This window comes from Pseudomonas brassicacearum (assembly GCF_003732175.1).
Classification (GTDB): Bacteria; Pseudomonadota; Gammaproteobacteria; order Pseudomonadales; family Pseudomonadaceae; genus Aquipseudomonas; species Aquipseudomonas brassicacearum_G.
Genome location: NZ_MOBI01000001.1, coordinates 55832 through 112736, shown reverse-complemented (window position 1 = coordinate 112736; position 56905 = coordinate 55832). Strand labels below are relative to the sequence as shown.

The following is a 56905-nucleotide window of genomic DNA, read 5'->3' as shown; positions in this document are numbered from 1 at the left end:
GTACTTCCTACCAGCTGAACAAGCAATGGGTATTGCGCACTGGCCTGACCTTTGACCAGTCGCCCACCAACAATACTGACCGTTCGCCACGCATTCCTACCGGTGACCGCACAATCTTCAGCCTTGGTGCTGGCTACAACGTCACCGATGATCTGACCATCGACGTCGCCTACTCCTACCTCAAGGAAGAAGCTGTCACGGTGAATCACTCCAACGCAGTAGACAGTTACAGCGCCAAGTACGAAAACAGCGCCAACGGTTTTGGCGTCGGCGCGACCTACCGCTTCTGATTCACGGCGAGCCTGAACAGCCCACCGGCTGAATTGAAAAAGCCCCGCTCTCTTGCACAGAGGCGGGGCTTTTTAGTGGGCGCTGACTCAGCAAGCACCCATACCGAGTTGCATCAGTGCCAACCCTCCCTGATGCCAGCCCCACCAGGCCAGCGCCAACAACAGCGCGCCAGCACCGACAGCGGCGAACCAGGCTGCGATCCTGCTCATGCCGCACTCACCTGAGCTTGCAACCGTGCCACGGGACGCTCGCGTACAGGCCAGTTCAAGACTGCCGCCAACAGACTGAGGAGAATCGCCACCTGCCAGATCAAGTCATAGTTTCCTGTTCGGTCATAAACCACCCCACCCAACCAGCCGCCAAGGAACGAGCCCAACTGGTGAAAGAGGAAAACGATACCACCGAGCATAGAGAGGTTTCGTACACCAAACAGCGTCGCTACCGTGCCGTTGGTCAAAGGCACTGTCGACAACCAGAGAAACCCCATGGCCATGCCGAATAGATAAGCTGAGGTTTGCGTCACAGGAGCCCATATGAACAGACTAATCACCACCGCACGCAGCAGGTAAAGCCCCGTCAACAGACGCGGTTTGGACATGCGCCCGCCGAGCCAGCCGGCGGTGTAAGTACCGAAGATATTGAACAGGCCAATCAACGCCAGCACCGTGGTACCAACGCTGGCAGGCAGATGCTGGTCGACCAGATAGGCCGGCAAATGCACGCCGATAAACACCACCTGGAAACCACAGACAAAAAAGCCGAACGCCAACAGCCAGAAGCCCGAGTGCGAACACGCCTCGCGCAGTGCCTCGGACAGGGTTTGCTCATGACCGAGCACGGGCAGCGGTTTGTCCTTGAGCATGCTGACCAGCGGCACAATCAGTGCCACTAGCATTCCCAACACCAGCAGCGCGGTTGACCAACCAAGCCAGCCGATCAACCCCAGCGTGCCCGGTAACATGGCGAACTGGCCGAAGGAACCGACAGCACTGGCGACGCCCATGCCCATGCTGCGTTTCTCCGGCGGCAAGGCACGCCCTACCACGCCAAGAATCACCGAGAACGAAGTACCGGACAGACCAAGACCGATCAACAAGCCAGCGCTCAACGACAGCGACAAGGCCGAATCGGACAAGCCCATGAACACCAAACCCACGGCGTACAGAACGCCACCGACCAGCACCACTTTCGCCGCGCCGAAACGGTCCGCCAAGGCCCCCGTGAATGGCTGCGCCAGCCCCCAGATCAGGTTCTGCAGGGCGATGGCGAAGGCGAACACTTCCCGCCCCCAGCCGAACTGCGCGCTCATCGGCGGCAAAAACAGCCCGAAGCCATGCCTCACGCCAAGCGACAGCGCAAGAATCAGTGCGCTTCCAAGTAGAACCCAACCGCTGGTACGCCACATCGATGTCATTCTTATTCTCCGGTAGCGGGTATATACCCGCTTAAGTTCGGGCTTATGCTCGGAAAAGTCCGCCGCCTCAGGCGAGTTCATCCAGCAAGGCCAGCAAGGTTGCACGCTTCTCTGCACCCAGACGATCAATCAGCCGCTGTTGCGCCGCTTCCCAGGCCGGCAAGGCCGCCGCCAGGCGTTCACGCCCGGTTTCGGTCAGTTGCACGATGCGATTGCGCTGATCTTCACCCTCGACCAGCATCACCAGCCCCTCCCCCTCGAGCACCCGCAGATTACGCCCCAGCGTACTGCGATCCAGGCCCATGGCTTCCGCAAGGGTGGAAATGCTCGGTTGATCGAGGCGCTGCAAATTGCACAACAAAGAATACTGCGCAACGTTGATCCCGAAGCCGTCGAGGGCGCCGTCGTAATGCCTGCTGACGCCACGAGCGGCGCGACGCAGGTTGGTGCATAAACATTGAGAGGCTAGCATGGTGCGTGTATATACCCGCGATAAAGTTAAAGCAAGTTTGATTATCAAACGGCCGTTAGGGCGCGCACGTTGAAGGTGACTCTCAGACCAGCGCCAACCCCACCAGCACCGCCGTTTCCAGCAGCTCCAGCAACGCCCCAGCCGTATCGCCAGTGGTCCCGCCCAGACGCCGCAACATCACCTGGCGCAACCAGAAGAACATCAGAGCCGCCAGCACCAGTGCAACAACACCGCTCCAGCCGCCGATCAGCACGCACGCCAGCGCGCTGAGCAACAACACCTGCTGACCGGTCTTGCGCGGCAGATGATCGGCCAGCGCTTGTCCCAGGCCGCCAGCGCGCACATACGGCGTGTTCAGAAACAACCCCAGCAAGGCACTGCGACCGATCACCGGCGCGAGGATCAAACCGGCCATGGAGTGCTGTTCAATCAATGCCAGTAACGCCGTGAACTTGAGCAACAGCACCAACACCAGCGTCACCACCGCGATCGGCCCACTGCGTGGGTCCTTCATGATGCTCAAGGTGCGCTCGCGATCACCAAAGCCGCCGAGCCAAGCGTCGGCGCTGTCGGCCAGACCGTCGAGGTGCAAACCACCGCTGAGTATCACCCAGACACTCAACAGCAACGCCGCATGCAACAACGCTGGCGTACCGAGCAACAGCCCATTCAGCGCCCACAACAGCCCGCCAAACAGCAGCCCCACCAATGGATAAAACAGCAGCGAGCGCCCAAGCTCCTGAGGCGCCGGCATGCCTGGCAGACGAATCGGCAAGCTGCTGAGAAACTGCAGGGCGATCCAGAACGGCAACATGTTCAACCCTCTTCCCTGAGCACGGCATCAGCCTCGACGCGCAACGAAAACAGCGCACCATGACCGACTTCAACATTGAGTAATTGCTCGCGCGGCAATCCGCGTGCGCGTGCCAGCAATAGACGCATGACCCCACCGTGACTGATCAGCAACACTCGCTCGCCGGCATAGACCTGATGCAAGCGCTCGACAGCCGCCAGCACCCGTGCGGAAAACGCAGTCACCGGTTCACCTTCCGGCGGCGTGAACCCGTAGGGATCGGCCCAAAACATTCCCAACGCTTCGGCGTCGGCTTCCATCAACGCTGCTGCACTCTGCCCTTCCCAGGCGCCGAAGTGCAGCTCTTGCAGATCCTTATCCAGCACCACCGGCAAGTTCAACCGCTCAGCCAACTCCTCGGCAAACCGTGCGCAGCGTTGAAGCGGTGAACTGACCAGGCGATCCCATGGACCATGATCAATCACCGCCGCGCGCATCTGCTCCCAACCTTTAGCGGTCAGCGCGTCATCCAGGCTGCCGCGCAAACCGCCACCGAGTTCGGTTTCACCGTGGCGCAGCAGATCCAGGCGCAGCGTCATGCCGGGCGATCGGCCACAGCCGCTTCAGCGAAAGTCGCCATTTGCCCATGCAGGTCGCAGGCCAGACGCAGCAATGGCACCGCCAGAGCAGCACCACTACCCTCGCCCAGTCGCAAGCCGAGATCCAGCAAAGGTTCAGCACCCAGCGTCTCCAGTACATGCCGATGGCCCGGTTCAGCCCCACGATGACCAAACAGCAACCACTCGTGACATGCCGGATTCAGGCGCACCGCGACCAATGCTGCAACGCTGCAAATAAAGCCGTCGACCAGCACCGCCAAACCTTCCTGTGCGCAGGCCAAATAGGCACCGACCAACGCAGCGATTTCAAAACCGCCGAGGTTGAACAATGTCTGCAATACATCACCGCGTTGAGCGGCATGCAATGCCAGGGCGCGTTCAATCACCTGGGCTTTATGGCTGACACCCGCCGCGCTCAAACCAGTCCCCGGCCCGGTCAGATGCGCCACTGGGCAATCGAGCAATGCACAGGCCACCGCGCTGGCAGCGGTGGTATTGCCAATGCCCATCTCGCCACCGATAAACAGCTCGGAGCCTTCAGCAATCGCCCGCAGCACGCTGTCACGGCCGGCCTGCAAGGCTTGCTCGCCCTGGACTTGCGTCATCGCCGGACCGTGAACGAAGTTCGCAGTGCCTGGACCGATGTGCAGATGACGCACGCCCAGCAAATTCAACGAAGGCGTGACAGTGCCGAGGTCGACCACTTCCAGCCGCGCCTCAAGCTGCCGCGCCAATACGCTGATCGCCGCGCCACCGCTGACGAAGTTGTGCAGCATCTGCCCGGTGACTTCCTGCGGGAACGCCGAAACACCTTCGGCGACCACCCCGTGATCACCGGCAAAAATCGCAATCCACAGCTGATTCAAGCTCGGTTTGACCCGACCCTGCAACCCGGCCAGTTGCACCGCCACCGACTCCAGCTGCCCGAGGGAGCCCGCCGGTTTGGTCAGTTGCTGCTGTCGGGCCGCCGCTTGCTCACGCGTTTGCGCATTGATCGGCTTACACGGGTTCAACCACCAGGAATGAGTCATAACGCAGTACCTTTCAAAGTCAGGGGCAGGCCGGCGACGGTCAACACGACACGCTGACAGCGCTCAGCCAGGGCTTGATGCAACCAACCGGCTTCATCGACATAGCGGCGAGTCAATTCGCCCAGCGGCACGACACCCAGACCGGTCTCGTTGCTGACAAAAACAATTTCTCCAGGCAGTGATGCCAGACACTCCAGCAGGGCTTCACGCTCTTGCGCCAGACGCTCGGGATCTTCCAGCATCAGCAGATTGGTCAACCACAAGGTCAGGCAATCCACCAGTAAGCAACGCTTGGCACTGGCATTTTCGCGTAGCACCAGGGCCAGTTCCAGCGGCTCTTCAATGAGCGCCCATTCAGGCGGACGGCGCTCGCGATGATGGGCCACGCGGGCATTCATTTCGCCATCCAGCGGCTGGCTGGTGGCAATGTACGTCACCGCCAGGCCACTTTCGCTGGCGAGCTTTTCAGCCAGACGGCTTTTACCGGAACGGGCGCCGCCGAGGATCAGTTGCAACATGGTCATAACCTTTTAATTGGCGGTGTAACGACAGCCCCCTTCGCGAGCAGTCGAGCGTCGACCGGCTGCTCCCACATTGGAACGCGGTCAACTGTCGGAGTGAGCCTGCTCGCGATACGGCCGGCACTACCACCTCAAAAACCACAGAGCTCACGCAACAGCCCAGTGTCCAGATGCTTCTCCACCAAATCCGCCAAGCGCTCGATATCGCGCTCGCGCAAGGCGTGGTAATCGACTTCCTGCACATCCTGCAAACCGGCCCAGCGTAACAGCGCGCTGCACGCCGCCGGGGATTCGAACAGGCCGTGCAAATACGTGCCGAGCACCTGTCCGTCAACACTTCGGGCTCCGTCGTTGCGACCGTCATCCAGCAACACCGCCGCCTGCTCCAAAGCAATACCGGTGGTAACCCCGGCGTGAATTTCATAACCGCTGACTTCAGCGTTTTCCAACGCCAGATGTCCGCGCACATTGCGCAGCTGTTTCTCTTCTTCGAGCACGGTTTCGAACGCCAGCAAGCCGAGACCGGCACTGGAGCCCGCCGCGCCTTCCAACCCCAGCGGGTCGTGCACGTGCTCGCCGAGCATTTGCAGGCCACCGCAAATGCCGAGCAGCTTGCCGCCGTAACGCAAATGGCGGGTAATGGCCTCGTCCCAGCCGTTGGCGCGCAAGTAGTGCAAGTCGCTGCGCACGCTTTTCGAGCCCGGCAGGATGATCAGGTCGGCAGGCGGAATCGGCTGACCCGGCCCGATAAATTGCAGATCGACCTGAGGATGCAGGCGCAGCGGATCGAAGTCGGTGTGGTTGCTGATACGCGGCAACACCGGCACCACCACGTTGAGCACCTGCTCGGCTTTATCGGCCTGGCGCTGATCGATGCCGTCTTCGGCTTCCAGATGCAGATCCATGACATACGGCAGCACACCGATCACCGGTTTGCCGGTGCGTTCTTCCAGCCAGTCGAGGCCTGGCTGCAGCAAGGCGATATCGCCGCGAAAACGGTTGATAATGAAGCCTTTGACCCGCGCCTGCTCAGTGGCTGACAGCAACTCCAGCGTGCCCACCAAATGCGCGAAGACCCCGCCGCGATTGATGTCGGCGATCAGCACCACCGGACAATCCACCGCTTCGGCGAACCCCATGTTGGCAATGTCGCCGGCACGCAAATTGATCTCGGCGGGTGAACCCGCGCCTTCGACCATCACCACCGGATAGGCTGCGCTCAAGCGTTCGTGAGAGGCGAGCACCGCTTGCATGGCGATGGCTTTGTAGTCGTGATAGGCGACTGCGTTCATGGTGGTCACGGCACGTCCGTGAATGATCACCTGCGCGCCGGTATCGCTATTCGGCTTGAGCAGCACCGGGTTCATGTCGGTATGTGGTGCAAGGTTTGCAGCTTGGGCCTGCACGGCTTGGGCTCGACCGATTTCGCCGCCGTCGGCGGTTACCGCACTGTTGAGTGCCATGTTCTGCGGCTTGAACGGCACCACGCGAACACCCTGGCGCGTCAGCCAGCGGCACAGCGCGGTTACCAAGGTACTTTTGCCGGCATCCGAGGTGGTGCCTTGCACCATCAGCGTGGTCATGGGGTTTCCTTGGCGTAGGCTTCGAAAGCCTGCTCGAGGCGCTGCCAATCGGCGTCATCGGCCGGCAAACCGAACCGCAGGCTGCTGTTGTGGGTGAACAGACGCAGCAAGATGCCGCGCCGGGCCATGAACTCGTGCAGATGCTCTGCGCGCTCGGTGATCAACCATTGAAACAACGCGCATCCACCGTGCGGCTTGAAGCCATGACGCTCAAGAATCTCAGCCAGACGCTGACTCGCCTCTTCACTGCGCAGACGCTGGCGAGCATGACCTTGGGTGTCACGCAAACAGACCTGACCCAATACCCGGGTCGGCCCGCTGACCGCCCAAGGACCGACCTGCTCGGCGAGCAGTTTGATCAACTTGCGTTCAGCCAGCACAAAACCCAATCGCACCCCGGCCAGGCCGAAAAACTTGCCGAACGAACGCAGGACGATCAAGCCGACCTGATCGGTATAAGACGACAGGCTCAGCTGCGGGGTGTTGTCCATGAACGCTTCGTCAACTACCAGCCAGCCGCCGCGCTGCGCCAACCGTGCATGCCAGTCGAGCAGGCGTTCGGGGGGCAGGCTCAGGCCGGTGGGGTTGTTCGGGTTAACCACTACCAGCACGTCGAGGCTATCGAGGAAAAAGTCGACTTCCTGCTCCAGCACTTCACGCACGACGTAGCCGTTGCGACGCCAGGCTTCGGCGTGCTCGGCATAACATGGCGAGAGCACGCCGACTTTACCGGCGCGACGCAGGCGTGGCAGCAACTGGATAGCCGCCTGGGAGCCCGCGACCGGCAGCACCTGCGAGGCGCCGTAGTATTCGCGTGCAGCCTGCTCCAGGCCGTCATCGGTTTCCGGCAAACGCGCCCAGGCCCGTAACGGGATGTCCGGAATCGCCCACGGCCAAGGTGCCAGACCGCTGGACAAATCGAGCCAATCGGCTTCGGCGATGCCGTACTGCAACGCCGCCTTGCGCAAGCGGCCACCGTGCTCAAGCATAAAACTCGGCTCCCACACAGAGGATCAGCAACCAAAGCCATACCCCACGCTGAACCAGTTGCCAGCCGCGATCGATGGAGTTGGCGTCTGCCGGCACACCTTCGCCCAGCTGTGGACGCTGATGCAGCTCACCGTGATAGATCGCCGCTCCGCCTAACTCGACGCCCAGCGCACCCGCGCCAGCGGCCATCACCGGCCCGGCGTTCGGGCTGTCCCAGGTCGGCCCCTGCGTGCGCCAGCATTTGAGTGCCAAACGGGTTTTGCCCAGCAGCGCATAGGTCAACGCCACCAGACGCGCCGGAATATAGTTGAGCACATCGTCGATTTTCGCCGCCGCCCAGCCGAAGCGTTCAAAGCGCTCGTTGCGATAACCCCACATGGCGTCCAGGGTATTGCTCAGCCGATAGAGCACCACGCCCGGCGCACCCGCGACGGCAAACCAGAACAGCGCGGCGAATACCGCGTCGCTGCCATTTTCCAGAACCGATTCGGTGGCGGCACGGGCCACTTCGGTCGAGTCCAGCTCACTGGTCTGACGGCTGACCAGATAGCCGACACGCTTGCGTGCTTCATCCAGGTCGTCGCTGCGCAGGGCCTGAGCCACCGGCTCGACATGCTCACCGAGGCTGCGCAGACCGAGGGCGCAATACAACGCGAGAATCTCGACGATCCAGCCGATGTAAGGCAGCCAGGACAATGCCGTGATCAACAGGGTCAGCGGCAACACCGCAATCACCCAGGCGGTGACACCATGACTGCGCCAGCCACGGCCGGCGGAGTTGAAACGTTGCTCGACACGATCGGCAAAACGGCCGAACGCCACCAGCGGATGCCAGCGCTTGGGTTCGCCCAGCAGCGCATCCAGCGCTACTCCGGCGACACTCAGCAACGCCACACTCATTGACTCACTCCCCAAAAATTCTCGTACAACAGTTCACTTAGCGGACGCGCCTGCGCCCAGCCTTCAAGGACCAACATCGGCGCCGGGTAAAATTCCTTGACCGGCCCCAGGCACAACACCGCCAGCGGCTTGGCCCCCGGCGGCAGTCCGAGCAGATCCGCCAAGGCGTGCGGTTCGAACAACGAGACCCAGCCCATGCCCAGACCTTCGGCACGGGACGCCAGCCAAAGATTCTGGATCGCGCAGGACAACGACGCCATGTCCATTTCCGGCAAAGTCCGACGGCCAAAGATATGCCGCTCGCGATCATCCATCAGCGCGGCGACCAGCACTTCGGCGCAGTCGTTGATGCCTTCGACTTTCAGCTTCATGAACTCGTCGGAGCGTTCGCCCAGCGCCTCGGCGGTGCGTACTCGCTCCTCTTCCACCAGTTGCTGGATCTTGCCGCGTAACGCTCGGTCGCTGATGCGGATGAACCGCCAGGGCTGCATCAAACCGACACTCGGCGCCCGATGCGCCGCTTCGAGCAACCGCCGAAGCAGTTCGGGCTCGACGCTGCCGCCACTGAAGTGACGCATGTCGCGACGCTCGGCAATCGCACGATAAACCGCTTCGCGCTCGGCCTCGGAAAATGCGTTGTCGGTCATGGCCTTTTCGCGGGCGAGCCCGCCCCTACAAGATTCAGGTCTGGCGCAAACAGCGCGGCGATCGCGGATGGATTGGACGGGAAATAAAAGTGCACATAAGACGCCGTCATCCGCCCGTCACGGTAAACCGCCTCGGCACCGCGTCCGCCGTTAGGACTCAGGCCACGAGCGATCGGCTCAATCTCGGTGCTGGTCAATGAATGGTGGTAGGTGTGGCCACGCAACGCGCCTTCAGGTAATTCGACCGCTTGCAGGGCCAACGCGGCCAGACGCTTTTGCATCACCGCATCACCGGCCAGCAGCCCCAGCAACTCAGCGCGCGTGCCATCGACATCGGTCAGTGAGTCGAGCAGATACAACATGCCGCCGCATTCGGCCAGCAACGGCTTGCCAGCGGAATGGTGCGCGCGAATGGCATCGAGCATTGTGCTGTTTTCAGCTAACGCCACGTGGTGCAATTCCGGATAACCACCGGGCAGATACAGGCTGTCGGCTTCAGGTAGTTCGCAGTCATGGATCGGCGAGAAGAATCGCAACTCGGCGCCCATCGCCCGCAACAAGTCGAGGCTCGCGCCGTACGTGAAGGCGAACGCTTCGTCGCGAGCCACGGCAATTCGCACACCGGCCAACAGTGGCTCAGCAGCAATCACGTCGGGCGCGGCGAACTCGACGGCAGGCGGCAATGCCACTTCGCAGCTGCTGGCCAACGCTTCGGCGGCTGCGTCGAGGCGCAGATCGAGGTCATTCAATTCACTGGCCTGGACCAGTCCCAGGTGACGGCTCGGCAGTTCGATTCCGGTTTCCCGGGACAAGGCGCCGTACCAGCGCAAACCTTCAGTGAGGCTGCCTTCGAGCAATTGCGCGTGACGCAAGGTGCCGACGCGGTTGGCCAACACACCGGCAAACGGCAAGTCCGGCTGATAACGTGCCAGCCCCAACGCCAGCGCGCCGAAAGTCTGAGCCATGGCGGTGCCATCGATCACGCCCAGCACCGGCACGCCGAAATGCCGCGCCAGATCGGCGCTGGACGGCGTGCCATCGAACAACCCCATCACGCCTTCGATCAAAATCAGATCAGCCTCAGCGGCGGCTTCCCACAATAGCCGACGGCTTTCCTGCTCGCCGACCATCCACATGTCCAGTTGATAGACCGGCGCACCGCTGGCGCGCTCGAGAATCATCGGATCGAGAAAGTCCGGGCCGCATTTGAACACCCGGACCTTGCGCCCCTGATTGCGATGCAAACGGGCCAGCGCGGCAGTGACGGTGGTCTTGCCCTGACCGGAAGCCGGCGCGGCAATCAGTACCGCCGGGCAAAAACGCGGCTCACTCACAGTTCAACGCCTTTCTGCGCTTTGATCCCGGCCTGGAAAGCATGCTTGATCATGCCCATTTCGGTGACGGTGTCGGCCAGTTCGATCATTTCCGGCTTGGCACCACGACCAGTGACTACCACGTGTTGCATCGGCGGACGCGCCTGCAAGTCGCTGAGCACCTGATCGAGGTCCAGATAACCGTGCTTGAGGGCGATATTCAGCTCATCGAGCACCACCAGACCAATGGTCGGGTCACGCAGCAATTCGCGGGAGACCTCCCATGCAGCCTCGGCGGCGGCGATATCGCGCTGGCGATCCTGGGTTTCCCAGGTAAAGCCTTCGCCCATCACGTGGAAGCGCACTTGTTCCGGGAAGCGACGGAAGAACAGCTCCTCGCCAGTGCTGTTGCGCCCCTTGATGAACTGCACCACGCCGCACTGCATGCCGTGGCCCATCGCCCGGGCGAGCATGCCGAACGCAGAACTGCTTTTGCCCTTGCCATTGCCGGACAGAACCAGCAGCAAGCCGCATTCATTCGGCGAGTTGGCAATACGCTCATCGATCACGGCTTTCTTGCGCAGCATGCGTGCCAGATGGCGTTCGTCACGATCAGGGGAATCAGTCATCGGGGAGCTCTCCGTTGAGGCTGGATAACGGCGGGCAGGCATAGAAATAGACGGCAAGAAGCCTGGCATCGCCCACCGTGATGCCGCTGGATGGATCAGGCCGGTCTCCGGGCTCATGAGCGGCTGACGCCTGACTGCGCGCCTTCCCATATCGACCTTCGACACAGTGGCTCAAAGCGCAGTTTTGACTCATTTACCGTTGCGGGGGCAGCGCCGGGATCGTCGCCCGCTCTGTCAAAGAACGCGCCCTCACCGGCTTCCCTGTTTCACTCGGTCGACCACTGGGTCACAGAGCACCTGAAACAAGTCGCGAAGGTTAGAGGGTTGGGGGTGGAGCGTCAATTAAAGCCGGGGGCTCATCGACAGATAGAAACCGACCCCGATCAATAAACTGGCGCCAATCTTGTGCCACACTGAAAGCAGTGATATCAAAGAGCCACAACCTGACACCACAAGAACAAAAAAGGGGAGCAACATGCAAGGCATGATCATCAGTAACCCGAAGCTGGAATTCCTGCGTCCGGTACTGGAACGCTGGTTCGAGTGCATCGACCGTTACAACGCGGTACACGGCGATAACGAAAGCCCCTACTGGTTTGACGAACGCGCCAACGTGAGCCTGCTTTCGGCGGCGGCGTGGATGGCTGAAATGGTCACCCTCGAACACACTCCGACGAAAAAGCAGATCGAGGAAGGCGAACGCAATGGCCGCGCCGACCTGTTTATCGCCAGTGGAGAAGAGCGCGCCTATCTTCAGGCCAGCCAACGCTGGCCGCGGGTCAATAACCTGAACCTCACCCAGGCCTTGCAAGATGCCGTGAGCGATGCGAAAAAAATCAGCTACGCCAGCGACCTGAAGCTCGGCTGCCTGTTCGTCGCCCCACAAAAAGCCCAGCACAGCCCTACGCCGGAAGAACTCCAGGACATGGTCGACGACCTGCAAAAGGAACACACCTGCGCCGTGGCCTGGTACTTTCCCTACGCCTATCGCAAATTGCACAACGAAGCCGGCAACTACCATCCGGGCATCGCGGTATTGCTCAAGGAGGCCCGCGGCTGACGGGTTGAACCTTCTGTCGATCAGACTCTTCTATGATGAGGTGACGCCTTCATAGGGAAATCAGCATGTTCAAGCCTCGATTCGTCTTTGTTATCGCCATCGCCGGAGGGCTCGCCGCCTGCGGGGAGTCCGCCACCCTGCCAGTGTCGGACGGCACGGGCCCATCGCCCAAGCTGCCGGAACCGCACAAGACCCTGATCCCGACGGTGAACATCGCACCGGCGGTCGGCTGGGCAGCGGGCGCAAAGCCGATTGCCGCGCCAGGCACCCAGGTGGCGGCATTTGCCGAAGGCCTTGATCATCCACGCTGGCTCTATGTACTGCCCAACGGCGACGTGCTGGTGGCTGAAACCAACGCGCCACCCAAGCCCGATGACAGCAAAGGCATTCGTGGCTGGATCATGGGCAAAGTCATGGGCCGCGCCGGTGCCGGCGTGCCGAGCGCAAACCGGATCACCCTGCTGCGTGACAAGGATCACAACGGCGTCGCTGAAACCCGCACGACCTTCATCGAGAACCTCAACTCGCCGTTTGGCATGACCTTGGTCGGCAACGACCTGTACGTCGCCGACACTGACCGTCTGCTGCGTTTTCATTATGAAAGCGGCGAAACCTCCATCACCGCCAAACCGGTGAAAGTCATCGACCTGCCCGGCGGCACGCTGAATCACCACTGGACCAAAAACGTCATCGCCAGCAAGGACGGCAGCAAGCTGTACGTCACGGTCGGCTCCAACAGCAACGCCGCTGAAAATGGCCTGGAGCAGGAAGAAGGACGTGCAGCGATCTGGGACGTCGATCGCGCAACCGGCAACCATCGGATTTTCGCCTCTGGCCTGCGTAACCCCAACGGCATGGACTGGGAGCCGCGCAGCGGAAAACTCTGGACCGCCGTCAACGAACGGGACGAAATCGGCAGCGACCTGGTGCCGGACTACATCACCTCGGTCAAGGACGGTGGTTTCTACGGCTGGCCGTTCAGCTACTACGGCCAGCACATCGACGCACGCGTCACACCGCAAAACCCGGATCTGGTCGCCAAGGCCATTGCCCCGGACTACGCGGTTGGCCCGCATACCGCTTCGCTGGGCCTGACCTTCGCCGAAGGCAGCAAACTGCCAGGGCCGTTCACCGAAGGCGCGTTTATCGGCCAGCATGGTTCGTGGAACCGCAAACCGCATAGCGGCTATAAAGTCATTTTCGTGCCGTTCCGCGCTGGCAAGCCGGCAGAGCAACCGATCGATGTGCTGACGGGGTTTCTCAACAAGAATGAAGAAGCCATGGGTCGCCCGGTGGGCGTAGTGATCGACAAGCAGGGTGACTTGCTGGTGGCCGATGACGTGGGGAACAAGATCTGGCGCGTGTCTGCAGCTAAATAAACGTTAAAAGATCGCAGCCATTTACTTTTTGCGGCACAGCGTCAAACCGTCACCCAACGGCAACAACGACAGATCGACACGCAGGTCATCCTTCAAGGCACGATTGAGTGCCTGGATGGCTCGGGTGTCTTCGCTCGCGGGATTTTCTTCCAGTACTCGCCCACTCCACAGCGTATTGTCGAATACCGCCAGCCCACCCCTTCGCAGCAGCCGCAAAGCGCTTTCCAGATAAGCCGGATAGTTGGCCTTGTCGGCATCGATGAAGATCAGATCGAAGCAACCGCCCTGCCCTTGCTGCTCAAGTTGAGCCAGGGTTTGCAACGCGGGGGCCAGACGCAAATCGATGCGCCCGGCGAGCCCAGCCTCTTGCCAGTAACGGCGCGCCGTGGCGTTGTAGTCTCCGGGAATGTCACAGCAGATCAACGAACCGTCATCCGGCAAGGCGGCCGCCATGCATAAGGCGCTGTAACCGGTGAAGGTGCCGACTTCAAGCAAGCGCCTGGCGCCCGTCAGCTTGACCAGCAAGGCGAGGAACTGACCCTGCTCGGGCGCCACCTGCCAGCGCGCCATGGGCAGTGCCTGAGTTTCGTCACGCAAGCGGCGCTGCAGCGGCGTTTCGCGCAGGGAAACGTCGAGCAGGTAGTTATAAAGGGAATCGTCGAGATTGAGCGTGCGAGCGGTCATGACAACCTCTGCGAACTAGAAATTGTGCGCCAGATGTTCAGGCTCGATAACACGCTTGGCACTCAGGTAGGCTCTCTGCCAATAGGCCTTGGACAAACTGTCGAGCTTCACCGTACCACCCGTGGCGGGGGCATGCACGAAGCGACCTTCGCCGACATAGATTCCGGCGTGGCTGACTTGCGAGCCGCCATTGGTGGCGAAGAAGATCAGGTCACCGGTTTGCAGAGCCTCTTGGCCAATGTTCGGCGCTTGCATGCCGATCATCTCGCGGGTTGAACGCGGCAGGGAAATACCCGCCGCATCGCGGTAGACGTAACCGATCAGGCCGCTGCAATCGAAACCTGAATCCGGCGTATTGCCGCCCCAACGATAAGGCGTGCCAACCAGACCCAGTGCGCGAATCAACACGTCTTCAGCTGCAGGCGAGAACGATTGGGCGGGAGCGAAAACCGGGGCGCGAACGACTTTAACAGGCGGCGGAGTACGGCTGGCGCAGGCGCTGAGCAGCGCTGCGAAGAAGATGAGTACAAGGCGGGCCGACATCGTCATATACAGAACATCCTGATCTGGCTGCGGCTTTCTCTGCCGAGAGGCTGAAAACAAAACCGCGTAAGCAGGGCTTACGCGGTTAGTTAGTCAACAATAGATCAGGATTCTAGCGGCTACACGCCAAACTTCAAGTAAGACTTTAAGTTAGCCTTACAAAAAGTCCGCTTACTTGCGTGCCGTGACTGTCGTTGGTGCCATGGCGAGTGCTCGCTTGGCCTCAATGAAGGTCTTGCTCCAGTAGCTGTCGCCCAGGTTATCAACCCGGACACCACCGCTGCGGCGGCTGCTGGAATGGATGAACTGGTCATCACCCAGGTAGATCCCGGCGTGACTGACGCGACCGCGACGACCATTGGTGGCGAAGAAGAGCAAGTCGCCAGGCTTCAGGTTATTGCGGGAGACCAACGGGGCATTCACGTTGATCATTTCGCGAGTGGAGCGCGGCAGGTTCATGCCAGCCTCTTCACGAAACAGATAACCGATGAAACCGCTGCAATCGAAACCGGCTTCAGAGGTGCCGCCCACACGGTAACGGGTACCGACCAGGGACAGGCCACGCTCGAGGATGCTGTCGGCCAGAACCGGAAGCTGGTAAGGCTTGCTGCTGGCAAAGTCGGCCAGTTCTTTTTCGGTAGCCAGCTCTTCCTGATAAATAACGGAAGACTGGGCAGTCGCTGAATTTTTAATCTGCTGATCGTTTTGTTGCGAGACCGGGGAATGAACCGCGCAACCAAAAAGCAGGGTGACAAGTGCGAGAGGCACGAGGGGTGCGAAGCGATTTAGCATGGGCACGACCGTGGCTGAAGTTGTAAAGAAGGCGAGACTATGCCTTCTATCGCCCTCATTTGCAAATTCAATCGATCCAAATGTGACTTATCGGTTTCTCGTTAACATCTAAGCGCTTAAGCCCATTTTAAAACTACACGCGCCGCGAATACCTTTCCGGAAGCGGGTTTTCTAACGCCTGAAAGTTGCCAAAACGCGCTACGGGCTGCGGATTTACCAGCCCAGGGTTTCTTTAAGAAAGGGGATCGTCAGCTTGCGCTGAGCCTGCAGAGAAGCCTGGTCAAGGCGCTCGAGAAGCTCGAACAACGCGCTCATGCTGCGTGTACCGCGAGTCAAAATAAAATGCCCGACTTCGTCGGTCAGGTGCAGGCCGCGACGCGACGCGCGCAATTGCAACGCACGCAACTTGTCTTCATCGGACAGCGGCCGCATCTGAAAAATCAGCGCCAGGGTCAAGCGGGATTTGAGGTCAGCCAGTTTAACCGGCAACTCGCGTGGCGAGGTTGAAGCGGCGATCAGCAGGCGTCGACCGCTGTCTCGCAGGCGATTGAACAGATGGAACAACGCCTCTTCCCAGTCAGCCCGCCCTGCGACTGCCTGCAAGTCATCCAGGCAGACCAGTTCATACTGTTCAAGGTTGTCGAGGATTTCGATACCGCGATCCAGCAACTCGGCCAACGGCAGGTACACCGCCGGCTCCCCCAACTGCTCGAAGCGCAAGCACGCGGCTTGCAGCAAGTGCGTACGCCCTACGCCGTCCTTGCCCCAGAGATAGATCAGGCTTTCGGTCCAGCCGGCGTCGGCTTCGCACAGCCGCTCGACATAGCCGAGTGCAGCGGCATTGGCGCCAGGGTAGTAGTTGATAAAGGTAGCGTCATCACGCAGACGCACACCTAGGGGCAGCTGAATCGGTTTCATGCTGACTGAACAGTTCCAAACGAACCGTTAGTGGCCTCTGTGTAAAGTTTGCAAAGTTTATACCCGTGACGCCAGCCGCACAATGCAGCAGACCATAAGCAAAATCAAAGGTTTGCGTTAACTTGCGGGTATCGCCGGGGATTGTTTGGCGGCGTATGTGACAGCCGGGAGAGTTTTACAGGCTCGCCCGGCAATGCACCGGGCGTCCTTGAGCACTTAATCGACAGGGCTGATCAATCCGAATCTTCCACACCACTGTACATACCAGAATCTTTATATAAATCATGCAGATGGCGAACAAGCACCATGATGACCGCCGCCACTGGCAACGCCAGCAGGATCCCGGTGAAACCGAACAGCTCTCCACCCGCCAGAATCGCAAAGATCACTGCCACCGGGTGCAGACCAATCCGGTCCCCCACCAATAACGGCGTCAGCACCATGCCTTCCAATGCCTGACCGACCATGAACACCGCGACAATCCCGATCATCGGATACAGATCGCCACCAAACTGAAACAACCCGGCGATCAATGCCGCGCCGATACCGATCACAAACCCCATGTACGGCACGATCGCTGCCAGACCGGCAATCAAGCCAATCAACAGCCCCAGCTCCAACCCGACCAGCATCAGACCGGCCGCGTAGATCACACCCAACGCCAGCATCACCAGCAACTGCCCACGAACAAATGCGCCAAGCACCTCGTGACACTCATTCGCCAGCGAGACCACACGCTCTTCGCGATCACGCGGCAACAGGCTGCGGATCTTCGCCATCATCAGGTCCCAGTCGCGCAACAGGTAAAAACTCACCACCGGGATCAACACCAGATTGGCCAGCCAACCGATCAATGCCAAACCCGATGCGGTGGCCTGGCTCAGCACGATCCCGACGATGTCAGTGGCCTGCCCCATGTGCTCGGTGATCGCGGCCTTGACCTTGTCGAACTTCCAGAACCCATTCGCCAACCCGAGTTTCGACTGCGCCCAAGGCATCGCCGTGTGCTGCAACCAATCAAGCATTTGTGGCGCCAGTTCATACAAGCGGAACAGCTGTTTGGCCAGCATCGGCACCAACACCAGCAACAACGTCATGACGACCAAGGTGAACAGCGCGAATACCGCGACCACACCCCAGGTTCGCGACAGGCCAACTGTCTCCAGGCGATCCACCAGCGGGTCGAACAGATAGGCCAGCAACAGCGCCACCAGGAACGGTGTAAGGATCGGATGCAACAGGTACACAAATGCGCACAGCAGGGCTATCCCACCAAGCCACACCCAACGCCGTGTATCGGCCATGAATCACTCCAGCTTCTATATAAGGAAAGAAAAATCTACCAACGGAAACTCAACTGCGCTTTGGGCGCGGGTGCCGGGGCGACTGCAGGTACTGCACCGCCCACCGAAAGCTGAACCGGTGCAGGCGCAACGCCCGCCGGCACTTCTTGCAACTTCGCCAGACTCAACTGCGCTCGCAGCTGATCGGCACTGCCGTTGACGCGATACACGATCCGGTCGCCATCGACACTTTGCAGGTGCGCACCAAATGGCTCCAGCAAGCGCCCCAACACCGCGTAACGCTCCAGGTTCATGCCTTGCACCTCAAGTACCTGCTCGGTGGACGCTCCTGGCCTGGCAACGAAACGCAGCGCCAGGCGCTGACTCACCGCCAGCAATACCGCATCGGCCACGGCCGCACTGTCGGCCCCTTGCACACTGCCTTGCTCGCGCTGGTCACCCAGCCATAAATGCCACTTGGCCTGCCACTGACCGCCCTCTTCCCGCGCATGCACGGCCAACAGAGCGTCCGCGCCGTAACGTTCAGAGATGCCATGCAGCGGCGCCGGATCATTGCCTTCCAGATGCGGCGCGGTGGCGACGATCTGCTCGTTCAGGTCACCCAGCGGCAGGCGCAATGGCAGCCCCCGATGCTGTGCAGCACGCCGCAGTGGCGCGGCACTGGCCTGACCGTCGCCCACCAGGCTTGAGCCTTCGGTCGAATCGTTCAGCCACCAACCGAGAATCGACGGCCGATTAGTGCCCCACAAGGCCAGGCCTGCCTGACGCAGCGCCCGATCGGTGCTGACCGGATCGAAATCGACTTGCAGGCTTTCCGGTGGCCCGGCATCGTAGCCATATCGGCTGATGATCTGCTGCGGATCCTTGCGAATCGCCGCCAGCCCCGGACTCTGCGCTGCCTTGGCGTCACCGGTCAGACGCAGCACCAGCGTATCCAGCGCACGTTGGGTGGCCTGATCGCGCTCCTCCGGGGTCTGACTGCTGACCGGCTCGCGCACTTGATAGAGACCGTTAACGGTTTGGGCATGACTCGCCAGGCTGACCAACGACAAACAGCCCACAAACAGTAATTTACACAAACGCATGGAGGATTCCCGACGACAAAAAGCGGCTGGAACAGACCGCATGAACAGACTTGAGCAAGGCTGTGACCGCCGGCCTGCGCAAAACATTCACGCAATCGATGGAAGTTTTCACTCTGTCATAACGATAGCCGGTTAACGGCTATACCTTATACAGCCACGAGCGAGGTCACCAGCACGGGCATTTTCGGTTTTTTTAACACGATATGCCTCTGCCCGTCGGCCCGAGGATGGCCGCTGCCCCTCAAGCCTGATAAAATCGCGCGCCTTCGTAGACCGGCAACGGCTGGGTACTCTGAAATACTCGCGCAGCAATCGCGCCACACGTATTTCAGTGCACTCGCCGAACTCGGTCGTTACCCCTGAATCCCCCCTAAAGGCCTGGATCATGAGCAAGCAACCCTCCCTGAGCTACAAGGACGCCGGTGTAGACATCGACGCCGGTGAAGCATTGGTCGAACGCATCAAGAGCGTCGCCAAGCGCACTGCGCGCCCGGAAGTCATGGGCGGCCTGGGCGGTTTCGGCGCCCTCTGCGAAATCCCGGCTGGCTACAAGCAGCCCGTGCTGGTATCCGGCACCGACGGCGTCGGCACCAAGCTGCGCCTGGCTCTGAACCTGAACAAGCACGACAGCATCGGCATCGACCTGGTTGCCATGTGCGTCAACGACCTGGTGGTCTGCGGTGCCGAACCGCTGTTCTTCCTCGACTACTACGCCACCGGCAAACTGAACGTCGACACCGCCGCTCAAGTCGTCACCGGCATCGGTGCTGGCTGCGAACTGTCCGGCTGCTCGCTGGTGGGCGGCGAAACCGCTGAAATGCCTGGCATGTACGAAGGCGAAGACTACGACCTGGCCGGTTTCTGCGTGGGCGTGGTCGAGAAGTCGGAAATCATCGACGGTTCGAAAGTCGCGGCTGGCGATGCCCTGCTCGCCCTGCCGTCTTCCGGCCCTCACTCCAACGGCTACTCGCTGATCCGCAAGATCATCGAAGTGTCCGGTGCAGACATCGAAAACATCCAGCTCGACGGCAAACCGCTGACCGACCTGCTGATGGCGCCAACCCGCATCTACGTCAAGCCGCTGCTCAAGCTGATCAAAGACACTGGCGCAGTCAAGGCGATGGCCCACATCACCGGTGGCGGCCTGCTCGACAACATCCCGCGCGTTCTGCCAAAAGGCGCTCAAGCCGTGGTTGACGTAGCGAGCTGGACCCGTCCGGCCGTCTTCGACTGGCTGCAAGAGAAAGGCAACGTCGACGAAACCGAAATGCACCGCGTGCTGAACTGCGGCGTCGGCATGGTGATCTGTGTAGCTCAAGAACACGTTGAAACCGCGCTGAACGTGCTGCGTGAAGCCGGCGAACAACCTTGGGTCATCGGTCAGATCGCTACCGCTGCCGAAGGTGCGGCTGCGGTTGAACTGAAGAACATCAAGGCACACTGATGTACGAGCGGATGCAATCGCAGATGTCCGCCACCTGTGATGTTGTGGTGCTGTTGTCCGGCACCGGCAGTAACTTGCAGGCCTTGATCGACGACGCGCAGAACGCGGACAACCCTGCGCGCATTCGCGCGGTGATCTCGAACCGCGCTGACGCCTATGGTCTTCAGCGCGCCAGGGACGCGGGTATCGATACCCGCACCCTGGATCACAAAGCTTTCGAAGGTCGCGAGGCCTTCGATGCCGCCTTGATCGAATTGATCGACGCCTTCCAACCCAAGCTTGTGGTACTGGCCGGATTCATGCGTATTCTCAGCGCTGATTTCGTCCGTCACTATCAGGGTCGCCTGCTCAACATCCATCCTTCGCTGCTACCCAAATACAAAGGGTTACACACTCATCAGCGAGCGCTGGAAGCCGGCGACACCGAACATGGCTGCAGCGTGCACTTCGTCACCGAGGAACTCGATGGCGGACCACTGGTCGTACAGGCAGTAATACCGGTAGAGTTGCACGATTCGCCGCAAAGTCTGGCGCAACGGGTTCACACCCGCGAACATCAGATTTACCCAATGGCCGTACGCTGGTTTGCCGAGGGCCGACTGAGCCTTGGCGAACAGGGTGCTTTACTGGATGGTCAGTTACTCGCGGCCAGCGGTCACTTGATTCGAAACTAGGAGATTTTATGCGTCGCGCCCTGCTCTTCGCTTGTGCTCTGCTCGCCCTGCCTCTTGCGCAGGCGGCAGACCTTCAACCGTTCTCCGCCAGCTACACCGCCGACTGGAAGCAGCTCCCGATGAGCGGTTCGGCCGAACGCAGCCTGTCGAAAAATGACAACGGCTCCTGGACCTTGAATTTCAAGGCCTCCATGCTGGTCGCCAGCCTGACCGAGGAAAGCACCCTGAAGCTGGACAAGGATGCTTTGCTGCCTCAGTCATATAGCTTTGAACGCGGCGGCCTGGGCAAAGCCAAGAAGGTCAATCTGGACTTCGACTGGACCAACAAGATGGTCACCGGCACTGATCGCGGTGATCCGGTCAAGGTACCACTCAACACCGGTATGCTGGACAAGTCCACCTACCAACTGGCCCTGCAGCGCGATGTGGCAGCCGGCAAAAAAAGCATGAGCTACCAAGTGGTCGAAGGTGAAGACACCGACACCTACGACTTCCGCGTGATTGGCCAGGAAAAAGTCCAGACCAAAGCGGGCTCGGTCGATGCGATCAAGGTCGAACGTGTGCGCGACCCGACACAGAACAAGCGCATCACCGAAATGTGGTTCGCCAAGGACTGGGGCTACATCCTCGTAGCCCTGCGCCAGGTCGAGACCGACGGCAAGGAGTACAACATCATGCTCCTCGACGGTACGGTCGACGGCAAGGCTGTCAAAGGCAGCTAAGCAAGCAGATCGAAATGAAGAAGCCTCGCAATTGCGGGGCTTTTTTTCGTCTACCGGTTTGTGCCCAAGCCTTTGGAAACATGAAACTTCTGTCATGAAACCCCACGCCCTGCGACCGAATGTCACGGCCTGCAAGGGCCGCGGGATTTTTTCAATTTCTGCAAAAGATTATTACCGCGCACGAGCATTTACTTAGCAAGCTAACAAAATATATAACAAAGGCCTGCACACGCCTTGCTGCAGATCAATTGAGATTGGAGCCAGCAGATGACTGTAAAAGTAACTGAACGCGACGATTCACATAAATCCCACGAAGGTGTAGCCGCCGGTATCCGGATCTGGGATGTATATCAACAAGACATGCTGGTGGGGATGTTCCACTCCGAGAGCGATGCCCACAGCTATAAGGCCGAACTGGAAAATCTAGAGCAGAAGCGCGAAGCCTGAATACCGCAATTACAGACTTGGAAAACGACAAACCCCGCCAATGAGCGGGGTTTGTCGTTGTTGCAGTCTCTAAAGGCTTACCACATCAAATCATCAGGGATCTGATAGGCCGCGTACGGATCGTCCGCATCGACTTCTTCGGTCTGGGTGTTCAGTTGCACGATGCGTTGTGGATCGCGCTCCTGGATCTTCAGGGCCGCCTCACGCGGGATCACTTCGTAGCCGCCAGCGTGATGCACGATCGCCAGGGAGCCGCTGCTGAGCTTGTTACGCATCAGGGTGTTGACGGAGATGCGCTTGACCTTCTTGTCGTCCACGAAGTTGTAGTAGTCCTCGGTGGTCAACTTCGGCAGGCGCGAGACTTCGATCAATTGCTTGACCTGTGCGGCACGGGCCTTCTGCTCGGCCTTTTCCTGCTGTTGGCGATTGAGTTCCTGGTCGCGCTTGACCTTCTCGGCCATGGCTTCCTGGGCCGCACGCTGCTGGGAATCATCGAGTTCGATCTGACCTTTATGGGCCAGACGTTGCTGCTTCTGTTTTTCTTTGCCGACCTGTTTGGCCTGCTTTTGGTTGACCAGCCCTGCTTTGAGCAACTGGTCGCGAAGGGAAAGGCTCATGGTGCTTACTCACTTAGGCAACAGCTCAGCCGCAGCTGGGCAAATTCTTTTCCTGACGTTTGGCTTCGCCCCACAAGGCGTCCAACTCTTCGAGGGTGCAATCTTCTATGGGACGGCGGGTGTCGCGCAATGCCTGTTCGATAAATCGGAAGCGTCTTTCAAACTTGCTGTTGGCGCCGCGCAATGCGGTTTCGGGATCGACCTTGAGGTGACGCGCCAGGTTGACCACTGAAAACAGCAGATCGCCGACTTCGTCACTGATCGCTGTCGCGTCGTTATCCGCCATGGCTTCAAGCACTTCATCAAGCTCTTCGCGGACCTTATCGAGCACCGGCAATGCATCCGGCCAGTCGAAACCCACCTGCCCCGCACGCTTTTGCAGCTTGGCCGAACGGGACAACGCCGGCAGCGCTGCCGGCACATCATCGAGCAAGGACAATTGTTCAGGGGCCTGGGACTTCTCGGCCCGCTCATCGGCCTTGATCTCCTCCCAGCGCTGCTTGACCTGCTCCTCACTGAGCCGGGGGATATCCAGTGGTGCATACAGATCGCCCGTCGGGAAAACATGAGGATGACGACGAATCAGTTTGCGGGTGATGCTGTCGACCACGCCGTCGAACTCGAAACGCCCCTCTTCCCGCGCCAGTTGGCTGTAATACACCACCTGGAACAGCAGATCACCCAGTTCACCCTGTAAATGATCGAAGTCGCCACGCTCGATGGCGTCGGCCACCTCGTAGGCCTCTTCCAGTGTATGCGGGACGATGGTCTGGTAGGTTTGCTTGATATCCCACGGACAGCCGAACTGCGGATCCCGCAGCCGGTTCATCAGATGAAGCAAGTCTTCAAGGCTGTACATCAATCACACTCATAGCAAATAACCTGTGGGAGCGAGCCTGCTCGCGATGACGGTTCAACACTCAACACTTGTGTTGCCTGTCACTCCGCTATCGCGAGCAGGCTCGCTCCCACAATGGTCATCATCACGGGGTTCGGTTACGCCGGGTTTCAATGATGTTCGGCAACTGGGAAATACGCCCCAACAACCGCCCCAATGCGTCCAGCCCCGGAATCTCGATGGTCAGGGACATCAACGCGGTGTTGTCCTCTTTGTTCGAGCGAGTGTTGACCGCCAGCACGTTGATCCGCTCGTTGAGCAGCACTTGCGACACGTCACGCAGCAGACCGGAACGGTCGTAGGCACGAATGATGATGTCCACCGGATAGGTCAACACCGGCACAGGGCCCCAACTGACCTGGATGATCCGCTCAGGCTCGCGCCCAGCCAGCTGCAGCACCGAGGCGCAGTCCTGGCGGTGAATGCTGACGCCACGACCCTGAGTGATGTAACCGACGATCGCATCGCCCGGCAACGGCTGGCAGCAGCCGGCCATTTGGGTCATCAGGTTGCCGACGCCCTGGATCTGGATGTCGCCGCGCTTGCCCGGCTTGTAGCCAGTGGCTTTGCGCGGAATCAGTTCCAGCTGTTCGTTGCCGCGTTCCGGCTCGACCAGTTGCTGCGCCAGGTTGACCAACTGCGCCAGGCGCAAATCGCCGGCACCTAACGCTGCAAACATGTCTTCGGCGGTTTTCATGTTGGCCTTCTCGGCCAGCTTTTCGAAATCCACCTGCGGCAGACCGAGGCGATTGAGTTCGCGCTCGAACAGGGTTTTACCGGCTGCAACGTTCTGGTCACGCGCCTGCAATTTGAACCAGTGAACGATTTTCGCCCGCGCCCGCGAGGTGGTGATGTAGCCCAGGTTCGGGTTCAGCCAGTCGCGGCTCGGCGTGCCGTGTTTGCTGGTGATGATCTCGACCTGCTCACCGGTCTGCAGGCTGTAGTTGAGCGGAACAATCCGCCCGTTGATCTTCGCACCCCGGCAGTTGTGGCCGATTTCGGTGTGTACGCGATAGGCGAAGTCCAGCGGCGTGGCGCCTTTAGGCAAGTCGATCGCGTGACCGTCGGGGGTGAAGATGTACACCCGATCCGGCTCGATATCGACCCGCAGCTGTTCCGCCAGACCACCGATATCGCCCAGCTCTTCGTGCCACTCGAGCACCTGACGCAGCCAGGAGATTTTCTCTTCGTAGTGATTGGAGCCGGATTTGACGTCGGTGCCCTTGTAGCGCCAGTGCGCGCAAACGCCCAACTCGGCCTCTTCGTGCATCGCGTGGGTGCGGATCTGCACTTCCAGCACCTTGCCTTCAGGGCCGATGACCGCAGTATGCAACGAGCGATAGCCGTTCTCTTTCGGGTTGGCGATATAGTCGTCGAACTCTTTCGGGATGTGCCGCCACAAGGTGTGGACGATGCCCAGCGCGGTGTAGCAGTCGCGCATTTCCGGCACCAGCACGCGCACCGCGCGCACGTCGTAGATCTGGCTGAACTCCAGACCCTTGCGCTGCATTTTGCGCCAGATCGAATAGATGTGTTTGGCCCGGCCGCTGATGTCGGCATCAACGCCGGTAGCCTGCAATTCGGCCTGCAACTGGTTCATCACATCACTGATGAACCGCTCGCGATCAAGACGCCGCTCGTGCAGCAACTTGGCGATCTGCTTGTATTGTTCAGGCTCCAGGTAACGGAAGGACAAGTCCTCCAGTTCCCATTTGATATGACCGATGCCAAGACGGTGAGCCAGCGGCGCATAGATGTCGAAGACTTCCCGGGCGACCCGGTTGCGCTTTTCGTCATCGGCGGTTTTCACCGCACGGATTGCGCAGGTGCGCTCAGCCAGTTTGATCAGCGCGACGCGGACGTCATCGACCATGGCCACGAGCATCTTGCGCAGGTTTTCCACCTGCCCCTGAGAACCCAGAACCAATGATTGGCGCGGGCTCAGGCTGGCGCTGATCGCGGCCATGCGCTGCACGCCATCGATCAGTTTGGCGACCACCGGACCAAAGCGCTGGCTGACGGCCGGCAGCTGGATATGACCTTCGCGTACGCCACGGTAAAGAATTGCCGCGACCAGCGAATCCTGATCGAGCTTGAGGTCGGCGAGAATCTCTGCGATCTCAAGGCCCGTACGAAAACTCGACGTGCCTTCGGACCAGAGATTCTTCGCCGCTTTGTCTTGCTGTTCGGCCTGACGAGCGAACTCGCAGGCTTCTTTCAAGGCTTCGCGATCCAGTGCCGGATCGACACTGACCGCATGATCGAGCCAAGCCTCGAGATTGATACTGCCGTCGGTATTGATCGGCTGGTGTGCTCTCACCTGTACCATCTTGCTTACCTTCCCTACGACGCAGATTCAATGCGTCAAATCGCTGACCTTCATTGCCCACGCGCCCTCGCTGGGCTGAGCGGCTGATGCATGAGCGGTCTGGTCGGACCTGACGAGCCATCCTAGCTCGCTTCAAATAACGCCATGGCCTCGACATGTGCCGTCTGAGGAAACATATCGAGGATCCCGGCACGTTTTAACCGGTAGCCCTGCTTGATCAATTCGACCGTGTCGCGGGCCAAAGTTGCAGGGTTGCACGACACATAAACCAAGCGCTTGGCACCCAGCGATGCGAGTGTGCGTACCACCTCGAAAGCACCATCGCGCGGTGGGTCCAAGAGTACCGCAGAAAAGCCCTCGCCGGCCCATTTGGCATCAGCCAAAGGCTGGGATAAATCGGCCTGAAAAAACTTCGCGTTATGCAGATTGTTGCTAGCAGCATTCGCTGCGGCGCGCTCGACCATGGTCTGCACGCCTTCTACCGCTACCACTTCACGGACTTTCTGCGCCAGCGGCAAGGCAAAGTTACCCAAGCCGCAGAACAAATCGAGCACGCGTTCGTCAGCGGCAGGCTTCAGCCATTCCAGCGCCTGGGCGACCATCGCTTCGTTGACCCCGGCGTTCACCTGGATGAAGTCGCCCGGGCGATACGCCAGTTCAAGATTCCATCGTTCAAGTCGGTAAGCCAACGCCTGATCGGCATCGACCGGTTGCGGCTCGCCTTCGCCATGCAGCCACAATTGGGCGTCATGGAATGCGCAGAATTCCTTGAGGATGCTCAAGTCGTTTTCAGACAGTCGCGCCATGTGCCGCAGCAACAAGGCCTGTGATGAACCGGCGAACAATTCCACATGACCCAACGCCTGAGGCTTGCTCAAGCGCCGGAGCATTTCCGACAAACCGCTCATGATCGGCTGCAAGGCCTGTACCAGCACCGGGCAATCGTTGATACCGACGATGTCCTGGCTGCCGGCGGCACGGAAACCGACTTCGAGTTTTTTCGTCTTCACGTCCCAACGTACCGCCACTCGGGCGCGACGTCGGTAGGCAAACTCAGGACCGCTCAAGGGTTCTGCCCACTGCTCGGGTTCAACACCGGCCACTCGCGACAACTGCTCGGCGAGCATGCGCTGTTTCAGGGCGAGCTGTTCGTTGTGGGGCAGATGCTGCACGCTGCAACCACCGCAGCGCCCGGCATGGGCGCACGGTGCCGGACGACGCAATTGATTAGCGACGAAGACGCGCTCGGTGCGCGCCTCGACAACTTTGCCATGGGCACCCAGGACGCGCGCCTCGACTTCTTCACCGGCCAAAGCACCGATGACGAACCAGGTACGACCTTCGAAAAACGCGATACCGCGACCGTCATTCGCCAGGCGCTCGATGCTCAAGCGCTGCTTTTTTCCGGTCGGGACTTGCGGGGCCTTGCTGCCGCCAGTGGGTTGGAAGCGCAGGCCTCTCTCTTGCTTGGCCATCAGTTGGGTGCGTCGAAAATGCCGGTCGACAAGTAACGGTCGCCACGGTCACAAATGATCGCGACCATCACCGCGTTTTCGACTTCTTTGGACAGGCGCAGCATCGCGGCTACAGCACCACCCGAGGACACGCCACAGAAGATCCCTTCTTCGCGCGCCAAACGACGGGTCACGTCTTCGGCTTCGCTTTGGGCCATGTCGACGATCCGGTCAACCCGATCGGCTTGATAGATCTTCGGCAGGTATTCCTGCGGCCAGCGACGGATACCCGGAATCGCCGAGCCTTCCATCGGTTGCAGACCGACGATCTGCACCGCCGGATTCTGTTCTTTCAGGTAACGCGAGACACCCATGATGGTGCCCGTGGTGCCCATGGAACTGATGAAATGGGTAATGGTGCCCTGGGTCTGGCGCCAGATTTCCGGGCCGGTACCGGTGTAATGCGCCTCGGGGTTGTCGCCGTTGGCGAACTGGTCGAGCACCTTGCCGCGACCCTCAGCCTGCATCCGCTCGGCGAGGTCGCGAGCGCCTTCCATGCCCTCTTCCTGGCTGACCAGAATCAGCTCGGCGCCATAAGCGGTCATCGCAGCCTTGCGTTCAGCGCTGGAGTTGTCGGGCATGATCAGGATCATCTTGTAACCCTTGATCGCCGCGGCCATGGCCAGGGCAATCCCGGTGTTGCCGGAGGTCGCCTCGATCAGCGTATCGCCAACATGGATCTGCCCACGCAGCTCGGCACGGGTAATCATCGACAGCGCCGGACGGTCCTTGACCGAACCCGCCGGGTTATTACCCTCGAGCTTGAGCAGCAGGGTGTTGCTGGTGGCGCCGGGCAGGCGCTGCAAACGAACCAGCGGAGTGTTGCCGACGCAATCGGCGATGGTGGGGTACTGCAAGGTCATGGCGTATTCGCAATCCAGACTGCGGGGGCGACCATCATACCGGCAAACGTGCGCAGGCCATATCACGCAAAGTGTGGTGCTTATGGCTTATGGGAATAAGCGCTGGTTTTGTGGTGGTTTGTAGATTGCCATCGCGAGCAGGCTCGCTCCCACAGGGTCCGAGTTGTTCATACTTTTTGCGGTTGGAACCGTACCAATGTGGGAGCGAGCCTGCTCGCGAAGGCGTCGTCACTGACGCCATCAAGATCAGCCACTAACCGCATATTCAGCCGCAACCCTGCCCCGGTATTCTCCGCCCACAAGCACCCACCCTGACGCTGCACCGCGTTGCGCGCGATGCTCAGGCCCAGGCCAAAGCCGCCATTGCCGGGGCGTGAGCCGTCGAGTCGGGTGAACGGGTCGAAAATACGCTCCAGATCGTCTTCGGCGACACCGCCGCCTTGGTCTTCGAGCCACAGCAGCCAGTAATCGCCGTCGCGCTGGCCGTCGAGGCGCACGCTGCCACCGACCGGAGAATGGCGGATGGCGTTGCGCAGGATGTTTTCCAGTGCCTGAGCCAAGGTATTCAGATGGCCGCGAACCCAGCACGAAGCCTCCACCGCGCAGTGCAGTTGCCCGGCGGGCCAACCGCTTTCATAGCAGGCGTTTTCCGTGAGCATTTCCCAAAGCGCTTGTATCTGGATCGTCTCATCCGGTAATGCCGAGCGCGGAGTGTCGAGCCAGGCCAGTTGCAGAGTGTCCTCTATCAGCCGTTGCATGCCATCGACTTCACGACCGATTCGCTCGCGTAGTTGCAGCAGGTCCTCTTCACTTTCGCTGGCCACCCGCAGACGGCTCAATGGTGTGCGCAGCTCATGAGACAAGTCGCGGAGCAGTTGCTGTTGCACAGCCACGGGGCTTTGCCGGCGTTCGGACATTTGATCGAAAGCGTGGGCCTGTTCATCCCGGTTGTTCAAAGGCGTCACCCGGTCAGACCATTTCATCAACGGCACTCATTACATAACCCTTGCCCCACACGGTGCGCACTTCGCGCTCGCCGTAGCCGATGGCCTTGAGTTTGCGGCGGATCTGGCTGATGTGCATGTCCAGGCTGCGGTCGTGGGGCGCGTAGCCGCGCTGCAACACCTGCTGATAAAGGAAGGCCTTGCCAAGCACTTCATCGCCATTGCGGTTCAGGGTTTCCAGCAGCCGGTATTCGCTGCGAGTCAGCCCGGCCCACTGCCCACCATAATGAACATCACACCGTTCCTCGTCGAAACGCAGGTTGTGAACGTCGCAGTTGAACGCTGGCGACGTATGTCGACGGTCCAGGGCCACCCGCCGCAGGATGGCTTCGATGCGCACCCGCAACTCGGCCATGCTGAAAGGCTTGGGCAGGTAGTCGTCGGCCCCCAGACGAAAACCGCTGATGCGATCCGCTTCGGCGCCCAGTGCCGACATCAGCAGCACCGGGGTGGAGTCGCGCGCCCGCAGGTCGGTCAATGCCGCCAGGCCATCCATGCCTGGCAGCAAAATATCCATCAGTACGATATCGAAGGTGTGCTCACGAGCAATCGCCAACCCGTCCTCGCCATTCCGGCACCAGGTCACCTGAAAGCCACTGCGCCCCAGATGTTCATGAACATGTGCCCCCAATACAAGGTCGTCTTCAATCGCCAGGATACGAGGGGGGCAAACAGATACGGGAGTCATTAGCTTCTGCAAGTCATTCTCAATCACTGATTATTCAAGATTGCCCGACCGTGAGCAACCCGCGACTTTCGTCGCAGCCCCCTGCAACGTTCAAACCGTCACAAAGCTCTGGATAATTTGCCGGGATTGCCCGCCAGCAAATCGCTACACTGCGCGGGTAGCGCGTGCCGGATGCACGCGCAGGTCATCTATAAACAGCGTGATAGCAGGAGAGTGACGTGCTGAAGAAACTGGGGATCAAAGGTCGCGTATTGTTGTTGACCTTGTTGCCAACCAGCCTGATGGCCTTGGTTCTGGGCGGCTACTTCACCTGGATGCAACAGTCCGACCTGCAAACCCAACTTCTGCAACGCGGCGAAATGATCGCCGAACAGCTTGCACCTCTGGTCGCCCCGGCCATGGGCCACAAAAATGACGACTTGCTGGAGCGCATCGCGACCCAGTCACTGGAGCAACCGGACGTGCGCGCCGTGTCGTTCCTGGCGCCGGACCGTACGCAACTGGCGCACGCCGGGCCGCTGATGCTCAACCAGCCGCCCACCGGCGACAGCGCGCATATGCTGCAACGCACCGGCAACGACGCCACCCGTTACCTGCTGCCGGTGTTTGGCAGGCATCGCAACCTGGCCGGCGAGCTGATCCCCGATGAATCCGATCGCTTGCTGGGCTGGGTCGAGCTGGAACTCTCCCACAACGGCATGTTGCTGCGCGGTTACCGCAGCCTGTTCGCCAGCGTGCTGTTGATCGCCGCAGGTCTGGTCGGCACCGCGCTGCTGGCATTGCGTATGGGCCGCACCATCAATACACCGCTGAACCTGATCAAGCAGGCCGTGGCACAACTCAAGGAGGGTCATCTCGAAACCCGCCTGCCCCCGCTTGGCAGCCAGGAGCTGGATGAACTGGCCTCGGGTATCAACCGCATGGCCAGTACCCTGCAAAACGCCCAGGAAGAACTGCAGCACAGCATCGATCAGGCCACCGAAGACGTCCGGCAGAACCTCGAAACCATCGAGATCCAGAACATCGAGCTGGATCTGGCGCGCAAGGAAGCCCTGGAAGCGAGCCGGATCAAGTCCGAGTTCCTCGCCAACATGAGCCACGAGATTCGCACGCCGCTCAACGGCATCCTCGGTTTCACCCATTTGCTGCAAAAAAGCGAACTGACGCCGCGTCAGCTCGACTACCTGGGCACGATCGAAAAGTCCGCCGACAGCCTGCTGGGAATCATCAACGAGATTCTCGACTTCTCGAAAATCGAGGCCGGCAAACTGGTACTCGACAGTATTCCGTTCAACCTGCGCGATCTGCTCCAGGACACCCTGACCATCCTCGCCCCGGCCGCCCACGCCAAACAGCTCGAACTGGTCAGCCTGGTATACCGCGACACCCCGCTGTCACTGGTTGGCGACCCGCTGCGGCTCAAGCAGATCCTTACCAACCTTGTGAGTAACGCGATCAAGTTCACCCGCGAAGGCACCATCGTCGCCCGCGCCATGCTTGAAGAAGAACACGAAGACAGCGTGCAACTGCGCATCAGCATTCAGGACACTGGCATCGGCCTGTCAAATCAGGACGTGCGCGCGTTGTTCCAGGCCTTCAGCCAGGCCGACAACTCGTTGTCGCGGCAACCGGGTGGTACGGGTCTGGGGCTGGTGATTTCCAAGCGTCTGATCGAGCAGATGGGCGGCGAGATTGGTGTCGACAGCACACCGGGCGAAGGCTCGGAATTCTGGGTCAGCCTGAGCCTGCCAAAAACCCGTGACGATGCCGAAGACCTGCCAGGACCACCGTTGCTCGGACGGCGCGTTGCGGTGCTGGAAAACCACGAACTGGCACGCCAGGCCTTGCAGCACCAGCTGGAAGACTGTGGCCTTGAAGTGACCCCGTTCAACACCCTCGAAAGCCTGACCAATGGCGTCACCGGCGCGCACCAGACCGAGCAGGCGATCGACCTTGCCGTGCTCGGCATCACCTCCAACGACATGCCGCCGGAGCGGCTGAATCAGCATATCTGGGACCTCGAACACCTGGGTTGCAAAGTGCTGGTGCTGTGCCCGACCACCGAACAGACGCTGTTCCATCTCTCGGTGCCCAACCCTCACAGCCAATTGCAGGCCAAACCGGCCTGCACCCGCAAGTTGCGACGCGCGCTGTCGGACCTGGTCAACCCGCGTCAGTTACGCAATGAACCGGGCGAACCAATTTCCAGCCGCGCGCCCAAAGTACTCTGCGTCGACGATAACCCGGCCAACCTGCTGCTGGTACAGACGCTGCTCGAAGACATGGGTGCCAAGGTACTGGCAGTCGAAAGCGGTTACGCAGCGGTCAAGGCCGTGCAGACCGAAGCCTTCGATCTGGTGCTGATGGACGTGCAGATGCCAGGCATGGACGGACGCCAGAGCACCGAAGCGATTCGCCAATGGGAAAGCGAACGGCATTGCACGCCGCTGCCGATTGTCGCCCTCACCGCACACGCCATGGCCAACGAAAAACGCGCCTTGCTGCAAAGCGGCATGGACGATTACCTGACCAAACCGATCAGCGAACGCCAACTGGCACAGGTGGTGTTGAAGTGGACCGGGCTGGCCCTGCGTAACCACGGTCCGGAGCGGGCCGACGTTTATGGCAACAACAGCGACCTGCTGGTGCTCGATCCCGATGAAGGCCTGCGCCTGGCGGCCGGCAAAGCCGATCTGGCGGCCGACATGCTGGCGATGTTGCTGGCCTCTCTGGAAGCTGATCGCGAGGCGATTCGCGTCGCTCGTGAAAGCAATGACCAGAATGCCCTGATCGAACGGGTCCACCGCCTGCACGGGGCGACACGCTATTGCGGCGTTCCGCAGTTACGTGCGGCCTGCCAGCGCAGTGAAACCCTGCTCAAGCAACAAGACCCCAAAGCCGTCATGGCACTGGAAGAGCTTGAGCGGGCGATCAACCGCCTGGCCTCGCAAGCGCGTATTGGCGCTTGACCCAGCGCAATGGCGCGGCGGGCGTTGAGGGTTAAACTCAACGCATTACCCCTACGGATTGATCGTTCCCACGCTCTGCGTGGGAATGCCTCGCTGGACGCTCCGCGTCCGCTCTTGGGACGCGGAGCGTCCCTGGCTGCATTTCCCACGCGGGAGCGTGGGAACGATGAATGTCGTGAGACTTCCAGGAGGACACCATGCGTACGATTCTCTTCAGCAGCCAGACATACGACCGCGAGAGTTTTCTCGCAGCCAAAGTGCCCGCCGGTATCGAGTTGCACTTCCAGCCCGCGCGCCTGAGTCTGGACACGGCGGCGCTGGCCGAGCGGCATGAAGTGGTCTGCGCCTTTATCAATGACGACCTGAGTGCGCCGGTGCTTGAACGACTGGCCGCTGGCGGTACGCGCCTGATAGCCCTGCGCTCGGCCGGTTACAACCACGTTGACCTGGCTTGCGCGAAACGCCTGGGTTTGAGCATCGTCCGCGTGCCGGCCTACTCGCCTCATGCGGTGGCCGAACACGCGGTGGCGTTGATCCTGGCACTGAACCGACGCCTTTACCGCGCCTACAACCGGACCCGCGAAGGCGATTTCAGCTTGCACGGGCTGACCGGTTTCGACCTGTTCGGCAAGACCGTCGGCGTGGTCGGCACCGGCCAGATCGGCGCCACCTTCGCGAAAATCATGGCCGGGTTTGGCTGCAAGCTGCTGGCCTATGACCCTTACCCTAATCCTCACGTCCAGGCCCTCGGTGTCCGTTACCTGCCCTTGCCGGAGCTGTTGGCCGAGGCGCAGATCATCAGCCTGCACTGCCCGCTGACCTCCGAGAGCAAACACCTGATCAACAGCCAGTCGCTGGCGCATCTGCAACCCGGCACCATGCTGATCAACACCGGGCGTGGCGGGCTCGTCGACACGCCTGCGCTGATCGATGCACTGAAAAGCGGTCAACTAGGGTATTTGGGGCTGGATGTCTATGAAGAAGAAGCACAGCTGTTCTTCGAGGATCGCTCCGACCTGCCGTTGCAGGACGATGTGCTGGCGCGGCTGTTGACCTTCCCCAACGTGATCGTCACCGCGCACCAGGCTTTCCTGACCCATGAAGCGTTAGCCGCAATCGCCACAACGACCTTGCAGAACATCACCGATTGGGCCGCTGGCACACCGCACAATCAGGTCGAAAAATGATTTGGCCTGATCGAAGGTCGCAACCATGGACCATGCCTGATTCTTTCGCGTGCTAGCATACCGCGCATATTTGGAGGACCCATGGTCGAACACGATTTCCGCTACAGCCTGATGAACCCGCAACACACCTTGACCGAATGCCGCGCATTGACGCCGGGGCGTTATCAAGTCACCGGCAACGGCGGCTCGATCCGCGCCGACGACGTGTTGTTGGTCACCCTCAAAGGCAGCAAGGACTTGTCCATGCGCCTGACCGTTGAAAACGTTCGTCACCTGCTCAAGCCCATGGGCCAATGGGTTGCCGTGGCCAGTGGTCCGGTGTTTGGTGAACTGGCGATCCACAACTGGCAAGTGAACTGCGACAGCTGCGCCAAAGAACTGAAATTCGAGTTCGCGGTCGACGCCAAGCTGGGCAACAAGGCCGAAAAACCGGCCGCCACTGCACGGATTGCCGAACTGGGCTGGACCACTGCCAGCGAGAAGCACCTGTGCCCGAAATGCCAGGAGCCCGTGTAATGAAACACCTCGTTCTGGCCGCGATGGCGGGTGCCAGCCTGCTGGGTTGCGCCGCTGAGCCGGTGCAACTGCAGCAGGATCGCAGCTATGTGCTGGAGTGGATCGGCGAACGCCCGCTGATCGACTACAGTCACCTGACCATCACCCTGGGTGAAGACGGTCGCGCTTATGGCAATGGTGGCTGCAACCACTGGTTCGCGCCCTACACGCTGGACGGCGACAAGCTGAGCTTCGGCAAAGTCGGCAGCACTCGCAAAATGTGCGCCCCGGCCTTGATGGAACAGGAAAAACGCTTCCTGCAAGCGCTGGAAACCGTACAGCGCTGGGACATCTCGCCCATCGAGCAAATGCGCTTCTGGCCCGCCGAAGGCAAGCCACTGCGCTGGTGGCTTGAAGAGGGTTAAACCCCTCGATTGCACCTGTGGCGAGGGGGCTTGCCCCCGTTGGGCTGCGAAGCAGCCCTTAATCCACCACCGTATTCTGTCAGGCACACCACCGCTACCTGATTTGCGACTGCTGCGCAGTCGAACGGGGGCAAGCCCCCTCGCCACACAAGCTCCCTCGCCACAGGTGGGTGCTCGGCCCGTCGTCAATTCATCGCCTGCAACGCCTTGAGCTTCGCCATCACCCCCGCCGCCGTCTGCTCACCCATCAACTGCTCGCGCACCTTGCCCTTGTCATCGACGATGTAGGTCACCGGTAGCGCCTCGCTACGAGGCAACTCAAAGCGGTCGGCCGGATCCTGGGCCAGCACGGTGAACGTGATCCCGAGCTTTTCACTGGCGCTCTTGAGCTCTTCGCCCTGCACATTGTCGAAATTGACCCCGAACACACTGATTTTCTGATCTTTGAGCTGTTCAGCCAACGCGTTCAATTGCGGAATTTCGGTACGACACGGGCTACACCACTCAGCCCAGTAATTAAGTACGAACCATCGGCCATCCAACCGCTCGGACGCTACTTTCTGTCCCAACTGATCGGTGCCGTAGTCATAGCCACAGCCGCCAAGCAGCAAGGTTGCGAAGAGGGCCAATGCTGCTGTCAGTCGCCTTGTCATGGGGTCATCCTTACTCAAAAAATAGGTTCTGCTGCGACCCATCGCCTCCCAAGGTTCAGGACTGCTCGCTGCACAGGTAGAATAGCCGCCACCTTACGCAAGATGCGAACCGCTAATGACCGATCTGACGCTTTATCACAACCCGCGCTGCTCGAAATCCCGCGGTGCGCTGGAACTGCTGGAAGCCCGTGGCCTGACGCCAACCGTGGTCCGCTACCTGGAAACCCCGCTGAACGCCGCGCAGCTGCAAAGCCTGCTGGGCAAACTCGACATCAGTGCCCGCCACTTGCTGCGCACCGGCGAAGACGAATACAAAACCCTGAACCTGGCCGACAGCAGCCTGAGCGAAGCGCAATTGATCGCTGCCATCGCCGAACATCCGAAACTCATGGAACGACCGATTCTCGAAGTCGGTGACAAAGCCGTCATCGGCCGTCCGATAGAGAACCTGCTGGAGATTCTGCCGTGAGTGCGCCGTACATTCTGGTTCTGTACTACAGCCGCAGCGGCTCGACCAATGAAATGGCCCGACAGATTGCCCGTGGCGTAGAACAGGCCGGGATGGAAGCGCGCCTGCGCACGGTGCCGGCGATCTCCAGCGAATGCGAGGCGGTGTCGCCGGACATTCCCGACGAAGGCGCACTGTATGCCAGCCTCGACGACCTGAAAAACTGCGCGGGCCTGGCCCTTGGCAGCCCGACCCGCTTCGGCAACATGGCGGCGCCGCTGAAGTACTTCCTCGACGGCACCAGCAACCTGTGGCTGACCGGCGCACTGGTGGGCAAACCGGCCGGGGTCTTCACCTCGACGGCCAGCCTGCACGGCGGCCAGGAAACCACCTTGCTGTCGATGATGTTGCCATTGCTGCACCACGGCATGCTGATCACCGGCCTGCCCTACAGCGAATCGGCATTGCTCGAGACCCGCGGTGGCGGCACGCCTTACGGCGCCAGTCATCATGCTGGTGCTGACGGCAAAAGCGGTTTGAACGAGCATGAAGTCGCCTTGTGCCGGGCCTTGGGTCTGCGCCTGGCGAAAACCGCCCTGAAACTGGAGCGCTAACGTGGCCAAAAAGCCGAAGGCTCTGCCCTCCATCGATTGGCTCGAACCACGAGTTCGGGCGATGCGCGTCATCAGCCTGCTGTGCTACTTCGGCCTGGCGGGATTACTCTGCGCCTATTACCTGATGATCGCCGACCTGCATGGTGCACGGCCGTGGGTCATCCTGCTGATTGAGCTGGTGCCCTTGTTGGTGCTGGCACCGGGCATGCTCAGCGGCAGCGCGCGCGGGCATTCATGGATGTGCTTTGTGGTGAACCTGTATTTCATCAAGGGCGCGACTGCCGCGTTCGACCCGAATCGACAGGTGTTTGGTCTGCTGGAAATGGCCGCGAGCCTGGCAGTGTTCTGTTCGGCACTGCTGTATGTGCGCTGGCGGTTTCAGTTGAACCGCAAACTGGCTGGCGAAGGCGAAACCTCCGTCGCCTGACGGGACGCCATCGCGAGCGGGCTCGCTCCCACATTGGATCTACGTTGTTCACAAATCCCCTGTGGGAGCGAGCCTGCTCGCGATGAAGGCGCCTCGGTCTCAATGATTCACTGTGTAAGCCAGCATCATCGAAATCTGGCACATCGGCCGGCCACTCTCGGCGTGCCATTGGTTGAAGGCGTTCTGCACCGTTGCCAAATCGCGCAGGCTGGTCGGCACCTTGTCGATAATCTGTTGCGCATTCAACGCCGCGACCACGTCATAGCTCGGCACGAAGGTGTCCTTGCCGACCATCCGCAGAAACCGCGGTGCCGATAACCCGCCCAATTGATGCCCGTGTTTGGCCAGGTATTTCCACAGGCCAACGATGTCGGTCACCGGCCAATCGGCGATCAACTCGCCGAAGCTGCCCTTCTCTTTCGCCACGTCCAGTATGAACTGCGCATTGCGCGGCACGCTCTTGAGCTTGCCCAGGTGGCGGATGATCCGCGCGTCCTGCATCAATCGTTCAAGGTGCTCGGCGCCCATCAGTACGACCTTTTGCGGGTCGAACCCGAAGAACACTTCTTCGAATGCCGGCCACTTGGCGTCCACCAGGCTGTGCTTGAGGCCTGCGCGAAACACCCGCAACGCCAAGGTCGACAGGTAGCGGTCATCACTGATCTGGCGCAGTTGTGCCGGGGTCTTGGGTACGGGCAGATGGGCTTCCAGTTCGGCTGCCGAACCAAAACGGTTCAGACAGTATTCGTGCAGCCACTTGTAATCGCGCATGCCCTCTCCTGAGCAATGAAATAAAAACGGCGCCCGCGAGCGCCGTTAAGTCAGAACGGTTCAAACCATTAGAGATTCACCACATTGACGAAACGCGACGCAGCGGTTTCGTCGATACGCAGGTTGGTGAAGTCGAACAGGTTACGGTCCGCCAGCTGCGACGGAATGACGTTCTGCAAACCGCGGAAAATGCTTTCGGTGCGGCCCGGCGTCTTGCGCTCCCACTCCTGAAGCATTTCCTTGACCACCTGACGCTGCAGGTTTTCCTGGGAGCCGCAGAGGTTGCACGGGATGATCGGGAACTGCTTGAAGTCCGAGTAAGCCTGAATGTCTTTCTCGTTGCAGTAGGCCAGCGGGCGGATCACTACGTTACGGCCGTCGTCGGCACGCAACTTCGGCGGCATGGCCTTGAGCGAGCCGTTGTAGAACATGTTCAGGAAAAACGTCTCGACGATGTCGTCGCGGTGATGACCGAGGGCCATTTTGGTCGCGCCGATTTCGTCGGCGAAGGTGTAGAGCGTGCCGCGACGCAGGCGCGAGCACAGCGAGCAGGTGGTCTTGCCTTCCGGCACCAGCTCCTTGACCACCGAGTAGGTGTCCTTTTCGACGATGTGGTATTCCACGCCCAGCTCTTTCAGATAAGCCGGCAGCACATGCTCAGGGAAACCCGGCTGCTTCTGGTCCATGTTCACCGCGACGATCTCGAACTTGATCGGCGCCACCTTCTGCAGGTGCATCAGCACGTCGAGCATGGTGTAGCTGTCCTTGCCGCCGGACAGGCAGACCATGACCTTGTCACCGTCTTCGATCATGTTGTAATCGGCGACGGCTTCACCGGCCTGTCGGCGTAGACGTTTCTGCAGTTTGTTCTGGTTGACCGAAAGAGTGCCCATGGCGCTTGAAATCCGCGAGGTGTGACGAAAGGCGAACATTTTACGCAAAAACGCTGACTGGGCGAAGCACTGAAAAGATCGCAGCCTGCGGCAGCTCCTACACCGGTTCCGTAGGAACTGCCGCAGGCTGCGATCCTTTGATCTCAAGACACAACCGCAATTAAGGCCAGGGTTTACAGCGCGATTTGCTCTAAAGCCCCCCACCTGTAACAGCCAGTACTTTCTATACTGCGACATAAGGTCGCGCGCATTTCAGACCTCTACTTACTTGGCCACTGGCCCGTAGGCGCTCCGCTGGGGGGCGATAGCAATCACGAAGGAGTGACTGACTATGATCCATCACGTCGTGGGGCTTTTCACCCACCCTGATCAAGAATGGAAAGAAATCCGTGGCGACCAAGAGGAAAGTATCAGCCACATGTACCTCACCCACACGCTGATTCTGGCGGCAATACCGGCTATTTCAGCGTTTATCGGTACCACCAAGGTCGGTTGGGTCATCGGTAGCCGCGCGCCGGTCATGCTGACCCAGGAAAGCGCGCTCTGGATGACCATCATGTCGTACCTGGCGATGCTCGGCGGGGTTGCGGTGATGGGCGCGTTCATTCACTGGATGGCTCGCACGTATGACGCCAGCCCGAGCCTGGCGCGCTGTGTCGCGTTTGCCACCTACACCGCCACGCCACTGTTCATCGGCGGTCTGGCGGCGCTGTATCCGCATATGTGGCTGGGCATGGTCGTTGGCACGGCGGCCATCTGCTACACCGTGTACCTGCTGTACGTGGGGCTACCGACCTTCATGAACATTCCGTCGGACGAAGGTTTTCTGTTCTCAAGTTCAGTGCTTGCCGTAGGGTTGGTGGTGCTGGTGGCGATCATGGCATTCACCGTGATTGTCTGGGGCCTGGGCGTTGGCCCGGTCTATACCAACTAGAACCGGCAACTTAAACGGGCAAATGAAGCAAGCGAAGGACGCTGCCGACAAAACAAACAGGGATCTGCCAACACAGGCCGCCGCAAGGCGGCCTTCTTTATGGTTCGACGACCATTCGGCGCCTGAGCGATTCGCAATGAGCGCGGTTTGCAGCATACTCGAAGCCTCTGGAGATCCGCCAAGCATGCCCGAGCAACTCAATTCCCGCGTCGAAGACTGTTTCCAACAAGCCGAATCCTTTTTCAAACGACCTTTCAAACGCCCGGTGGTCAGCCTCAAGTTGCGCGGTCAGAAGGCCGGCGTAGCACACCTGCATGAAAATCTGCTGCGCTTCAATCCGCAGCTGTACCGGGAAAACGCCGAAGACTTCCTCAAACAGACCGTGGCTCACGAAGTCGCGCACCTGATCGCCCATCAACTGTTTGGTGACCGCATACAGCCGCATGGCGAAGAATGGCAATTGATCATGCGCGGGGTGTACGAACTGCCGCCCAACCGCTGCCACACCTACGCCATCAAACGCCGCAGCGTGACCCGCTATATCTACCGCTGTCCGTGCGCCAACAGCGATTTCCCGTTCTCGGCCCAGCGCCATAGCCTGGTGCGACAAGGGCGACGGTATTTGTGCCGGCGTTGCCGGCAGACGCTGGTGTTTACCGGTGAGTCGCGGATCGAATGACCGCATGATCGTTCCCATGCTCCGCGTGGGAACGCATCCCGTGACGCTCTGCGTCACAGTGGACGCGGAGCGTCCATGGCGGCATTCCCACGCGGAGCATGGGAACGATCACACCACGACCTTCGCTGTACGCAAATCTTCGATCTGTTCAGCGCTATACCCCAACTCACCCAACACCTGGTTGGTATGCTCGCCCAATGCCGCGCCGATATGTCGAGGCTCGGGCAACCCGTCTGAAAACTTCAATGGACAGGCCATCTGCGCCTGCGTAGTGCCGTCGTTGCGTGGCACCCAGGTGACCAGATCCCGAGCTTTCAGCTGCGGGTGCTCAACCGCCTCGGCCAGGCTCAGCACCGGCTCAACGCAAGCATCGAGCCCGGCAAACAGCGTGCAGAGTTCAGCAAAGTCATGTTTTTCGAATTCGATCTGAAACGCCAGCTTGAGCGCCTTTTGCTGCTCGGGGACGGGCGACAAACCCAGTACCGCCAGCTCCGGCTGCCCCAGCGCCATGCACAGCTGCTGCATGATATCCGGTTCCAGGCTGCCGACTGACATCCAGCGACCATCGCGAGTGCGGTAATAGTCGTAGAAGCTGCCGCCATTGAGCATCTGATCTTCGCGCCCCGGTGTGACACCACAGGCCAGATACCCCGCGCCCGCCATGGCGTTCAGGCTGAATGCACAGTCGGTCATGCTCACGTCCAAGTGTTGCCCCTGGCCACTGTGCTGACGGGCAATCACCGCCGCCAGCAGGCCGATCACCCCATGCAGCGAACCACCGGCAATATCCGCGACCTGAACGCCCAACGGCAACGGCCCGCTATCCTCACGCCCGGTATAGCTGGATACGCCAGCCAGTGACAGGTAATTGATGTCGTGACCGGCGCGGTCCTTGTAGGGTCCCGTCTGGCCGTAACCGGTGATCGAGACGTAAATCAGCCGCGGATTGATCGCCTTCAGGGCCTCGTACCCCAGCCCCAGGCGCTCCATCACCCCCGGGCGAAACTGCTCGAGGAGGATGTCGTGGTCTTGCAGCAGTTGTTTGACCACCTCCAGCGCTGCTGGCTGCTTGAGGTCCAGCGCCAGGCTGCGCTTGTTGCGATTGAGGTAGGCGTGGCTGGCAGAAGTACCCTGATCGTGGGGCGGTAAAACCCGCAACAGGTCCATCCGGGTCGGCGATTCAATGCGCAGCACCTCGGCGCCCATGTCCGCCAGCAACAACGAGGCAAACGGCCCCGGCAACAGCGTCGAAAAATCCAGAACCTTGAGTGATGCCAATGGCCCGTGCATGTGCGTTCTCCTAAGCGATACCTCAAGCCTAGGCAGCCGATGACCTGGCAGCAATCACCTTAACCATCAGCCGGGCTGACCTTTGCGCTCAAACTGCAGGCGATAAAAAACCCGCCGAAGCGGGTTTTTCATCAACTCAATGAATTACTTCACCGAAGTCGGGGCCGGGCTTTCAGCCACATGCACATCGTCTTCTCCGTACGTATTGGTGATGGCACGACCACCGGAAGCCAGTTCCGTGTGCATCTGGTCGACGTCCAGCTCCTTGACCCACTTGGCCACAACCAGGGTGGCAACCGCGTTACCCACCAGGTTGGTCAGGGCGCGGGCTTCGGACATGAAGCGGTCGATCCCGAGGATCAGCGCCAGACCGGCAACCGGCAGGTGACCGACCGCCGACAGGGTGGCAGCCAGCACGATGAAGCCGCTACCGGTCACACCGGCTGCGCCTTTGGAGGACAGCAGCAGCACGATCAGCAAGGTGATCTGGTGAGTGATGTCCATGTGGGTATCGGTCGCTTGAGCGATGAACACCGCGGCCATGGTCAGGTAGATGGCAGTACCGTCGAGGTTGAACGAGTAACCGGTCGGGATCACCAGACCCACAACGGATTTCTTCGCGCCCAGACGCTCCATTTTGATCAGCATGCGTGGCAGTACCGACTCCGAAGAGGAAGTACCCAGTACGATCAGCAGCTCTTCACGGATGTAGCGAATCACTTTCAGCACGCTGAAACCGTGAGCGCGGGCGATGCCGCCCAGCACGACCAGAATGAACACGATGCAAGTGATGTAGAAGCAGGCCATCAACTGACCCAGTTGCACCAGCGAACCCACACCGTAGGCACCGATGGTGAAGGCCATGGCGCCCAGGGCACCGATTGGCGCGAGCTTCATGATCATGTTGATGATGTTGAACATCACGTGGGCGAAGCGGTCGATGAAGTCCAGGATCGGCTTGCCATAGGCACCCAGGCGATGCAGGGCGAAACCGAAGATCACCGAGAACATCAGCACTTGCAGGATATCGCCGTTGGCGAACGCGCCGACGATGGTGGCCGGGATGATGTTCAGGATGAAGCCAACAACGCTTTGATCAGCGCCGGCCGCGACATAGGCCGCAACCTTGGAGGCGTCCAGTGTGCTGACATCAATGTGCATGCCGTTGCCTGGCTGCACGATGTTGACCACTACCAGACCCACCAGCAATGCGATGGTCGAAACGATTTCGAAGTACAGCAGCGCGTAACCGCCGGTCTTGCCGACCGACTTCATGTTCTGCATGCCCGCGATACCGCTGACGACGGTGCAGAAGATGATCGGTGCGATGACCATTTTGATCAGTTTGATGAACCCGTCACCCAGTGGCTTGAGTGCCACGGCAGTCTGCGGGTAGAAGTGACCGAGCAGGATGCCGATAGCGATGGCAACGATCACCTGAAGATACAGGGATTTGTACAGTGGCTGACGAGTCGTCATTGCAAAGTTCCTCAAGAGCACCGCGCTGCAATCAATCATCTGAGGCAGGCGACACCTAAAGTGCGAACCCTCCTGCACCGGAGGGATTTGTTTTGTCGAGCTGCGCGCTGGCAGACCTCTCGCCCTTATCGCAAAGCCCGTGCCACCTTGCCAGAATCGCCCAAAAGCCTTTTGCTATCAGGGCTGCAGGGTTCCCGTCGTGCCTTGACCATCCGACCGGGGTGGCGGTTTTCCGCCCATAGACCGGCTCTCATCCTACAATTTGGCGGATATCCGCCTTGTCCCGTCACCAGGCCGTGGCTAAGATCCGCCACTCAATGGACGGACCAGACCCCAATGCGCGAACGTACCATCGCCAGTCATTTTGCTCGCGCGGCCCTCGGTGGCGCACGCCGGCGCGGCTATGACTTTTCGGGTCTGTTGCAACGGCTGGGGATCAGCGCCGAATTGCTCGACGAACCTCGCGCAAGGATCGCGCCGGAACAGTTCACCAGCCTGCTGCAAGGGCTCTGGCAAGCACTGGATGACGAATACCTGGGCTTTGCCCGTGGCCCAAGCAAACGCGGCACCTTCGCCATGATGTGCCATGCCTTGATTCACTGCCGTACGCTCGAGAAAGCACTCAGTCGCGGCTTATTATTTTATAGCCTATTCCCCGACGCTCCGCGCCTGACCCTGACCCGCGAAGGTGAAATGGTTCGCTTGAGCCTGGATGATTCTCAGCTGTGGGACCCGGAGCACTTTTTCAGCGAATGTCAGCTGGTGATCTGGCATCGACTGGGCAGTTGGCTGATCGGTCAGCGCATTCGCCTGGAACAGGCCTGTTTCAGCTACCCGAAACCCGGGCACGCTGCCGAGTACGACCTGTTGTTCCCCTGCCCGATGGTGTTTTCGGCCGAGCAAAGCAGTCTGTTGTTCCACAGCCGTTACCTGCACATGCCGTTGTTGCAGGACGAACGTACCCTCAAGCATTTCCTCGAACGTTCGCCCGCCGACCTGCTATCGCGCCCGGATGACGGCGATAGCCTCAGCAGCCAGTTACGCCGCCTGCTCAGCCGCGACAGTGCGCGCTGGCCAGACCTGGAAGCGGTTGCCGCACACCTGCACATCAGCCCGCAGACCTTGCGTCGGCACTTGCGTGAAGAGGGTTCGAGTTTTCAGGAATTGAAAGACCAACTGCGCCGCGACATCGCGATTTATCACCTCAGCCGTGCCGACCTGTCGTTGCAACAGATCGCCGAACAGCTGGGATTCTCCGAACCGTCAGCGTTTCACCGGGCATTCAAGAAGTGGACCGGATTGACGCCAGGCGCTTATCGCGCGCAGGAGAACTGAGTCGTCAGTGATTGTTCCCTCACTCTGCGTGGGAACGAGATTATCGAGGTTGTTTCACACCGCCGGGAAATGAATCCGGAATGCCGCGCCGCCCAAGGCTGAATCCCCCAGGGTCAACTGTGCGCCATAGCTCTCGATGATGTCCTTGACCACCGCAAGGCCGATGCCCTGCCCCGGGTGCTGGCGGTCCAGCCGCTCGCCGCGCTGAAGAATCCGCGCACGCTGATCCGGCGGTACGCCCGGGCCGTCATCTTCGATGCACAGCTCCACACCACTCACGGTTTGCCGCAAGCTGACGCGCACTTCGCCCAGGCACAGGCGATAGGCGTTTTCCAGCAGGTTACCGAGCATTTCCAGCAAAGCGCCCTGCTCGATCGGCACGTAGCACGGGTTCGGCAGGTCGAACGAGGTCCGTACTTGCTTGTCGCGATAGACCTTGTCCAGTGTGTCGCAAAGGCTTTGCAGCACCGGCCGCAACCGCACCTGGTGACGCACCAGGCCGCTTTTACGCAAGCTCGCACGCTGCAACTGATAGCTGATCTGTTGACTCATGCGCTCGATCTGCGATTGCAGCACCCACGCCTGCTCCCGATCTTCCGGCCGCTGGGCCATGTCTTCACTGACCCCTTGTAACACCGCCAACGGGGTTTTCAGGCTGTGAGCCAGGTCATCCAGAGAGTCGCGGTAGCGACTGCGCTGTTCACGCTCGCTACGCAGCAAACGGTTCAGCGAGCCGGTCAGGCGCAACAATTCGCGGGGGTGTTCTTCGCTGAGGCTTTCAAGGGCACCGTTCTCGATCTGGTCCAGCTCCTGGCTCAAGCGTTTCAAGGCTTGCAAGCCCCAGGTCAGGCCGATCCACAGCAGCGACAGCAATACCAGCAACGCGGCGCCAAAACCCAGGTAGAGATTTTCCCGCAGGCCTTCGAGTGTCTGCTCGTACTCACGCACCGGTTGCAGCGCGACGATACTGAACGCTGCGCTTTTGCCGCCGAGCAGCTTGACCTCAACGTCATAGACGAAGAATTCCTGGCCGTTGGTCTCACGAATCCGCGCGAATTGATCGCCGTGCCCGTCGTAACGCGGCCGGTAACTGATGTCCTCTTCATGAGTCGCCCGCGAGCGCCAGACCAGATGACCGTCGCGATCATAGATGTAGCCCAGCAGGCGGCTGTCGGTGAGGTTGAAGAGCTCGTCCGGCAACTGCGTGGGCATCAGCAATCGGTTGTTTTCAACCCGCGCAGCAGAAATCAGTGTGGTGACATCCGAGGCCAGGCGCTGCTTGATCGAATCTTGCAGCGCCAGGCTGAACGCGCCCTGCATGGCCGGCAACAAGGCCAGCATGAACAGCACCGCCAGTGTCGTGGCGGCAAGCATCAAGCGCAGACGGAGCGATCGAATCACCGGCAGCGCTCGTTGAACAGGTAGCCCAGACCACGCACGGTATCAATCGGCTTGAAGCCGGTCGGCCCTTCCAGCTTGCGCCGCAGACGGCCGACCAGCACTTCGATCACGTTTGGATCACGCTCGTCGTCGTCCGGATAGAGCTGTTCCATCAAACGGTCCTTGGCGACCACCTGCTGGTGATGACGCATCAGGTATTCGAGGATCCGGTACTCGTAAGCGGTCAGTGCCAACGGCTGCTCGTCGAGGGTCGCCTGCTTGCGATTGAGGTCCAGCACCAGCGGCCCGGCAATGATGGTTGACTGGGTAAAACCGCTGGAGCGGCGCAGCAAGGCGTTCAGGCGCGCGTCCAGCTCTTCGAACTGGAACGGCTTGACCACGTAATCGTCAGCACCGGCGGCCAGGCCCTCGACCTTGTCCTGCCAGTTGCCGCGTGCGGTCAGGATCAGGATCGGAAAGGTCTTGCCTTCCGCACGCAGCTGGCGAATCAGGTCCAGCCCACCCATGCCCGGCAAACCGAGGTCGATCACCGCCAGGTCATGGTTGAATTGCCCGGTCTGGTACAAGGCCTCTTCGGCATTGGCCACGGACTCGACCACATGGCCATTGTCGGCCAGGCGGGTTTGCAGGTGATGACGCAACAGCGCTTCGTCTTCGACGACCAGCAGTTTCATAACGCTCTCCCAGGCAAAATCAACATCTCCACAGGTACCTCGCACCTCGATGGCTAATACGCCAGTAACGGTAACCCGGTTCAACCAAGGTGTTTGGCAAAACCTGCTGCATCATCCCGGACAACCCTGACGAAGTAACCGATACCACAGTTGTGACTGTAGGTTAACCACAACCCGCTGAACTCGGACTGAACAGGATCGACTAGGCTGTCTGAACGTCTTTTAAAGGAGCATCACCATGCGCGTATTGATCGCACTCGTTTTACTCACCCTGAGCGGTCTCAGCCAAGCGGCAATCAAGACTCAGGAAATCCCTTACAAGAGTGCCGACGGGACTGAAATGATCGGCTATTTCGCCTACGACGATAGCATTCAGGGGGCTCGCCCGGGCGTGGTGGTGGTCCATGAGTTCTGGGGGCTTAACGACTACGCCAAGCGCCGGGCCCGCGACCTCGCCGGGCTAGGCTACAGCGCGCTGGCGATCGATATGTATGGCAAAGGCAAAAACACCGAGCACCCGAATGACGCCATGGCATTCATGAATGAAGCGCTGAAAAACAGCGCAACGGCCAGTGCCCGCTTCAATGCCGGGCTTGATCTGCTGAAAAAACAACCGCAGACCGACCCGAAAAAACTCGCCGCGATCGGTTACTGCTTCGGCGGCGGGATTGTCCTCGATGCCGCCCGCCAAGGGGCTCCGCTGGCGGGTGTGGTGAGTTTCCACGGCGTATTGGCGACCAAAACCCCGGCGACGCCCGGCAGCGTCAAGGCCAAAGTACTGGTGGAACATGGCGCTCTGGACAGCATGATCACCGCGGATCAAGTGGCAGCGTTCAAAACTGAAATGGACAAGGCTGGCGCCGACTATAAGTTCGTCAGCCTGAAAGGTGCCAAGCATGGCTTCAGCAATCCGGACGCTGATCGCCTGAGCCACGGCGATCACGGCGGCCCGGACATCGGCTACAACAAAGCCGCCGATGAAAGTTCGTGGGCGGATATGAAGGCGTTCCTCAAAAAAATCTTTGGCTAACCCTCTCGCACTGATCGTTCCCACGCTCTGCGTGGGAACGCATCCTGTGACGCTTTGCGTCACATCGACGGAGGGACGCGGAGCGTCCCGGGCGGCGTTCCCACGGGGACCGTGGGAACGATCAAGCTGTGTGCAGGCTCAAGCAAGGCTATCCAGCTCTTGGTCAACCCGGCAAAATGCCGGGATGAACCCGCTCCCCGCTCTCCCCGCCTGCTGCTCGCCGCTCGACGCCCACTGGCCGTTGCCTGACGTGCTGCCCGACACGGTACTGCTCAGCACTCGTTTCGATCCATCATTGCTGGCGTTCGATGACTTCCGGCGCAGTACGATCGAACCGCCCCCCAGTATCCAGCGCTCAGTCGCCAAACGTCAGGCCGAGTTTCTCGCCGGGCGGGTGTGCGCCCGGGCTGCCTTGCAGCAACTGGAGGGTCTGGACTGCACTCCGGCGATTGGCGAGGACCGCGCGCCCGTGTGGCCTGCGCATATCTGTGGTTCGATCACCCACAGCACCGGCCGGGCCGCCGCTATTGTCGCGCGCAAGACGCATTGGCGCAGCTTGGGTATGGACCTGGAAAACCTGCTGGACGCCGAACGTGCCAAGCGTCTGGCCGCAGAAATCCTGACCCCGCCCGAGCTCGAACGGATGGCTGCGGGTCGTCAAGATCAGTTGGCGCTGTGGGTAACCCTGACCTTCTCGGTCAAGGAAAGCCTGTTCAAGGCGCTCTACCCCATCGTGCAGAAGCGCTTCTATTTCGAACACGCCGAAGTGCTGGAATGGGCCGACAGCGGGCATGTGCGCCTGCGCTTGTTGACCGACCTCTCCAGCGAATGGCACTACGGCACAGAACTGGATGCGCAATTTGGCGTACACGATGGGCAGTTGTTGAGCCTGGTCAGCATCAAGGCCTGACGATCTTCAGTGCCTGTTCTACCGTCATCGCGAGCAGGCTCGCTCCCACATTGGATCTCCAGTGTTCGCAAATGAAGTTTTTCACCACAGATTTAATGTGGGAGCGAGCCTGCTCGCGATGAGGGCCGAACAAAAGATAAAGATCTCAGGGCTTCTCCTGGTTCCTGGGCCAGCTCAGACTGAAACACGCGCCACCCAGGCTTTTACTCTTGCTGATCAGCGCCCGACCGCCATGCCAGTGAACGATCCGGCGCACGATAGACAACCCCAGGCCGTGCCCGCCGGACGCCCGGGTGCGGCTGTCATCCAGACGCAAAAATGGCGTGAAGATTTTTTCCCAGGCATTTTCCGGCACGCCCGGCCCATCGTCTTCGACATCGACGCGACAACGCTGCTGCCCCACCTGATAACTGATCGACACCTGGGACTGGGCATGACGCATCGCGTTGCTCACCAGATTCTGCAACGCCCGATGCAGGTAGCGCGGCTCAGCCTCGACCCAGGCGCCATCGCAATCGGCAGCCGACAGGCACAGGCCGCGATGCACCGTCACATCGGCGCGTAATGGCGCCAGTTCACCGATCACCTGATTGACCAAGGCATCGAGGTCGACGCGCTGGAAGTTCAGCGCTGGCGAACCCTGCTCCAGCCGCGCATACGTGAGCATCTCGTCTACCAGGCCATCAAGGTCCTGGATATCGTGATCCATGCCCTCCAGGTATTTCTCCCGCGCTTGTCGCGTGCTTGCCGTGCTGATCATCTCCAGTCCAAAACGCAATCGCGCAACAGGCGTGCGCAGCTCATGGGACACCGCACGCACCAGTTCACGCTGAATCGCCAACAGTTGCTGAAGGTGCTCGGCCATGCCGTTGAACGCCGCCGCCAATCGCCCTACCGAATCCGCACCCCTTGCCGGCACGCGGGTTTCCAGGCTGCCTTTGGCGATCCGTGTGGCGGCCGACTCCAGGCCTCGCAAGCGGCGCTCCAACTGGCGCACCAGCAAATAGACGATCAACCCGATCAGGCTCAGACCCAGCGCAGCAATCAATACCAGCCACTCCGGCGGGTACGGATTCATCTGATACAGCGGGCCGATTTCCAGCACCCAGGGCGTACCGACCATCCCGGCAAACACCCGGATCGAATCGCCGCCCTTGCCCAGCGCCATCACCGTGTCGCCTTCGGAGACCCGACGGCTCTGGTCCTCGTCCATGTCCGCCTGATCAACGGTAATCAGTTGCAGCTCGAAGCCAAAGCCCTTGTCCTTCTTCAACGCCTCAAGACGCTTGGGCTGCTCGGCCACCGGATAACGCACCAACTCATCGGCCAACAGGTAAATGGTCGCCCGCGCCAGTTGCTCGCTGATCTGTTGCACTTCTCCGGTCAGAACAAGCTGCTCTTTATCGCTGACCAAACGGTAAACCTTTGCCGCGTGCGGGCCGGTCTGCTCCACCAATGCCTGGCCGTGCAGCACCCGCGTGCGCTGGCTCAGGTCGAGGTCGGTCTGGGCGAACGTCTGCAAGCTCAAGGGAATGCCCAGCAAACGCTCCCACACCAGCAACGCTCGATGACGCTCGGTCTCTTTCATCGGTTGCAGATTGTCGGCCATCAAGGAAAACGTACCGTGGGCCAGGCGCTCGCGGTATTGCTCGCTGCGCACCTGGTTGAGCAGGTGCAAGGCCAGTACACCAAGCACCGCCACCAGAATCAGCGCGGCGCACATGCCGCCATAAATGCGCAGGAAGATCGAGTTCACAAGGGCTGATCTACACAGGCTTCAGGAACGAACAGATAACCCTTGCTGCGAATGGTCTTGATCAGTCGCGGATGGTCCGGGTCATCGCCGATCTTCGGCCGGATCCGCGAAATACGCACATCGATCGAGCGATCCTGACCGTCGTAGCCAATGCCTCGCAGCGCCGTGAAAATTTCCTCGCGGGACAGAATCCGCCCGGCGTTGGCCACCAGCAGCCAGAGCAGATCGAATTCGGCACTGGTCAACTCGATGCCAGTGTCCTGCAGCCACGCCTCACGCAGCGCGTTGTCGACGACCAGCGGGCCGAACTGCAAGCGACGGAGTTTTTCCGGTGCCGCAGGCTCGGGTGCTTCACTACGTCGCAGCAAGGCCTGGACACGCGCCAGCAACAAACGCGGGCGCACCGGTTTGCACACGTAATCATCGGCGCCCATGTCCAGGCCCTGGATCTGGTCCATGTCGTCAGTGCGCGCCGTGAGCATCAGGATCGGCCCGTCGTAGTGATCACGAACCTTGCGGCAAATCGTCAGGCCGTCTTCGCCGGGGAGCATCAGGTCAAGGATCACCAGGTCCGGTTGCTCGGCGATAATCCGCGCCGCCGCCAGCGCTCCATTGCCTTCGAGCGTGACCCGCAGACCGTGGCTTTCGAGGTACTCACGGGTCAACTCGGCCAGGCGCTGGTCATCCTCGACAATCAATACCTGCCAGGCTTCTTGCTCCACGGGTGACCTCTTTGCCGAACACTATTAAGGAAGGCTCCACTCGTCTTTTTGTAATGATTGGAGTGGATAAGTCTGCGTATGCAGTGACCGATTGTAGCAACGCCTTCCCTTGAGAACACAAGCTGGCAAATGCGCTCGGTAACTGCGTTTTTTTGTGATAGGGTTCGCGCCCGCAAAAATCCGCCCAAGGCTATTTTTCAGCGCAAAAATCCATGACAAACGGTCCGCCCCAGCAGGGTTGCGGCCTACACGCCGATTGACAGTTTCATACACATTTTACGCACAGCTTTATCCACAGGTAGTACGTTGCAATCACCCCCCAAAACGCATTATCTTGTAGCTAGCGCTAAAAAAAAACCCTACATGTAGGGGTTTACGCAAAAAACCAAACACAAATCAGACACCAAATTCAAGCGCTTTTATTGCCTCTGTCTGGTTGAACCAAACACAATTTCAGAAGCCCAAACCGCACCTGCGGATGGCGACTGTTTTTTAGCCGCCAACGGCGAAAACGGTACGGGTGTTGCAGTCAATCACTGTCACCCAAACGGAATTCGGTTTTCGGCCCCAAGCTGAGACCAAAGACTTCGGCAAGGAAGCGGCGCTCGACAGCCCCTTCCTGACTGTCCCGAAGTTGTTATGCCCGGCACTTGCCGGTTGTAGTGCTTCAGGACGGAACGGTGGGCACCTTCATGGTGCCCAAACAAACATAGAGAACGTGGAGACACCCATGCAAACCGACACAACTCGCGAGAACCCGCAGGGCACCGCGCCGATGGCCGCTGATTCGAATTCGGATCTGTCCGCCACCGCGCCAGGCCAACTGCGCGTGATCAAGCGTAACGGCACTGTCGTTCCTTACACCGATGACAAAATTACCGTCGCCATCACCAAAGCGTTTCTCGCAGTTGAGGGCGGCACTGCTGCTGCCTCGTCGCGAATCCACGACACCGTTGCCCGTCTGACCGAACAAGTCACCGCGACCTTCAAGCGTCGCATGCCATCGGGCGGCACCATTCACATCGAAGAAATCCAGGACCAGGTCGAACTGGCCCTGATGCGTGCCGGCGAGCAGAAAGTCGCTCGTGACTACGTGATCTACCGTGACGCCCGCTCCAAAGAGCGCGCAGTACGCGCACCTGCCGAGGAAGCGGTACAGGCTCACCCGTCGATCCGCATCACCCGCGCCGACGGCACTTTTGCCCCTCTGGACATGGGCCGCCTGAACACCATCGTCACCGAGGCCTGCGAGGGCTTGGCAGAAGTCGACGGCGACCTGATCCAGCGCGAAACCCTGAAGAACCTCTACGACGGCGTGGCCCTGACCGACGTCAACACCGCGCTGGTGATGACCGCCCGTACGCTGGTCGAGCGTGAGCCGAACTACTCGTTCGTGACCGCGCGCCTGCTGATGGACACCCTGCGTGCCGAAGGCCTGAGCTTCCTGGAAGTCGCTGAAAGCGCAACTCACCACGAAATGGTCGACCTGTACGCCAAGGCCCTGCCTGCCTACATCGCCAAGGGTATCGAATTCGAATTGCTGAACCCGGTCCTGGCGACCTTCGACCTGGAAAAACTCGGCAAGGCGATCAACCACGAACGCGACCAGCAGTTCACCTACCTGGGCCTGCAAACCCTGTACGACCGTTACTTCATCCACAAGGATGGCGTGCGTTTCGAACTGCCGCAGATTTTCTTCATGCGCGTGGCCATGGGCCTGGCAATCGAAGAGAAGAACAAGGAAGACCGTGCGATCGAGTTCTACAACCTGTTGTCGTCCTTCGACTACATGTCCTCGACCCCGACCCTGTTCAACGCCGGCACCCTGCGTCCTCAGCTGTCGAGCTGCTACCTGACCACCGTGCCGGATGACCTGTCGGGCATCTACCACGCGATCCACGACAACGCCATGCTGTCCAAATTCGCTGGCGGCCTGGGCAACGACTGGACCCCGGTTCGTGCATTGGGCTCGTACATCAAGGGCACCAACGGCAAATCCCAGGGCGTTGTTCCGTTCCTGAAAGTAGTGAACGACACCGCTGTCGCCGTTAACCAGGGTGGCAAGCGCAAAGGCGCTGTCTGCGCTTACCTGGAAACCTGGCACATGGACATCGAGGAGTTCATCGAACTCCGCAAGAACACCGGTGATGACCGTCGTCGTACCCACGACATGAACACTGCCAACTGGATCCCTGACCTGTTCATGAAGCGCGTCTTCGATGACGGCAAGTGGACCCTGTTCTCGCCGTCCGAAGTTCCTGACCTGCACGACCTGACCGGCAAGGCCTTCGAAGAACGCTACGAGTACTACGAAGCCCTGACCGAGTACCCGGGCAAGGTCAAGCTGTTCAAGACCATCCAGGCCAAAGACCTGTGGCGCAAAATGCTCTCCATGCTGTTTGAAACCGGCCACCCGTGGCTGACATTCAAAGACCCATGCAACCTGCGTAGCCCACAGCAGCACGTTGGCGTGGTTCACAGCTCGAACCTGTGCACCGAGATCACCTTGAACACCAACAAGGACGAGATCGCCGTTTGCAACCTGGGCTCGATCAACCTGCCGAACCACATCGTCAACGGCAAGCTGGACACCGCCAAGCTGGAACGTACCGTGAACACCGCCGTTCGCATGCTCGATAACGTTATCGACATCAACTACTACTCGGTGCCACAAGCGAAGAACTCCAACTTCAAGCACCGTCCGGTCGGCCTGGGCATCATGGGCTTCCAGGACGCCTTGTACCTGCAGCACATCCCTTACGGTTCCGACGCTGCCGTCGAGTTCGCCGACAAGTCGATGGAAGCGGTCAGCTACTACGCGATCCAGGCCTCCTGCGACCTGGCTGACGAGCGCGGCGCTTACGAGACGTTCCAGGGTTCGCTGTGGTCCAAAGGCATCCTGCCGCTGGATTCGCAACAGATCCTGATCGAGCAGCGTGGCCAGAAGTACATCGACGTTGACCTGAACGAAACCCTGGACTGGGCACCGGTGCGTGCTCGCGTACAGAAAGGTATTCGTAACTCCAACATCATGGCCATCGCACCGACCGCGACCATCGCCAACATCACTGGCGTCTCGCAGTCGATCGAACCGACCTACCAGAACCTCTATGTGAAATCGAACCTGTCGGGCGAATTCACCGTGATCAACCCGTACCTGGTTCGCGACCTCAAGGCTCGCGGTCTGTGGGACTCGGTCATGATCAACGACCTGAAGTACTACGACGGTTCCGTGCAGCAGATCGAACGCATCCCGCAAGAACTCAAAGAGCTCTACGCGACTGCCTTCGAAGTCGACACCAAGTGGATCGTTGACGCGGCCAGCCGTCGTCAGAAGTGGATCGACCAGGCTCAGTCGCTGAACCTGTACATCGCCGGCGCATCGGGCAAGAAGCTCGACGTGACCTACCGCATGGCGTGGTACCGTGGCCTGAAAACCACTTACTACCTCCGTGCCCTGGCCGCGACCAGCACCGAGAAGTCGACCATCAACACCGGCAAGCTGAACGCTGTTTCCAGCGGCGGCAACCACGGTGACGACTCGGTCCTGGCGGCTCCAGCCGGTCCAGCTCCAGTACCGAAGGCCTGCGCCATCGACGAGCCGGATTGCGAAGCCTGCCAATAGGCTGAGCCGGTAAGCATCGCAAGGTGCCTACCTGAAACCCCCGATCAGTCTTCTGGACTGGTCGGGGGTTTTCTTTTGCCTCAAGGAAAGCAGTAACCATAGTGACCCCATCGTCGGAACGCCGCCCGGAACAAGCTCGCTCCCACATTTGATCGCATTTCTCTCAGGGAACTCGATCACCTGTGGGAGCGAGCCTGCTCGCGATGGGGCCAGCCCAGACAACCAGAACCTCAATTCCAGACAGAAATCCCGACCACAAAAAAGCCCCTCTTTCGAGGGGCTCCTTGTGTAGCGTTACCCGGTATCAGGTCATCTGAATGGTGGCCTGCATGATGGTGCTTTGGGTCGAGATGGTCTTGGCGTTGGCCTGGTAGTTACTTTGCGCCTTGATCAGGTTGACCAGCTCGTTGGTCAGGTTGACGTTGGACTCTTCCAGGGAGTTGGACTGAATCGAACCCAGTGTACCGGTGGTTGGCGCGTCATACCCCGGGATACCCGAGGCGAACGTTTCTTTCCAGCTGGTGCCGCCTACGGCTTGCAGGCCTTGCTCGTTGGTAAAGCTTGCGAGCGCAACCTGGCCGATGGCCTTGCTCTGGTTGTTGCTGAAGTTGGCGAACAGGGTACCGGTGCCGTCGATTGTCAGGTTGGTAATCTGGCCGGTAGCGTAACCATCCTGAGCCGGGATCGAACGGGCGGAGTCGGCATTGAACTGCGTGGTGTTGTTCATCGAAATGACCATGCCGCTAGCGCTTGGTGCCGCGCCGTTGGCCGCCCACACACCGTTGGTCACTGTGCCTGGTACCCAGCCACCTAATGTTACGGTGTTACTTGCGTTAGGCGCCGCCGGTGTTGCAGGAGGCGTGGCAACCGAGACCAGTTTGCCGGTCGTATCAAACGTCATGGTCGTGGCGACCGGGGCGGTGACTTTCGGGTCGCTGCCGGTGGCATCCGGGTTGCGACCGTCTACCAGGGTGTAGGTCTTCCAGGTGTTGGCGCCGGTCTTCACCATGTATTGATCCAAGACGTGCGAGTTGCCCTGGCTGTCATAGATCGGCGTACTGAACGATTTGGTGTAGGTGGCGAGGGTGCCCGGGTCGAATTTGTTAGCCGGGATCGTGTCGTCGATCACCGGAGCAGTCGAGTTCAGGTTGATCGTCGAGGACACGGTCGACGTCGGTTTTGGCGCCAGGTTCGAGGTGTCGATCTTAAGGTCAGTCAACACACCGTTGATGATCTTGCCGTTGGCGTCCGCACCGTAACCCTGCAAACGGGAGGTTTGATCGGTATTGGTGATGAAACCATCCTTGTCGACCTTGAACGTACCGGCACGGGTATAGGACGTCGAGCCGTTGTTGTTCAGGGTAAAGAAGCCAGAGCCATTGATGGCCATGTCCAGCACGTTACCGGTGTTGCTGATATCACCCTGAGTAAACTGCTGGGAAACGTTGGCCAGGCGTACGCCGCTGCCGACGACTTTACTGCCATTACCCAGCTTGGTTGCCGAGTAGACATCGGCGAACTCGGCGCGCGAAGACTTGAAACCGGTAGTCGCGACGTTGGCGATATTGTTACCGGTCACGTCCAGTTGTTTGTTGGCTGCATAGAGACCGCTAAGGCCGATATTGAAAGACATATTCCACTCCTTTATGCCGTATTAGTCGGCTCTATAGACCAATGGTTTGAACTTTGGACAGGGCGATGGGGCCCAGACCTGCAAGATTAAGCGTCAACTCGCCGCCGGTTTGACTCAGGGTCACGCTGTTGACCGTTGCTGGCAGGTAGGTGGCCAGGTCTGTCGCCGTGCCGTTGATCGGAGCATTGGCCTTGAAGGTATAAGTGCCCGCCGCAACCGCGGCGCCGCTACTGTCGTTGCCATCCCATGTGAAGCTGGCGCTGCCTGCAGGCTGAGTGCCCAGGTTAAGGGTTCTCACAACCTTTCCGCTGGCATCGCTGATAGTCACCGTGCCATCGGCAATGGACGATGTCAGGTTCACCGTACCGGTCAGCCCCTTGCTTGGG

Annotated in this window: 56 protein-coding genes, 1 pseudogene and 1 riboswitch (2 of these 58 cut by a window edge); of the genes and pseudogenes, 20 read left to right on the top strand and 37 right to left on the bottom strand. The window is 60.0% G+C overall.

The genetic code is table 11. From position 1 onward, the window contains the following. Positions 1–290: the 3' end of an OmpP1/FadL family transporter gene (locus BK658_RS00585; protein ID WP_123580234.1), read on the top strand. 982 nt of this gene lie to the left of the window's left edge; the window shows 290 of its 1272 coding nt (coding positions 983–1272); its start codon lies beyond the left edge, outside the window; it ends in the stop codon at positions 288–290. 87 nt (positions 291–377) lie between these two features. Here the strand turns inward: BK658_RS00585 and BK658_RS30205 are convergent, their stop codons facing one another. From BK658_RS30205 to cobO, 13 genes are all read right to left on the bottom strand, one after another. Beyond that, positions 378–500, bottom strand: coding sequence for a hypothetical protein (locus BK658_RS30205; RefSeq protein WP_256585315.1), 123 nt, complete (start codon positions 498–500; stop codon positions 378–380). Next, positions 497–1705: an MFS transporter gene (locus BK658_RS00580; RefSeq protein ID WP_123580232.1), complete on the bottom strand. Its 1209-nt coding sequence runs from the start codon at positions 1703–1705 to the stop codon at positions 497–499. Before BK658_RS00580 ends, BK658_RS30205 begins: the two co-directional genes overlap by 4 nt. Positions 1706–1772: 67 nt before the next feature. Next, the gene (locus BK658_RS00575) at positions 1773–2177 is read right to left on the bottom strand and encodes a MarR family winged helix-turn-helix transcriptional regulator (RefSeq protein ID WP_054593546.1); all 405 of its coding nucleotides are present in this window, start codon (positions 2175–2177) and stop codon (positions 1773–1775) included. An 82-nt stretch (positions 2178–2259) separates the two neighbouring features. Then, a complete protein-coding gene (locus BK658_RS00570) occupies positions 2260–2991 on the bottom strand; it encodes an adenosylcobinamide-GDP ribazoletransferase (protein WP_123580230.1) in 732 nt (243 codons plus the stop codon). A gap of 2 nt (positions 2992–2993) precedes the next feature. Next, positions 2994–3569, bottom strand: a complete 576-nt coding sequence (gene cobC / locus BK658_RS00565; protein ID WP_123580228.1) for an alpha-ribazole phosphatase family protein — start codon at positions 3567–3569, stop codon at positions 2994–2996. Next, positions 3566–4621, bottom strand: a complete 1056-nt coding sequence (gene cobT / locus BK658_RS00560) for a nicotinate-nucleotide--dimethylbenzimidazole phosphoribosyltransferase (protein WP_123580226.1) — start codon at positions 4619–4621, stop codon at positions 3566–3568. The genes cobC and cobT overlap by 4 nt, the downstream gene beginning before the upstream one ends. After that, complete coding sequence (cobU, locus tag BK658_RS00555) at positions 4618–5139, bottom strand: bifunctional adenosylcobinamide kinase/adenosylcobinamide-phosphate guanylyltransferase (RefSeq protein WP_123580224.1); 522 nt, start codon at positions 5137–5139, stop codon at positions 4618–4620. Before cobU ends, cobT begins: the two co-directional genes overlap by 4 nt. A 134-nt stretch (positions 5140–5273) precedes the next feature. After that, entirely contained in the window at positions 5274–6725 is a 1452-nt protein-coding gene (locus tag BK658_RS00550) for a cobyric acid synthase (protein ID WP_123580223.1), read from the bottom strand. After that, positions 6722–7714 (bottom strand): threonine-phosphate decarboxylase CobD, encoded by a 993-nt coding sequence (gene cobD, locus BK658_RS00545; RefSeq protein WP_123580221.1) that lies wholly within the window; start codon positions 7712–7714, stop codon positions 6722–6724. Before cobD ends, BK658_RS00550 begins: the two co-directional genes overlap by 4 nt. Further along, on the bottom strand, positions 7707–8615 hold the full coding sequence (gene cbiB, locus BK658_RS00540) for an adenosylcobinamide-phosphate synthase CbiB (RefSeq protein ID WP_123580219.1): 909 nt from the start codon (positions 8613–8615) through the stop codon (positions 7707–7709). Before cbiB ends, cobD begins: the two co-directional genes overlap by 8 nt. Beyond that, positions 8612–9262 (bottom strand): 5,6-dimethylbenzimidazole synthase, encoded by a 651-nt coding sequence (gene bluB / locus BK658_RS00535; RefSeq protein ID WP_123580217.1) that lies wholly within the window; start codon positions 9260–9262, stop codon positions 8612–8614. The genes cbiB and bluB overlap by 4 nt, the downstream gene beginning before the upstream one ends. Continuing rightward, the gene (locus BK658_RS00530) at positions 9259–10596 is read right to left on the bottom strand and encodes a cobyrinic acid a,c-diamide synthase CobB (protein WP_123580214.1); all 1338 of its coding nucleotides are present in this window, start codon (positions 10594–10596) and stop codon (positions 9259–9261) included. The genes bluB and BK658_RS00530 overlap by 4 nt, the downstream gene beginning before the upstream one ends. Next, on the bottom strand, positions 10593–11204 hold the full coding sequence (gene cobO / locus BK658_RS00525; RefSeq protein WP_123580212.1) for a cob(I)yrinic acid a,c-diamide adenosyltransferase: 612 nt from the start codon (positions 11202–11204) through the stop codon (positions 10593–10595). Before cobO ends, BK658_RS00530 begins: the two co-directional genes overlap by 4 nt. A gap of 81 nt (positions 11205–11285) precedes the next feature. Further along, positions 11286–11520, bottom strand: a riboswitch (cobalamin riboswitch). Between the two features lie 159 nt (positions 11521–11679). Between cobO and BK658_RS00520 the strand changes: the two genes are divergently transcribed. Then, positions 11680–12264, top strand: a complete 585-nt coding sequence (locus tag BK658_RS00520; RefSeq protein ID WP_123580210.1) for a hypothetical protein — start codon at positions 11680–11682, stop codon at positions 12262–12264. 65 nt (positions 12265–12329) lie between these two features. Then, positions 12330–13643, top strand: coding sequence for a PQQ-dependent sugar dehydrogenase (locus tag BK658_RS00515; RefSeq protein ID WP_123580209.1), 1314 nt, complete (start codon positions 12330–12332; stop codon positions 13641–13643). 21 nt (positions 13644–13664) lie between these two features. Here the strand turns inward: BK658_RS00515 and BK658_RS00510 are convergent, their stop codons facing one another. The 6 genes from BK658_RS00510 to BK658_RS00485 all read right to left on the bottom strand — a co-directional run bounded on the left by BK658_RS00510 (position 13665) and on the right by BK658_RS00485 (position 18969). Beyond that, on the bottom strand, positions 13665–14327 hold the full coding sequence (locus BK658_RS00510) for a class I SAM-dependent methyltransferase (RefSeq protein WP_123580207.1): 663 nt from the start codon (positions 14325–14327) through the stop codon (positions 13665–13667). A 15-nt stretch (positions 14328–14342) separates the two neighbouring features. Continuing rightward, entirely contained in the window at positions 14343–14876 is a 534-nt protein-coding gene (locus BK658_RS00505) for a C40 family peptidase (protein ID WP_103319505.1), read from the bottom strand. Between the two features lie 165 nt (positions 14877–15041). After that, positions 15042–15662, bottom strand: a complete 621-nt coding sequence (locus tag BK658_RS00500; RefSeq protein ID WP_123580205.1) for a C40 family peptidase — start codon at positions 15660–15662, stop codon at positions 15042–15044. A 213-nt stretch (positions 15663–15875) separates the two neighbouring features. Next, on the bottom strand, positions 15876–16580 hold the full coding sequence (gene hda / locus BK658_RS00495; RefSeq protein ID WP_008033543.1) for a DnaA regulatory inactivator Hda: 705 nt from the start codon (positions 16578–16580) through the stop codon (positions 15876–15878). Positions 16581–16813: 233 nt separating this feature from the next. Next, positions 16814–17884 (bottom strand): AI-2E family transporter, encoded by a 1071-nt coding sequence (locus BK658_RS00490; RefSeq protein WP_123580202.1) that lies wholly within the window; start codon positions 17882–17884, stop codon positions 16814–16816. 35 nt (positions 17885–17919) lie between these two features. Next, on the bottom strand, positions 17920–18969 hold the full coding sequence (locus BK658_RS00485) for a DUF2066 domain-containing protein (RefSeq protein WP_185019756.1): 1050 nt from the start codon (positions 18967–18969) through the stop codon (positions 17920–17922). A gap of 385 nt (positions 18970–19354) precedes the next feature. Between BK658_RS00485 and purM the strand changes: the two genes are divergently transcribed. The 4 genes from purM to BK658_RS00465 all read left to right on the top strand — a co-directional run bounded on the left by purM (position 19355) and on the right by BK658_RS00465 (position 22256). Beyond that, positions 19355–20413 (top strand): phosphoribosylformylglycinamidine cyclo-ligase, encoded by a 1059-nt coding sequence (gene purM, locus BK658_RS00480; protein ID WP_123580198.1) that lies wholly within the window; start codon positions 19355–19357, stop codon positions 20411–20413. A gap of 23 nt (positions 20414–20436) precedes the next feature. After that, positions 20437–21087 carry a phosphoribosylglycinamide formyltransferase gene (purN, locus tag BK658_RS00475; RefSeq protein ID WP_123580373.1) on the top strand — a complete coding sequence of 217 codons (651 nt, stop codon included), beginning with the start codon at positions 20437–20439 and terminating at the stop codon, positions 21085–21087. 8 nt (positions 21088–21095) lie between these two features. Then, entirely contained in the window at positions 21096–21809 is a 714-nt protein-coding gene (locus tag BK658_RS00470; protein WP_123580196.1) for a DUF3108 domain-containing protein, read from the top strand. A gap of 267 nt (positions 21810–22076) precedes the next feature. Continuing rightward, positions 22077–22256 carry a hypothetical protein gene (locus BK658_RS00465; protein WP_123580194.1) on the top strand — a complete coding sequence of 60 codons (180 nt, stop codon included), beginning with the start codon at positions 22077–22079 and terminating at the stop codon, positions 22254–22256. A gap of 77 nt (positions 22257–22333) precedes the next feature. Here the strand turns inward: BK658_RS00465 and BK658_RS00460 are convergent, their stop codons facing one another. The 7 genes and pseudogenes from BK658_RS00460 to BK658_RS00425 all read right to left on the bottom strand — a co-directional run bounded on the left by BK658_RS00460 (position 22334) and on the right by BK658_RS00425 (position 30169). Beyond that, on the bottom strand, positions 22334–22873 hold the full coding sequence (locus BK658_RS00460; RefSeq protein WP_123580192.1) for a DUF2058 domain-containing protein: 540 nt from the start codon (positions 22871–22873) through the stop codon (positions 22334–22336). Positions 22874–22898: 25 nt separating this feature from the next. Then, on the bottom strand, positions 22899–23732 hold the full coding sequence (gene mazG, locus BK658_RS00455; protein WP_123580190.1) for a nucleoside triphosphate pyrophosphohydrolase: 834 nt from the start codon (positions 23730–23732) through the stop codon (positions 22899–22901). Positions 23733–23856: 124 nt separating this feature from the next. Next, positions 23857–26100, bottom strand: a complete 2244-nt coding sequence (gene relA / locus BK658_RS00445) for a GTP diphosphokinase (RefSeq protein ID WP_123580188.1) — start codon at positions 26098–26100, stop codon at positions 23857–23859. Positions 26101–26222: 122 nt separating this feature from the next. Next, positions 26223–27575 carry a 23S rRNA (uracil(1939)-C(5))-methyltransferase RlmD gene (rlmD, locus tag BK658_RS00440; protein ID WP_123580186.1) on the bottom strand — a complete coding sequence of 451 codons (1353 nt, stop codon included), beginning with the start codon at positions 27573–27575 and terminating at the stop codon, positions 26223–26225. Next, positions 27575–28477, bottom strand: a complete 903-nt coding sequence (gene cysM, locus BK658_RS00435) for a cysteine synthase CysM (protein ID WP_123580184.1) — start codon at positions 28475–28477, stop codon at positions 27575–27577. Before cysM ends, rlmD begins: the two co-directional genes overlap by 1 nt. A gap of 167 nt (positions 28478–28644) precedes the next feature. Beyond that, positions 28645–29418 (bottom strand): annotated as a pseudogene (locus tag BK658_RS00430) (sensor histidine kinase); the annotation flags it as partial. A gap of 28 nt (positions 29419–29446) precedes the next feature. Continuing rightward, positions 29447–30169 carry a response regulator transcription factor gene (locus BK658_RS00425; RefSeq protein WP_123580182.1) on the bottom strand — a complete coding sequence of 241 codons (723 nt, stop codon included), beginning with the start codon at positions 30167–30169 and terminating at the stop codon, positions 29447–29449. A 218-nt stretch (positions 30170–30387) separates the two neighbouring features. Here BK658_RS00425 and BK658_RS00420 point away from each other — a divergent pair, with 218 nt between their 5' ends. From BK658_RS00420 to BK658_RS00405, 4 genes are all read left to right on the top strand, one after another. Beyond that, positions 30388–33138 (top strand): response regulator, encoded by a 2751-nt coding sequence (locus tag BK658_RS00420; protein ID WP_123580180.1) that lies wholly within the window; start codon positions 30388–30390, stop codon positions 33136–33138. 197 nt (positions 33139–33335) lie between these two features. Next, positions 33336–34325, top strand: a complete 990-nt coding sequence (locus tag BK658_RS00415) for a 2-hydroxyacid dehydrogenase (RefSeq protein WP_123580178.1) — start codon at positions 33336–33338, stop codon at positions 34323–34325. A gap of 81 nt (positions 34326–34406) precedes the next feature. Then, positions 34407–34841 (top strand): hypothetical protein, encoded by a 435-nt coding sequence (locus BK658_RS00410; protein ID WP_054593574.1) that lies wholly within the window; start codon positions 34407–34409, stop codon positions 34839–34841. Then, positions 34841–35245: an META domain-containing protein gene (locus tag BK658_RS00405; RefSeq protein ID WP_054593575.1), complete on the top strand. Its 405-nt coding sequence runs from the start codon at positions 34841–34843 to the stop codon at positions 35243–35245. The genes BK658_RS00410 and BK658_RS00405 overlap by 1 nt, the downstream gene beginning before the upstream one ends. Before the next feature lie 185 nt (positions 35246–35430). Here the strand turns inward: BK658_RS00405 and BK658_RS00400 are convergent, their stop codons facing one another. Further along, the gene (locus tag BK658_RS00400) at positions 35431–35898 is read right to left on the bottom strand and encodes a TlpA disulfide reductase family protein (RefSeq protein WP_123580175.1); all 468 of its coding nucleotides are present in this window, start codon (positions 35896–35898) and stop codon (positions 35431–35433) included. A gap of 115 nt (positions 35899–36013) precedes the next feature. On the opposite strand from BK658_RS00400, the gene arsC reads away from it, so the two are divergent. The 3 genes from arsC to BK658_RS00385 are packed head-to-tail and all read left to right on the top strand — an operon-like array spanning position 36014 to position 37387. Then, entirely contained in the window at positions 36014–36367 is a 354-nt protein-coding gene (gene arsC, locus BK658_RS00395) for an arsenate reductase (glutaredoxin) (RefSeq protein WP_123580173.1), read from the top strand. Further along, positions 36364–36960 (top strand): NAD(P)H:quinone oxidoreductase, encoded by a 597-nt coding sequence (gene wrbA / locus BK658_RS00390; RefSeq protein ID WP_019693120.1) that lies wholly within the window; start codon positions 36364–36366, stop codon positions 36958–36960. The genes arsC and wrbA overlap by 4 nt, the downstream gene beginning before the upstream one ends. A gap of 1 nt (position 36961) precedes the next feature. Further along, positions 36962–37387, top strand: coding sequence for a DUF2069 domain-containing protein (locus BK658_RS00385; protein WP_123580171.1), 426 nt, complete (start codon positions 36962–36964; stop codon positions 37385–37387). A 99-nt stretch (positions 37388–37486) separates the two neighbouring features. Here BK658_RS00385 and BK658_RS00380 read toward each other — a convergent pair whose 3' ends face one another. Then, positions 37487–38158 carry a DNA-3-methyladenine glycosylase I gene (locus tag BK658_RS00380; RefSeq protein ID WP_123580170.1) on the bottom strand — a complete coding sequence of 224 codons (672 nt, stop codon included), beginning with the start codon at positions 38156–38158 and terminating at the stop codon, positions 37487–37489. Positions 38159–38226: 68 nt separating this feature from the next. Beyond that, complete coding sequence (ttcA, locus tag BK658_RS00375; RefSeq protein WP_054593581.1) at positions 38227–39051, bottom strand: tRNA 2-thiocytidine(32) synthetase TtcA; 825 nt, start codon at positions 39049–39051, stop codon at positions 38227–38229. 331 nt (positions 39052–39382) lie between these two features. Between ttcA and BK658_RS00370 the strand changes: the two genes are divergently transcribed. Beyond that, positions 39383–39985 carry a Yip1 family protein gene (locus BK658_RS00370; protein WP_054593582.1) on the top strand — a complete coding sequence of 201 codons (603 nt, stop codon included), beginning with the start codon at positions 39383–39385 and terminating at the stop codon, positions 39983–39985. 184 nt (positions 39986–40169) lie between these two features. Further along, a complete protein-coding gene (locus BK658_RS00365) occupies positions 40170–40664 on the top strand; it encodes a SprT family zinc-dependent metalloprotease (RefSeq protein ID WP_123580169.1) in 495 nt (164 codons plus the stop codon). Positions 40665–40772: 108 nt separating this feature from the next. On the opposite strand, the gene BK658_RS00360 is transcribed toward BK658_RS00365, so the two are convergent. Together BK658_RS00360 and BK658_RS00355 are read right to left on the bottom strand one after the other, a co-directional pair. Then, entirely contained in the window at positions 40773–41954 is a 1182-nt protein-coding gene (locus BK658_RS00360) for a CaiB/BaiF CoA transferase family protein (protein ID WP_123580168.1), read from the bottom strand. A 144-nt stretch (positions 41955–42098) separates the two neighbouring features. Further along, entirely contained in the window at positions 42099–43433 is a 1335-nt protein-coding gene (locus tag BK658_RS00355; RefSeq protein ID WP_123580167.1) for a dicarboxylate/amino acid:cation symporter, read from the bottom strand. Between the two features lie 336 nt (positions 43434–43769). Between BK658_RS00355 and BK658_RS00350 the strand changes: the two genes are divergently transcribed. After that, positions 43770–44768 carry an AraC family transcriptional regulator gene (locus BK658_RS00350; protein WP_123580166.1) on the top strand — a complete coding sequence of 333 codons (999 nt, stop codon included), beginning with the start codon at positions 43770–43772 and terminating at the stop codon, positions 44766–44768. Between the two features lie 54 nt (positions 44769–44822). On the opposite strand, the gene BK658_RS00345 is transcribed toward BK658_RS00350, so the two are convergent. Further along, the gene (locus BK658_RS00345) at positions 44823–46169 is read right to left on the bottom strand and encodes an ATP-binding protein (RefSeq protein ID WP_123580165.1); all 1347 of its coding nucleotides are present in this window, start codon (positions 46167–46169) and stop codon (positions 44823–44825) included. Further along, positions 46166–46843 (bottom strand): response regulator, encoded by a 678-nt coding sequence (locus BK658_RS00340; RefSeq protein WP_123580164.1) that lies wholly within the window; start codon positions 46841–46843, stop codon positions 46166–46168. Before BK658_RS00340 ends, BK658_RS00345 begins: the two co-directional genes overlap by 4 nt. A 238-nt stretch (positions 46844–47081) precedes the next feature. On the opposite strand from BK658_RS00340, the gene BK658_RS00335 reads away from it, so the two are divergent. Both BK658_RS00335 and BK658_RS00330 read left to right on the top strand, forming a co-directional pair. Next, positions 47082–47873, top strand: coding sequence for a dienelactone hydrolase family protein (locus BK658_RS00335; protein ID WP_123580163.1), 792 nt, complete (start codon positions 47082–47084; stop codon positions 47871–47873). Between the two features lie 184 nt (positions 47874–48057). Next, the gene (locus tag BK658_RS00330) at positions 48058–48783 is read left to right on the top strand and encodes a 4'-phosphopantetheinyl transferase family protein (protein WP_123580162.1); all 726 of its coding nucleotides are present in this window, start codon (positions 48058–48060) and stop codon (positions 48781–48783) included. Between the two features lie 145 nt (positions 48784–48928). Here BK658_RS00330 and BK658_RS00325 read toward each other — a convergent pair whose 3' ends face one another. Together BK658_RS00325 and BK658_RS00320 are read right to left on the bottom strand one after the other, a co-directional pair. Next, positions 48929–50539 carry an ATP-binding protein gene (locus BK658_RS00325; protein ID WP_123580161.1) on the bottom strand — a complete coding sequence of 537 codons (1611 nt, stop codon included), beginning with the start codon at positions 50537–50539 and terminating at the stop codon, positions 48929–48931. Next, the gene (locus tag BK658_RS00320; protein ID WP_054593592.1) at positions 50536–51261 is read right to left on the bottom strand and encodes a response regulator; all 726 of its coding nucleotides are present in this window, start codon (positions 51259–51261) and stop codon (positions 50536–50538) included. The genes BK658_RS00325 and BK658_RS00320 overlap by 4 nt, the downstream gene beginning before the upstream one ends. Positions 51262–51991: 730 nt before the next feature. Here BK658_RS00320 and BK658_RS00315 point away from each other — a divergent pair. Next, positions 51992–54886, top strand: coding sequence for a ribonucleoside-diphosphate reductase subunit alpha (locus tag BK658_RS00315; protein WP_123580160.1), 2895 nt, complete (start codon positions 51992–51994; stop codon positions 54884–54886). Positions 54887–55190: 304 nt separating this feature from the next. Here the strand turns inward: BK658_RS00315 and flgE are convergent, their stop codons facing one another. Together flgE and flgD are read right to left on the bottom strand one after the other, a co-directional pair. Next, positions 55191–56519: a flagellar hook protein FlgE gene (gene flgE / locus BK658_RS00310; protein WP_123580159.1), complete on the bottom strand. Its 1329-nt coding sequence runs from the start codon at positions 56517–56519 to the stop codon at positions 55191–55193. A gap of 31 nt (positions 56520–56550) precedes the next feature. Beyond that, positions 56551–56905 carry the end of a flagellar hook assembly protein FlgD gene (flgD, locus tag BK658_RS00305; RefSeq protein ID WP_123580158.1) on the bottom strand. It continues 374 nt past the right edge of the window, so only the last 355 of its 729 coding nucleotides appear in the window; its start codon lies beyond the right edge, outside the window; the stop codon is at positions 56551–56553.

Coding starts and splice junctions, on each gene's coding strand:
- BK658_RS00405 (WP_054593575.1), top strand. CDS start 34,841: ATGAAACACCTCGTTCTGGCCGCGATGGCGGGTGCCAGCCTGCTGGGT.
- BK658_RS00520 (WP_123580210.1), top strand. CDS start 11,680: ATGCAAGGCATGATCATCAGTAACCCGAAGCTGGAATTCCTGCGTCCG.
- BK658_RS00380 (WP_123580170.1), bottom strand. CDS start 38,158: ATGCGCGATTACAAGTGGCTGCACGAATACTGTCTGAACCGTTTTGGT.
- BK658_RS00410 (WP_054593574.1), top strand. CDS start 34,407: ATGGTCGAACACGATTTCCGCTACAGCCTGATGAACCCGCAACACACC.
- BK658_RS30205 (WP_256585315.1), bottom strand. CDS start 500: ATGAGCAGGATCGCAGCCTGGTTCGCCGCTGTCGGTGCTGGCGCGCTG.
- relA (WP_123580188.1), bottom strand. CDS start 26,100: ATGGTACAGGTGAGAGCACACCAGCCGATCAATACCGACGGCAGTATC.
- purM (WP_123580198.1), top strand. CDS start 19,355: ATGAGCAAGCAACCCTCCCTGAGCTACAAGGACGCCGGTGTAGACATC.
- cobC (WP_123580228.1), bottom strand. CDS start 3,569: ATGACGCTGCGCCTGGATCTGCTGCGCCACGGTGAAACCGAACTCGGT.
- arsC (WP_123580173.1), top strand. CDS start 36,014: ATGACCGATCTGACGCTTTATCACAACCCGCGCTGCTCGAAATCCCGC.
- bluB (WP_123580217.1), bottom strand. CDS start 9,262: ATGACCGACAACGCATTTTCCGAGGCCGAGCGCGAAGCGGTTTATCGT.
- BK658_RS00580 (WP_123580232.1), bottom strand. CDS start 1,705: ATGACATCGATGTGGCGTACCAGCGGTTGGGTTCTACTTGGAAGCGCA.
- ttcA (WP_054593581.1), bottom strand. CDS start 39,051: ATGGGCACTCTTTCGGTCAACCAGAACAAACTGCAGAAACGTCTACGC.
- hda (WP_008033543.1), bottom strand. CDS start 16,580: ATGAAACCGATTCAGCTGCCCCTAGGTGTGCGTCTGCGTGATGACGCT.
- BK658_RS00485 (WP_185019756.1), bottom strand. CDS start 18,969: ATGCGTTTGTGTAAATTACTGTTTGTGGGCTGTTTGTCGTTGGTCAGC.
- BK658_RS00340 (WP_123580164.1), bottom strand. CDS start 46,843: ATGAAACTGCTGGTCGTCGAAGACGAAGCGCTGTTGCGTCATCACCTG.
- BK658_RS00425 (WP_123580182.1), bottom strand. CDS start 30,169: ATGACTCCCGTATCTGTTTGCCCCCCTCGTATCCTGGCGATTGAAGAC.
- BK658_RS00550 (WP_123580223.1), bottom strand. CDS start 6,725: ATGACCACGCTGATGGTGCAAGGCACCACCTCGGATGCCGGCAAAAGT.
- BK658_RS00505 (WP_103319505.1), bottom strand. CDS start 14,876: ATGACGATGTCGGCCCGCCTTGTACTCATCTTCTTCGCAGCGCTGCTC.
- BK658_RS00330 (WP_123580162.1), top strand. CDS start 48,058: ATGAACCCGCTCCCCGCTCTCCCCGCCTGCTGCTCGCCGCTCGACGCC.
- BK658_RS00515 (WP_123580209.1), top strand. CDS start 12,330: ATGTTCAAGCCTCGATTCGTCTTTGTTATCGCCATCGCCGGAGGGCTC.
- BK658_RS00365 (WP_123580169.1), top strand. CDS start 40,170: ATGCCCGAGCAACTCAATTCCCGCGTCGAAGACTGTTTCCAACAAGCC.
- BK658_RS00470 (WP_123580196.1), top strand. CDS start 21,096: ATGCGTCGCGCCCTGCTCTTCGCTTGTGCTCTGCTCGCCCTGCCTCTT.
- cobU (WP_123580224.1), bottom strand. CDS start 5,139: ATGTTGCAACTGATCCTCGGCGGCGCCCGTTCCGGTAAAAGCCGTCTG.
- BK658_RS00350 (WP_123580166.1), top strand. CDS start 43,770: ATGCGCGAACGTACCATCGCCAGTCATTTTGCTCGCGCGGCCCTCGGT.
- BK658_RS00490 (WP_123580202.1), bottom strand. CDS start 17,884: ATGGCCGATACACGGCGTTGGGTGTGGCTTGGTGGGATAGCCCTGCTG.
- rlmD (WP_123580186.1), bottom strand. CDS start 27,575: ATGGCCAAGCAAGAGAGAGGCCTGCGCTTCCAACCCACTGGCGGCAGC.
- BK658_RS00355 (WP_123580167.1), bottom strand. CDS start 43,433: ATGACGACTCGTCAGCCACTGTACAAATCCCTGTATCTTCAGGTGATC.
- purN (WP_123580373.1), top strand. CDS start 20,437: ATGTCCGCCACCTGTGATGTTGTGGTGCTGTTGTCCGGCACCGGCAGT.
- mazG (WP_123580190.1), bottom strand. CDS start 23,732: ATGTACAGCCTTGAAGACTTGCTTCATCTGATGAACCGGCTGCGGGAT.
- BK658_RS00465 (WP_123580194.1), top strand. CDS start 22,077: ATGACTGTAAAAGTAACTGAACGCGACGATTCACATAAATCCCACGAA.
- BK658_RS00510 (WP_123580207.1), bottom strand. CDS start 14,327: ATGACCGCTCGCACGCTCAATCTCGACGATTCCCTTTATAACTACCTG.
- BK658_RS00415 (WP_123580178.1), top strand. CDS start 33,336: ATGCGTACGATTCTCTTCAGCAGCCAGACATACGACCGCGAGAGTTTT.
- cobD (WP_123580221.1), bottom strand. CDS start 7,714: ATGCTTGAGCACGGTGGCCGCTTGCGCAAGGCGGCGTTGCAGTACGGC.
- BK658_RS00370 (WP_054593582.1), top strand. CDS start 39,383: ATGATCCATCACGTCGTGGGGCTTTTCACCCACCCTGATCAAGAATGG.
- BK658_RS00360 (WP_123580168.1), bottom strand. CDS start 41,954: ATGCACGGGCCATTGGCATCACTCAAGGTTCTGGATTTTTCGACGCTG.
- flgE (WP_123580159.1), bottom strand. CDS start 56,519: ATGTCTTTCAATATCGGCCTTAGCGGTCTCTATGCAGCCAACAAACAA.
- cobT (WP_123580226.1), bottom strand. CDS start 4,621: ATGACTCATTCCTGGTGGTTGAACCCGTGTAAGCCGATCAATGCGCAA.
- cbiB (WP_123580219.1), bottom strand. CDS start 8,615: ATGAGTGTGGCGTTGCTGAGTGTCGCCGGAGTAGCGCTGGATGCGCTG.
- BK658_RS00460 (WP_123580192.1), bottom strand. CDS start 22,873: ATGAGCCTTTCCCTTCGCGACCAGTTGCTCAAAGCAGGGCTGGTCAAC.
- cysM (WP_123580184.1), bottom strand. CDS start 28,477: ATGACCTTGCAGTACCCCACCATCGCCGATTGCGTCGGCAACACTCCG.
- BK658_RS00500 (WP_123580205.1), bottom strand. CDS start 15,662: ATGCTAAATCGCTTCGCACCCCTCGTGCCTCTCGCACTTGTCACCCTG.
- BK658_RS00400 (WP_123580175.1), bottom strand. CDS start 35,898: ATGACAAGGCGACTGACAGCAGCATTGGCCCTCTTCGCAACCTTGCTG.
- BK658_RS00335 (WP_123580163.1), top strand. CDS start 47,082: ATGCGCGTATTGATCGCACTCGTTTTACTCACCCTGAGCGGTCTCAGC.
- cobO (WP_123580212.1), bottom strand. CDS start 11,204: ATGACTGATTCCCCTGATCGTGACGAACGCCATCTGGCACGCATGCTG.
- BK658_RS00570 (WP_123580230.1), bottom strand. CDS start 2,991: ATGTTGCCGTTCTGGATCGCCCTGCAGTTTCTCAGCAGCTTGCCGATT.
- BK658_RS00575 (WP_054593546.1), bottom strand. CDS start 2,177: ATGCTAGCCTCTCAATGTTTATGCACCAACCTGCGTCGCGCCGCTCGT.
- BK658_RS00315 (WP_123580160.1), top strand. CDS start 51,992: ATGCAAACCGACACAACTCGCGAGAACCCGCAGGGCACCGCGCCGATG.